Below are 57,671 nucleotides of genomic sequence, written 5' to 3' on the forward strand. Positions count from 1 at the left end.
GTTTCTCACCCTAACAATATTGAGAATTTTGTTCAGACCGGAATAACAACGACTAATGGTATCTCCTTAGCGAATAGCAACGATGTTATGAACTATAGAGTATCGTATTCAAACATGAGTAACAGGGGAATTATTCCAAATTCTGATCTCTTCAAGAATTCTTTGGCTTTGAATACCACTATAAATATCAATAAAAAGCTTCGTCTAAGCACAGTTTTAGATTTGAGTAGAAATAACTCAAACAACCGTCCTGCAGGCGAAAGAGGTTCAAATCCGCTTCAATGGGCTTACGCGGTTTCACCACATATTGACATTTTAGAATTGGAAGATTATTGGGTACCAGGCCAAGAGGGACTTCAACAAAAATCACAGTCTATTGGAAACTTCAATAACCCTTACTTTTTAGCTTATGAAGTTAATAATGCCTTCGAAAGAAATAGAATATTTGGGAACATGAAGCTTGATTACCAACTAACGCCAGAAATAAATTTAATGGCTAGGTATGCTTTAGACTCCTACAAGGAAAATAGAGAAACCAAAATTGGAGCTAGTTACGATAAAGAACCACGTGGAGCTTACGGTTTAATAAACCTAGGCAGATATGAAAGAAATATTGATGCCTTAGCCACTTATAGTAAAAACTTGGAAAACTTCTCTCTTTCATTTTCTGTAGGTGGTAATGCTAGAAGTTCTAAATTCACGAATGTGAGTAATGCTAGTAGAAACGGTACAGGCTTGGTAATCCCTGGCTTATTTACCTTGGAAAACATTGCACCTGCTAACTTGTCTTACTCAAGTAGCTTGCTAAACAAAGTGGTTTATAGTGCTTATGGAATAGCAAATCTTGGTTTCAAAGATATGCTTTACTTAGACTTAACTGCCAGAAATGACTGGTCAAGTACTTTACCAGTGGAAAACAGATCATACTTCTATCCATCGGCCTCTTTGAGCTTCTTGGTTAATGAACTCTTCCCTACTCCTTCGAGCTCTATCAATATGTTGAAACTGAGAGGCGGTGTGGCACAAGTAGGAAATGACACCAACCCTTATGCCTTAATAAATACATTGGACAACAATGAAGCTTGGGGTGGTATCACCAGATTGTCAAAATCAGGAACCATTCTTTTACCTGATTTGAAGCCTGAAATTTCTACCTCATATGAGGTCGGAGTTGACCTTACCATGTTTAGAAACAAACTTAGATTCTCTGGAACTTACTATAAAGTAGATAACCGTAACCAGATTATACCAACTAAGCTTCCTTCGTCTACTGGGTATACTTCCAAAAACATTAATGCTGGCTTACTTGTTAGTAAAGGTATTGAGCTGACTTTAGGTGGTACTCCTTTTGAAAGAAATGGATGGAGACTAGACTTGACAACTAATTTCTACAAAAACGCTACAACCATCGAGAGCCTTTCTGAAGGTTTAGATTTTTATACTTTATGGACAGATGCAAAAGGTGGAGCTTGGACTTATGTGGGTGAAACTATAGGGGATATTTATGACCGTGAGTTGGTAACGGTGAAAGACCAGTCTTCGCCTTATTATGGCTATCCTATATTAGATTCAGATGGTTCGTGGCAAGATATAAATGCTAACAATACCAAAACGAAAATTGGAAACTTTAATCCTGATTTTATTCTAGGAATGCAAACGTCTTTGACTTATAAGAAATTAAGTTTGAACATGACATTTGATTGGAGAAAAGGCGGCGATTTTGTTTCTCAAACCTACAGATACGGCGAATCAGACCTTAAGTCTCAGAGATTTTTGGACAACCTAATCAATCCAAATGGTTTATCAGGTGACGCACTTCGTGATTATTTAGTGGCCAATGAAGATGACCTAATTAGAGTCAATGGAAATAACTTCAATATTGTGGGTGGTCCTACAGCAGAATACGGCGGATTCCCATTCGAATATGGTGGAAATACGTATGCTTATGCTGTATTTAACCCTGGTGTCTTAGCTACTTATAATGAAAACGGTGAAATAGAAGGTTATACCGAAAACCTTGGAGGAGCTGGTACTAAGTATATTCCTTATGGTGACAATTACCCATGGAGTTTCACAAAAGCAGCTTTGTTTGACGCGTCATTTGTAAAGCTTAGAGAAATATCATTTGCTTATGATATCACAGGAGATTTAACACAAAAACTTGGTTTACAAAATGCTTCGTTTTCGGTCTATAGTAGAAACATCATTCTTTGGACGGCCGCTAATATAGGCATAGACCCTGAGATGGCTTTCCAACCACAAGCGGGCACACAAGCGGGTACACAATTCAAACAAGGTATTGAAAGATACAATGTAACTCCTTGGGTCATTCCAGTTGGATTTAAACTAAATCTAACATTTTAAACCTTAAACTTTAAAAATCATGAAAAATAAGAATATTATCGTTCTATTTATTCTGGTGGGCTCGTTCTTTTCTTGTGAAGATCTCACAGAGGTAAATATAAATCCGAATGGCGTTCAGCCTGAATTGGTGAACCCTAACTTGATAATGCCAACCATTTTGACTGAAACCGCTAGGCTTTACTTAAACTATGGCTATCAGGACATTGCAGGTGTGGTGCAGCATACGCAAAAAGATGCTTGGTCATCAGGTCATAATGATTACGACTGGTCTAGCCAGAGTTGGAGTGGAAATTATGACATACTTAGAAACAATGCTTTGTTTTATGACAGAGCAGTGGCTTTAGACCTTGAGTTTCATCAGGGTGTAGCTTTAGTAATGAAGGCTTTCAATTTTGGCCTTATTACAGACCTTTGGTCTGATGCTCCTTATACCAATGCTTTAAAAGGTGAAGTAGGAGGAACAGAGAATATATTGCCAGCTTTTGATAGTCAGGAGGTGATTTATACTGGAGTTTTAGCGGATTTAGAAGCAGCAAATACCTTACTTTCAAAACCAAAAAGCGAATATTCAAGCATAGTAAGTGAAGTAGATGTATTCTATAATGGAGACCCTGCTAAATGGAGAAAAATGGCTAACTCTCTTGCCCTTAGATACTACATGCGTATTTCTGAAAAGAAACCAGATGTAGCTAAAGCTGGTATAGAAAAAATAGTTGGAAATTCGGCTCAGTATCCTATAATCGTTTCAAATTCTGACGACGCCACTATGAGTTTTCCTGGAACAAGTAGCGGTACATCTTGGCCGGCAAATACAGTGTATGATGCCAGCGGTAGCAACTATCGTAGAATAAAAATGGCATCTACATTAATAGAAGCCTTACAATCTCTAGATGATCCAAGAATAGCTGTATGGGCTAATAAAGTGGAAGTGCCTTTAGTAGTAGACGAAACACTTCCAGCCGGAACTGACGAAATAGTAGATGGTGTTAGAATGTTATCACCTGATAAAGTTGGTAACACTGTTTTAGATACTGACCCTAAATATGTTGGTTTGCCGCCAAGTTTCTCAGCTTTGCCGTCGGCATACAACCTAAACCCAACACCAGGTCAAACATCGTTTAACCCACATGTTTCTTTCTTGAACGATATTTATAAGGAAGCCTCTGGTTCATTATTAAAAGCTAGATTAATTTCGGCTGCTGAGGTTAATTTTATCTTGGCTGAGGCTGCATTGAAAGGATGGGCCACTGGAGACGCTAAAACACGCTATGAAGCTGGTGTAAGTGCTTCCATGAACACTTGGGGTGTGGGAAATTCTACTTCCACATATCTTACTAATGAGGGGGTTGCCTATGATGGAACTCTGAAGCAGATAATGGAGCAAAAATGGATAGCCAGTTGGACGGCGGCCACAGAATCTTGGTTTGATTTCAGGAGAACTGGGCTTCCTGAACTTAAAGCAGGCCCAGCGGCTAAAAGGTCAGTATTGCCACTGCGTTTCTACTACATGCAGGATGAAATAAACATCAATAGTGCTAACGCCAGTGCGGCATTAGATAAATTAGAAGTAACAACTTTCTCACAGGCAGACGGCAAAAATAGTGCTTGGTCTAAGCCTTGGCTGAATCAAGGTACTGGCAAACCTTGGTAAAAACTTAGTATTGCGTTTAAGTTTAGAGTGAATATAAAATTGGTAGTGGATATTTGAAGCTACCAATTTTTTTCCGCTCTAGATCACCTCAAAGTTCTATAAAATATAACCGCACCCTGTACATGCTTTATTATCTCCAAAAAAGAGTCATCTATTTCATTTTATTGATTGGCTCAATCTTTTTATCCTCTGGAGTATTTGCTCAAACACTTCAGGCGGGAGCTGCTAAAAGAATAATCACACCAAACCCATTATTGCCGGTATCTGGCGGAATAGGAAAACCCAAACCCGTTACCGAAAAAAAAGGCGACCTCTTTGCAAGAGCCCTGGTTCTAGAAAACGGCGATAAACGCATTGCCATAGTAAGTGTAGATAATCTCGGCTGGACTTCCGTTCTAGGCGATAAATCTCGTGCTCTAATAAAAGGCGTTTCACCCGAAAACATTATCATAGCAGCTACGCACACGCATAGTGCACCAGATGCCTATGGTTTTCCAGACCAAACAGGTAAATCTTATGCTGATTTAAAATACTTAGACTGGTGCGTTAATCAGATTGCAGATGCTGTTAACGAAGCCGTCAAAAACTTAGAACCAGCAGCTATCAAAATAGCTGTGGATGAAGCCAAAGGAAAAATTGCCTATAATTATTACGCACCTGCATTATATGACCCACGCTGTGGCGTTATTCAGGCCGTTGCCACTACTGGAAAGAACAAAGGTGAAAATATAGCAACTTTAGTAAATTATGCTATTCACCCAGAAGTGTTAGGTTCAGGAAGAGGCATACTAAGCCCAGATTTATGTGGCCCACTTTATGACAGAATAGAAAGTAAAGGTGGTGGAATGGCCATTTTCTTAAATGGAGCTCAAGGTGGAATGGTTACCGCAGACACCCGCCGGGAAGAAGGTAAAGAAGCAAACACTTGGGAAGAGTGCATAAGAATAGGCGAATTACTAGCAGACGAATCACTTAGAATCATTAAAAACGCTCCAATAATTGAAAACCCAACATTATTTTCTGCCGCACAAAACTTAGAAATACCAATAGAGTCTGACATTATGAGGTTTATTCTGAAAAACTCTCCTCTGAATTACACATTTACCAAGGAAAACTATGTGAAAACCCAAGTAAATCTAATCAATATAGGTCCAGCTCAAATATTGACCATACCCGGTGAAGCCTTACCCAATATTGGATTTTACTTGAAACGTAAAATGCCTACCAAATTCCCATTTCTATTTGGCCTGGCAAACGATGCCTTTGGTTATATACTTACCAAAGAAGACTTCAATAGTTTTAAAAGGTACCAATACGTCAGCCAAACTAGCCTCGGCGAAATGACAGGTGACATATACATCAACCACGCCCTAGAAATGATAAAAGAAAGTCCGAAACCTGAATTGAAATAATCTCTAGAAATGAAAAAGACTGCTCTAAAACTCGTACTTGGCTTACTGCTAATGATGTTCATTGGCAATACTATTCATGCCCAAAAAATTACCCCCGAAACGGCCTTAGCTAGTTATATTGACAATGGCGACAAAACTTATAATTGGGAGCTTAAAGACTCAATTGTTTTAGAACATGTAACGGCCTATCACCTTTTACTGACCTCCCAAAAATGGCGAGAGTACACTTGGAGACATCAACTAACGGTATTTATACCAAAAAAGAAAACTCATGATGGAGCCATGCTCTTCATCACAGGTGGCTCTAACAAAGACGAACAACCTAACTGGACTAATTCGGATGACTTATGGGAACCCTTGGCCGAAATAGCAGTAAGAAATCAAGCTGTGGTGGCTATCATAAGGCAAGTTCCTAATCAACCACTCTATGGTGATTTGACCGAAGACGCCTTAATATCCTATACTTTACATCAGTTTAAGCAAGACAAGGATTACTCTTGGCCTTTATTATTTCCAATGGTAAAATCTGCCGTAAAAGGTATGGACGCCATTCAAGAATTCGCTAAACAAAAAGTCGATTTTGATGTCAATAGTTTTGTCATATCAGGGGCTTCAAAAAGAGGCTGGACTACATGGCTTACTTCGGCTATTGATGATAAACGCGTAAAGGCGATTGGCCCAATGGTCATAGATATGCTTAACATGCCAGCCACATTAAACTATCAGTACACCACCTATGGTGAATACAGCATCCAAATAGAAGATTACGTTAAACTTGGAATTCCGCAAGGAACGGAGACAAAAGATGGGAAGGCTCTCACCACTATGATTGACCCTTTTTCATACCGCAAGAACATGACCGTGCCTAAAATGATTTTTATTGGTACCAATGATGAGTATTGGACGGCCGACGCTATTAAACATTACTTTAGTGAAATTCCGGGCAAAAACATGATACACTATGTTCCTAACGCGGGCCATGGACTAGGTGGAGGGGAGCAAGCTTTAAAAGCCCTTAATGCATTTTTTGGTCTTACGCTAATGGACAAAAGTTATCCAGTAAGCACATGGACAGTTAATGATACAAACAATGGTGCTGAGCTAATAATTAATCCAGAACAAAACGAGCTTGTTGAGGCCACACTGTGGGAAACTACATCTAGCGATAGGGATTTCAGGAACAATTTATGGAAGAATAAAAACATCAAACTCAAAGATTTACCAAATATTAAACTAACCCAGGCCTACCCAAAAAAAGGATTTCAAGCATTTTATGTTGAAATGAAATACAAGGGGCCAACCGGAGGTACATATTCGGTGAGCACCCGCATATTTGTATCAGACAAGTCAAAAGTATTGTAACCAGTAGATGTATCTGAAGAATAAAAAGACAATAAATGGCATCATCTCGTCCAGCATATTTAGTAGAAAAACTACTCAAAAATAATATCTCGAAAGAGGAGTTACAGGAGTTGGTAGCTGGTATTGGCGAAACAGAGATGTCTGAAGAATATGCCGAAATCCTTGAAAAATACTTCAATCAACTATTGTTAGAAAACGAAACCAAAAAGTTTTTGGGAAAAGACAATCTTGACTAATTATTAGTCAAAAAACTTCATACAGTAGAACCAATAGGGTTTCTAATATAGTATCTAGGTACAAAATTAACAGCTATTTAAACTCATTTAGAGGCTTCTGTAGTTTCAAACCTCTTCTTGGCATTCTCTAATTCATCATGCGAATTAATAGCTGCAAAGGCAAAAATGGCCAGCAGTAACACAAGTCCGACCAAGCCAGTTAGCCATGTTTTGACATTCATTTCTGTAGGAATAAAAGGGACCTCTGCCCTATTTATGAATACTACTATTAGTACGAAATTTATTAAATAGAGATATTGCTCTATCCTGTAGGTACTAAAAAATGCCCCGGTAATTAGCCATGAAAATATCATATAAATACCGAACAACCCTACAAAGAATATTTTGATGTCTGCGTAAGTAAGCTTACCCGTATTTAAAGCTTTGATTCTCTTAAAGCAATACCAAGAAAAAAACAAAATTAAGGCCAAGGAAAGCCATAGTGTAAGGTTAAATCCAAAGTTTGCATTTGAAAAGCTTGTTTTCTCTAACATGGAATTGATACGTTCAAGCGTAAATGACTGTTGCCAAACTATTAAGGGAATAAGCAAAGACATGCCTAACAACGATAAAGGCTGAGTATTATCAGGTTCCTCTTCTTCATTTGATTCCCACTTAGCCGTAAAAGCTCCATAAGACAAACCAAGGCCACCAAAAAAGCCCAATGAATACTCCATAACATTCCAGAAATTAAAGTCTATTTCTGAAACAGCCCCTAGAACATGAAGAAAATTACCAAAAGCAAAGCCAAAACCACCGCCTAATCCGGCAAAAACAGCGACACGCAAAGGGGCATATTGCCTATTTCTTAGCAGGTGTGCCATAAGTGCCGCTCCCATACCGAAACAGGCCGCCCAAAGTTCAGACCTTGGAGGTGTCATGTTCCAACCGAATTGCTCAATCATAAAAAAATAGAACACTAAAGCACCTACCACCATCTCCACAATCAGCGTAGGCCATTTCACTTCAGTCTTTTTAGGGTTTAAAAGAGCAAAACCGAAAAAACCACCACCTATAAAACCATAAAGCCCACCTATTACAAAGAGCATCAATAAACCATAAAACACATTGCCAAAGTCTGAAGCACGACCATATCCTACCACCATTCCATAACTCATCATACCACCTAAACCCCATCCTACGCCACCTGCTAGCGTCACCGAGAAGGCTTTTGAAAGCCAGTCTTTTCGCTTTGAAACCAATAATACACTTAGAGAACCAATAGCTCCAGCCCAAGCCGCACCTTGCTCATGCCCAAACTGACCTCGAATAGCCCAAGCCGTGCCTAAAGACATGCCTACTAAAAGCATACTGAACCACAATTTCTTACCTTTCATCTCAATTAGATTTTTCTGATTAGCCAGCTATAATACTGTCGGAAACCGCTTAGTGACTATTCTTAAATTAAAAAGCGATTTCTAGTAGCCTACTCCGTTAGGTTTGGAGTATTATTTATATTGTTATACACTATCATCATGAAAAAAACAGTTCATTTTCTTTATTTTTCCCTTATTAGCCTTGCCTTTTTCGGCTGTAATTCTAAAACGAAAATTGGCGAAATTATTCTCAGCCAAGGTTGGACGATTGCCCCTTCAACCGAAATCAAAAAAGATGGCATTTCGCTATCGTCAGGTGCAATAGATGCCGAAAAATGGACTAAAACTACGGTTCCTAACACTGTTTTAGGAGCATTAGTAGAGGCAGGGACTTACCCAGATATTTTTATGGGAGATAACTTGGCGAAGGTTCCTAAAGAGCAATTTGAATCGCCTTGGTGGTATAGAAACACCTTTAACTTAGATGACTTTGACAATAAAACTGAGCATTTAAAACTCCTGATTGACGGTATTAATTATAAGGCAAATTTCTGGCTAAACGGTGAGCAAATAGCCAATAAAGACTCCATCATTGGAGCATTCAGACAATTTGAATTAAACATTTCTGGTCAAGCTAAATCAGGCGAAAACATTCTTTTAGTAGAAATATTTCCACCGCAGGTCAGAGATTTCTATATGGGTTTTGTAGACTGGGCTCCTACTCCACCTGACCACTACATGGGTATCTTTAGGGAAATTCGACTGAAACGTTCTGGAAAAGTGTCTATTGATGCCAGTTTTGTGGCACCAGACGTAAATACATCAAATTTAGAGGAAGCCACCTTAACTATTAATGTAGAGGTAAGTAACCATAGCAATGCATCTAAAAATGTGGAATTAAAAGGAAAAATTGAAGACATAACTTTCCAGAAAGAAATCACACTTCAACCCTTTGAAAAGACTGAAGTACAATTTAGCCCTGTAGAATATCAAGAACTAAACATTGATAAACCGAGACTTTGGTGGCCAAACGGATTGGGAGAAGCAAATATGTACGCATTAGAAATGTCTTTGACCGAAAACGGCGAAACTCAAGATGTTCATAATACTAAGTTTGGTATCAGAAAAATTGAAACATACTTAAATAATAAAGGTGTACGCGGTTACAAGGTAAACGGCAGAGAAGTACTAATTAAAAGTGCCGGCTGGGTAGATGATTTGTTCTTAAGATACATGCCAGAAAAAGACGCCGCACAAATTAGGTACGTTAAAGAAATGAACCTTAACTCTCTACGCTTTGAGGGCATTTGGGGCAACAACCATAACATTTATGATTTATGTGATGAAAACGGCATACTTCTTATGATGGGCTGGAGCTGTCAATGGGAATGGCCTGATTACCTTGGAGAAGTATTGGAGAAAACGGAAGGTGATGAAAACTTGCCCATTAACGAAGACGTAGCCAAATATGGCGTTAAGCTTAGTCCAGATGAAGAAACATTACTTTCTGATTATTTCAGAGACCAAGTAAAATGGCTTAGAAACCACCCAAGTATATTCACCTGGGCAGGAGGAAGCGATGCTATGCCTGCTCCATCCTTAGAAAAAAGGTATGTAGAAACCCTAGAAAAGTATGACCAAACAAGACCTTTTTTAATTTCATCAGGTGATTTTGAAAGTAGTATTTCTGGGAAGTCTGGAATGAAGATGTATGGCCCTTATGAGTACGTCCCTCCCATTTACTGGTATGAAGATAAAGAGCTAGGTGGAGCATATGGCTTTAACTCTGAGGTCGGACCTGGGCCACAGATTCCTACCATTGAGTCTATAAAAAAGATGATACCAGCCGAGAAGCTTTGGCCTGCTGATAACGACATGTGGAATTATCATTCTGGTCGCAAAGATTTCAATACCCTAGGCGTTTATCTTAAGGCTTTGAATGCTAAACTTGGCGAGCCTAAAAACCTAGAAGACTTAGCCTTTAAAGCTCAAATACTAAACTATGAGGCCATAAGACCGATGTTTGAGTCACATGTGATGAACAGACCTACCACCACAGGCGTGGTGCAATGGATGCTTAACTCCCCATGGCCAGAGTTTTATTGGCAGCTGTATGATTATTATTTAAAACCTACAGGAGCGTATTATGGCACCAAAAAGGCAGCCAGTCCACTGGCCATCATGTATAACTATTATGACCACTCTATTCACTTAAGTAATGACACCAAAACTGATTTACAAAGTGTTACGGCAGAGGTAAAGCTATTCAACACTAAGTCTGAATTAGTTTTTGAAAAGAGTTTCACCACTAAATTGGATAAAAACGGTACCGTAAACGGCCTTGAGATACCAGAACTTGAAGGCAAGAACCAGACGTACTTTTTGGATTTAAAACTCAAAAATGAATCAAAAGAAACCATTGCTGATAATTTCTACTGGCTGGCTACCCAAACAGACCAAATGGACTGGGAGCAGAAATTCTGGTTTTATACTCCTCAAAAACAATACGCCGATTTTAGTGCGTTAAATAACCTTCCGAATGCTAAGATTGATGTAAGCCAAGAAGTTTCAAGTACAAGTGAAGAGTATGAGGTTACACTTACTTTAAGCAATTCTAGTAACAAAATAGCATTCTTTATAGAGGCTGAGCTAATTGATGCTGATTCCGAAGAAGCTATAACCCCTGTATTTTGGTCAGATAATTACATTTCTCTTTTGCCAAAAGAAAGCAAAACGATTAGCGTAAAATGCTATAAAAAAGATGCTGGCAATAAAGAGCCAAAAGTTAAGGTCAAAGGTTATAATGTAGATAACGTAGTGGTCAAATAGGCCTTACTAAACCAAAAATTGATTTCGATACTCTGTAGGAGTGCAGCCTTTCATTTGTTTAAACTGTCTGGCTATATTCTTGGTATCTAAAAAGCCAAGTTCAAGAGCTATTTCAAAAACACTTAAATCTGTTTCAAGGAGTTTTTGACTAAATTTTTCTATTCTCAGGTTGAAAATGTACTTGTAGATGGGATAACCCGTCATATCAAGAAAACGTTTTTCTAGAGCCCTTCGGGACAATGGAACCTGCTTTACCACGTCGTCTACCTTAAGTTTCTTATCTATATTTTGATGAATATATTTTAATGAAGTAGCTATATGCTTGTCACTCGTAGAATATATATCCGTGGATTGCCGTGTTATAACCTGCGTGGGCCTTACTATAATATCATAATGAACCGAGGTACTATTTTCCATCATTTGATGTAGTAGTCTAGCGGCGTCATAGCCACCCTTTTCGGTATCTTGGCCTATACTTGATAATGGAGGATCAGAAAAAGAACAAATCATCTCATCGTTATCAACCCCTAAGACAGACACTTCCTCTGGAATTCTGATACCAGAATGACGGCAAGCTTCTGTAATATGCTGCCCTTGATTATCGTCACAAGCCATTAATGCTATGGGTTTGGGAAGTGATTTGAGCCACTGACTTAAGGAGCTGGGCATATAATACCAAATGTCAGAAGAATGTGCCATGGCTTGCTCAAAGTAGTGCACTTTATGACCTCCTTTTACCACTCGCTCTTCAAAACCCTCTGCTCTTTCTCTTGACCAAACTATATCTTTAAAGCCGTAAAAAGCAAAGTTTTTGAAACCCTTCTTAATGAAATAGTCCGCCCCCATGCTACCGGCTTCTTTATTAGCACCAGTTATGTTAGGTATTTCATTAAATCGCTCTTTAAAGTCCTGTGCTATTACAGGAATACCAGCCTCTTTAAATTTTTCAATGCCGGGGTCATTATATAGCTGGCCAATGATGCCATCAGCTCCCCAACCTTTTGCCCATTCTAAAATTCCATCTAAACCAATGGTTTCTCGCTGAAACAACGGCATCCGGCAAAAGACCCAAGGACCGTTTTCTTTAGAATACTTAGCAATTCCTTTAAGCAAGGCCTTGCTATATTCCTCGGCAAAATCTATCAATAGGATTATTTTATACATGAAAGAGCTCCTTCCAGTTTTTGATGGTTGAATTATTTACCAAAGGTTTAGCCCAAAAGCCAATACCTAAGATATAACCTAAAGTAACCAACAAAAACAACATAGCCATACGCAACCCAACGAATTCACCCAAACCACCGATAATCAGAGGCACAAAAGCCCCACCAGCTATTCCTGTGCATAAAATTCCAGATAAGGTACCATGGTTATTAGTAACAGAGTTAAGAGCCAATGAAACTACAATGGACCACATTACAGAAGAAAAAAATCCTGTAAGAGGAAAACAAACTAAAGCCCAATTTACGGGGCCAAACAAACCTATAAGTAAAGCTATAATAGCACCGAGGGTAAAAAATATCAGCACTTTTCGGCTATCAAATATTTTCAAAAGTAATAAGCCCAAAATACAACCAATTGTGAGTAAACCCCAGAAATAAGAAATCACACTAGCCCCCTGAGTAGCTGGGTCTACTCCGTGATATTCTTGTAAGAATTTTGACGTCCAATTGGCAATTCCTTGTTCTGAACCCACATAACAGAAAATACCAATAAAGAACAAAATCACTTTCTTGTCTTTTAACAATTCCCGAAACGCACTTCCAGTGTCAACTCGCTCATCATCTGCCAACTCCACCTCTGGGAATTTTACAAATTTTATAATGATAATCATCAACAATGCGATAACTGCAAACACCCAATAAAGTGAAATCCAAGTTAGATTTTCAGGCACAATTTTATTCATGCTTTCAATGATAAAATTGCTCGGAGAGCCCACATGTACGTGCTTCACAAAATAGGAATACAGCATAGGACTAAGAAACGAGGCACCACCAAAAAACAACTGAGCCATAACAGAATTAAAGGCAAAGTTTACACCTCCCCCAGCCACACGAAGCAGCGGATTTATGACCACTTGAAGCATAGCCATTCCTGTCCCAATAATAAATAAGGAAAGTAATGCGACTGGAAAAACAGGTACTAAAGCAAAAAACAATGCTCCTATAAAAGCCAATAAAAATGCCAATAGCAGCACTTTTTTTTCTTTATACTTCTCCACCAAAACACCCGCAGGAATGGAGGCAATACCGTAAGAAACAAAAAACGAAAAAGGCAGAAATCCAGCTAAACCTATACCCAGCTCAAAACTATTGAGAATATCAGGAATAATAGGCCCTAGAATATTACTCAAGAAAGAAATCACAAAAAATATAAAGAAAATGAGGATGACTATAAAAGTGTTTTTTCTCATTGAGTTATTGGCTAAAGATTAATGAAGTGCTAAAATATTCTTCGCTATTTCAGTGCAGCGGCACCTAATAGAGAAATGTTGTCGTTATCAGATTTTACTATTTTAATTTTTTTCAAAGATTCTGGAAATTCAAAATCCTCTAAGCCTTCGTACATAGCTTTTTCAAAAAATGAAAAGGCATTGCTTATGGAGCCACCAAGAACTACCACCTCTGGGTCATAAGTGTACATCACAGCCTGTATGGCAGCTCCCAAGTGCTGGCCAAACTCGCTATACGCATCCAATGCCCACTTTTCGCCTCTTTCAGCGGCCATAGAAACCTCATGTGCATTGAAATTAAAATTTCGCACGAAAAATGAGTTACCTAAATAGTATTCATAGTTTTTTTCAAGGTATTTTAATAGACCAATCTCACCAGCTCCTGTATTGCAACCTTTATAGAGTTTATTGTCGATGATAATACCTGCACCAAGACCTGTGCCTAATGTAAGTCCAACGGCTGTGGAATAGCCTTTTGCATGTCCAAATAGATGTTCGCCTAGTGTAAAGCAGTTCACATCGTTATTAACAAAAGTAGGTAGCTGAAACTCGTCTTCAAGTATGTCTTTAAGAGCTACTTTTTCCCACGAGGGAATATTAGTCACGTTATAAACTATCCCTCTTTCTGTATCTACCACAGACGGAACGCCAATTCCAATTTTATCAATACTCTTAGAAATATGCGGTCTAATGAGATCCTTTATTTGTTTAAGCGTAGACGACAGCGATTCCTTTTGGAACAATAAAGCGGTATTTTGTTGGAGTATTAAACCTTCGTTGGCCACTCCAACTTTTATTTTAGTCCCCCCTAAGTCAACCCCTATATTCATGGTCAATTTGTTAGATTAGCACAATAATTTCGAATCAAAACCCAACTGTAATACTAGGATTTTAATAAAAAATACTACTGCTTTAAGGAAAACTTACAAATCTATTTTTGGTGGAATAATTGATATGCGACTACACGTTATATATAATAGAAAAATTTCATTTATCAGTAATTTCACACTATGACAAGGTAATAGGTATCCTTATCTCCATTTACCGTAAAGTCTCCCGTATAGAGCTGCTTGATTACCACTTGCTCTGTGCCTACCAGCTGTGCTGTAGCCACCAGGCCAGTAAACATAAATAGTGTTAGTAGTTTTAGTTTCATATGTGGGTTAATTCATTTTTGACACTTGTTGGCTTGTTATTTCCCAGAGTCCTTGACTGAGACTTTGAGTAGAGAAGATAAACTAACACCCTAAATATTTTATTATAAACTCTCTCTCAGGTTCTATTTCCGAATAGAATTTTTTCAAATCTATTATGTCCCTCAAAAGCATTGATTTTTGCTCATCTTCCTCCATTTCTTCAAAATAAATTGGAATGTGAATATCATTCTCTTCTAATTCGCTTTCTAAATAAAGCTCTACTAATTCTTTCTCGTTGACTTTACTTAAATGGACATTTAGGTCATGGATAGGTGACCCTAAATTAAAAGTTGGCTCATACATTTCCATCATTGTTTCAGGCATAGGTAATTCTATACCCTCAAGTACTACCTCTGCATATTTGAGCTCTCCATCTCTATCAACTTTGCACAACAAGAAATGAATGGCGTGCCATGTTTCATCCAAAGAAAAATCTGCACTTATATCCAGCACTTTAGAGGGTTCAGTCAAATAAGTTTTTAATTCTGTTTTTGCTATTTTATGAAATCTAAATTCTGTTACCATTTTATTTTTCTGATTTCAATAATTCCTTAGCTTCGTCAGGCTTAATTCTTTTAAGCCCATTTATAGCAATCTCTTGAATAGCTTTATTAAATGTTAAAGGATCTATTTCTAAAAATAAATCCCAATAATCCTTTAATTTTTCAGGTTCAAAAATCTTTGTAATAACTAAAATTTCTAGAACCTGACTTGAGTGTGGCCAAGTGATTTCTCCTTTTAATTCTTTAACATCAGAAATGTCTTCTTTGAAATCTCTTAGTTGTTCATTCCTGAAATCTAAAAGTCCATTCACTTTTTGATAATATGGCAATGCAACCTTATTAAAGACCGTTTTGGCAATCTCACTTGCCTGATCCAAATCCTCTATCCCGTATAAGCTTCCAATATTTTGAGGGATTCCTAATTCTTCAAAATATGTATTATTTTTGGGATGGGCTCTTATGGTTAAGAAGCCAAATTGTACAACAACATTTGAGTCATCAAACAGTTCTTTATAATACCGTCTGTATTTCGGAAAGTAGGTTCCAATATTAAATTCACAGTTACTGTACCTAGTCGATCTCCCATCAATAGAAAAGTACTCGATTCCTTTTGTTCCTGATCTTACGAAGTCACCCACACCTTTTTTTTTGAATCCCTGAGTTTCCATATATGGAAGCATCACCTCTTTAATAAGTTTGATAAATAATTTTTTTCCGTAAATTTCCATAATTGGTATTTATAAGCTGCCACATTTACTTGGATCGAAATCGGCATCTGTTTTAGATCCTATCCCTGTTTCTTTGTAAACTTTCATGTCAGAGTCAATGTAATTTTTAATATCAACTAGGCCTTTGTGTTCTCTTTGAAATATTTGCTCACCTTTAGTTCCACTACCTGCTATCATACTAATTTGCACGGCTGTGTCTGTCAAGTTTAATAATGCACATAGTAACGCTTTTTGATTTTTAGACAAAATTCCTTTACCAAATTTTGCTTCATGTAAAACGTATTTCCCTATAGATTTATCAAATGAAACACCATCTATTATTGTTCTAAAAGTCTTACCATTTAACTTCACATCAAAACTCACCTGGGTAATAAGATCGCTTGCTGATAATTTAGCAAAAGACATTTTAGCTCTTTCAAAATCGGCCATACTCCTAAAATGATTAATCATCTCAGTTATAGTGAATTTCTACGTTCTTGGAGTGCGTTCAAAATGTTCGCATATCTCAGAAAAATGTTCGTGTGTTATTTCACCAGCATCTAATTTTTTTATCATCGCATAAACTGCTTTATCATCTAATTTCCTACCTGTTTTGGCAAGCAGCTCCTTTACCTCAGGGGTGAATTTTTCTAAATACCTCCAAAGGTTTAAATTTAAAGGATCCCTACCCATTGAGATATTGCTTCTTTGAGTTCTAAAACTAAAAGAATCTAAAACACTACTACCATCTGGAGCAACCAGTAGCAACTCTTCACCAGACTTAGAAATAGAGAAGTCAATATAAACTTCGCTTCCAGAAGAATTTCCTTCAGTACTAATCAAAAGTAAATATCCATATGCTGGAATTATTGTTGGCTCCGGAAATTGAAACTTTTCCAAGTCATTTGAGTCATCAGAGAGGTAATACCCTCCTATATTTACATTTTGACTTTCAGAATTATAAAGTTCAATCCAATCTTCATTTAGCTGATTATTTCCTACCTCTACTGATTCGTTAGAGGCCATAAACTCATTAATTATGACATCTTGGCTAATTGATAAAAAAGGAAAATTAATTAATAAAACAACAAAAAAGGCTTTGAGGTGTGGTTTCATATAGGGCTTTTAAAGTAACACCAAAAATAGACAGCTTTTGAACTTTTTGAAAGATTAATTTGATATAAACTGTTTAAAATAATATATCAATTTCTAACCCCACTCCATTTAATAAAATTTTGTTAGTCCTTCAGTTAAGCATTTCTTAAACCCTTATTAATCCAATTAAGAGTTTACAAAAAAAACTCAACAAGTAAAGACTCACCTTCAATCCATCCGTTTAACCTACCTCTTAGCATAAACCTTCCCTAGCTTTCTTTTCAATGTCATTTTTACTACGCCAGTATGCTGTGCGTCAGAACTAAAATGTATGACTAGGTTATCCTCAGAAATCTTTTGAATCTGATATTTTTCTGAGCCTAGGTTTTCATGTTCTAATTCTAAAACGTTTCCACGCCCTTTAACTTTCCATTTTACGTCTTCGTAGGAACCATCTTGAAGCCTTAGTTTCATTTTATAATCATTGGTAAAACGCCATGATTCGCCTCCATAAATTATCAACTTCTCAAAAGTTTCACTTCTTTGGCCTTGGCTAATCTCAAAATCAATCATTCGGTCATCAGTATTACTATTTTCATACTCCCATGTGACTTCATCCCAGTCACCAAGTAACTGGCCCTCGGCCGATTTGCATTCTAAAAGTACTATAAGGCTAATTATGACAGATAGTACCAGCGTTGTTAAAAACAGATGTATGAACCTCATATAGAATTAATTAAAAATTGGCTTAGATCAAATCGGAATAATGGTGCGACCTCACTGCTGAGCTCTGTGTCTTTTTCAACTTGAAATAATAAGGTTCTTACAGGAATATTACTCTTTTTTAAAAGCGGAATCAGGTTAAAACTATCTCTTCCACTGAATTTAAAATGGAGTCCATCAGGTACATATACCTCTTCTATATTGTTAGACTTTAAAAACAGATTTAAGGAAAAACTGCTAGTAGAGGTAATTAAATCGGAGTGCATAGCTGTAATACGCGATTTAAACTTATTCATGAAGGCACAATATTCCTTTACATAACTTTCATTTTCTAAGTTTTTGAAAACTTCCATTTTGCTAAAAAACAACAGATTACCAAGCCCCTCAGGAGGGTAAATGCCATGCAGCATCAAAATGTCAAAATTGACATTCGGGTTTGACTCCATAATCTTCTCAAGAAGAAGCATAGGTCTCACACTAAAATCATTTGGGATTACTATTTTTCTTGATTGTCTCATATCGTTTTATTTTTAAAACAATTTACACCTAGAGACATTAGAAGAGCCTTAACAGAAGATTAGAAGCTTATTAGGATTTCTCGCTCAGATTAGAATATCATTAGAAGACTCACTTCCAGCTATGGGAAATTTAAGTTCCACATTAGTCCCTTTGTTTATATCAGAACTTACTTTTAGCGTGCCATGATGTATTTTGACAATATTTCTACTTAAAGGAAGACCAATGCCGTACCCTTCAAAATCTGCAGTATTTGAAGCCCTAAAATAGGGGTCATAAATATGTGATATTTCCTGCTCTGGAATTCCAATTCCTGAATCTTTCACATTAATACTTACTTCATTTTTGGCAAAGCCTAGACTTAAATAAACCTGAGCATTGCTGGAATATTTACAAGCATTCATTAGGACATTTGATAGGGCTAAATGTAATAATTGCTCGTTTCCATAAATAGTAAGCAGTTCTGGTTCTTCTGGCAACATACTGAAATCTATACTTACACGTGAGTCTCCATTCATTTCTTGAAGCGTTTCTTTTACATCTAAAACCAACTGGTCTATCCGTATTTCCGAAAACTTTTGAATTTTTCCATCAAAACCCGTTCTTGCTAAAAACAATAGAGCTTTAGTCTTACTACTTAGTTTTTCTGCTTCAGAAAGCATTTTCTGAATTGCTTTTTGGTATCGCTCCGGCTTCCGCTCTTTAGAAAGCACAAGGTCTGCTTCGCCAATTATAGATGTTAATGGAGTGTTTAATTCGTGCGATGCATTGCTAATAAAATTTTTCTGAGTTTCAAACGACGTTTCAAGCCTATCTAACATATCATTGAAAGTATGCCTGATATCTGTTAGGGCGTCATTTTCAGAGGGTTCTTCTAACCTTAAATGAAGGTTTTCGGTGCTTATATTCAGCACTTCCTGCACTATTTTCTTTACCGGTTTTATTATACTCTCCGAAATGAGCAAGGCAAAAAACACGATCCATAAAATGCCAACAATGAAACAAACTATCAGTAAGTTTTTGAGGTAGGAAATATGATGATTATAAAAGTAATTTTGGGCTGTTACTATTACTACAAACTTCTCGTTATGTATATTTTTATGAAGAATACCAGTATAAAAATCCTCTTTGATGTGTTCATTACCGACGCCCTGATTTAATACCTCAGCAATCAAACCCTTCGGTATTTTAGTCATCAGACTATCCTCTACAAATACATTATCTTTTACTGGAAAAATGTAATCTCTTTGATTAGGTAAATTTTCAAGGTACTCCTGTCCTACCTCTTTTATACTATTGATATCACTCGGTTTATCTATTTTAATTTTGGCCGCTATGGCCGCTCTTATTTCCAGTCTTTTATAAAAATCGGTAAAGGCATAATTTGAAATAGAATAATAAATAAAAGCCGAAAAAATACCAGCATAAATTACAAAGGCAGCTATAAGTAGATATAGTATTCTATTCCGTATTTTCATTATTCACTTTTAAGTACATAGCCCATCCCTATTACCGTATGTATCACCTTTTTATCCTGTAGTTTCTTTCTTAAGTAATTGACATAAACATCCACCACATTAGTGCCAATATCAAAATTTATTCCCCATACCTCGTCTAAAAGCTCAGTTCTAGAAAGCACCTTAAGCGGGTTTTTCATAAACATTAAAAGCAGACGATACTCTGTAGATGTTAGTGTAACTTTAGTACCGGCTCTGCTAACCTCTTTTGTGTCATCATTTAAGTTTATGTCGTCAAACTTATAGGTATTCTGTGGCTCAGCGTTGCTGGAGTATTCTTTCCTACGTAAAAGTGTCCTTATTCTAGCTTTCAGCTCAATCAACTTAAAAGGCTTTGCCAAATAGTCATCTGCACCGCTATCAAGCCCGAGCACCACATTTTCAGCACTTCCTAGAGCTGTGAGCATCAGAATAGGCAGCTCATTAAATCCATCTTGTCTTATTTTCTTACAAATTTCTAATCCATTAATATTTGGCAATAAAATATCTAAAAGAACAATGGATACAGATGATTTCTTCAGAAACTCAAAGGCAATAAAGCCGTCCTTCGCATGAAAAACCTTATAGCCGTCTTCTTCTAAGCCAATTTTTATAAAATCGGCCACATTTTGCTCGTCTTCAATAAGTAAAACCTGATTCATAAGAGTTCTTTAATCAGTAAACATACCCACAAAAGAACCATTTAGATTCTTTGCGAGATTAGAATATAATTAGAATTGTCTAAGGTTTTCCAAAATAATATGTCTTTGACTCATTATTAATAATCCCTATTTTCTATTAATGTTTTCATTATATCGCTACCGAGGCAGAAATAATAAACTAAGTAAAGATTGGTTTTAATTCTTTTTCGAAGAGTCATGGATTGAAGATTCCATTCGTGTTCTTTTACATTGAATGTTAGAATTCTAAACTTAAAGCACCATTAAAATAATTTTTATCCAGAATATTTAAGCTTGTTAAACCAACTTTTTATAGATTTTGAGCGTCTTCTTAAAAATCAATACACATGAAAACAATAATTTTCCAATTATTAGGAATTCTATCTCTTTCAACTTTACATGCTCAAGAAAAAGTAGTTGAAAATAAGTCTGACCAAATACTAAGTTTACAGCCTATAGTCATTGGACCTTATGCAAGAGAAGGCGTAATAGGCATTGGTCTATCTTACGAAAGAGAGATTAGTAATAAAATGGCCTGGCAGCTACCTGCTCAATACTATTTTGAGGGAGTAGGCTATGAAGGTTTTGGAATTTCTCCTACACTTAAATTATTTCCTTTTGGAATAGATAGAACGGTTACTTGGAGTGTGGGACCCGGTTTACGTTATTCGTTGATAAAGGATATTTACTATTATTATCCTCACGACAATTTCTACAGTTCTACTCGCTATGACAATACTGAGTTTGAAAGCGTTTTCGGATTTGAATTTCAAAGTGGTTTGGGGATTAATATTGAGCGTTTTAATTTTGGTATTAGCTCATCCGTAGGGCTAAATTATACGCAAGGTGTTACAGGAACGTTTATTAACAATATGTCTGTTGGAATTAGATTTTAAATAAAAAAGCATGAAATCAATAATTGTATTTTTAGCAGTTCTTTCTACTTCGGCTTTATATGCTCAGGAGGAAGTGATTAAAGAAAAACCAACTCAAATCTTAAGCTTACAGCCTATTGTTATTGGAGCTTATTCAGAAAGTGGTGTTATGGGAATTGGTGTTTCTTACGAAAGAGAGATAAGTGATAAAATGGCATGGCAGCTACCGGCTCAATACTATTTTGAAGCAAATGGTTATGAAGGCTTTGGCATCTCCCCTACACTTAAATTATATCCTTTTGGAATGGATAGAACAGTAACTTGGAGTGTGGGCCCGGCCTTGAGATATTCCTTCGTAAAGGATGACTACTATTATTACTCCTATGACAGTTACTACGACCCAGAAAGAATTGACATGGAAGACGACTATGAAAGTGTTTTTGGCTTCGAGGTTCAAAGTGGTTTAGGAATCAACATTGACCGCTTTAACTTTGGTTTAAACTCCTCTTTAGGCCTTAATTATACGCAAGGAATTACGGGAACTTTTATCAATACCATGACCATAGGAATCAAGTTTTAAAGAATACTTCCAATTGTTTAATTCAGCCATCTAGAAAATTAGATGGCTTTATTTATCGCTATCATTTCACAGAAACGGACTTTACATTTTCGGTAATAAGCCATTCTCTTGCATCTTTTATTTCCGTGGTAAAGCTGCAGTTTGTAAATTTCACATCATCAGTGTGTCTTATGAAAAAGCCATGAGCGTTAGTATTACCAAAATAACTTCCTTCTGGATATTTGCCGTCATATTCCATCACCGTTTGATTAGTTTCTGAAATACCACCTTTTAGATTTAGGTGAACGTTTTCAAAACTAACATTTTGAATGTTATGGCCTTTCACGCCAGTAATAATAGATGGGTACTGCTGTGTAAAATTATCTCCTGTGATGTTTTTAAAATTTATGTTTGATATGCTGCCTATTCGTGGGTTTCGGCCTGGAACTGTCCTTTTTCTATCTGCTAGCAGCAAAAAAAATGCTTGACCGCAATTAGAAATAGTACACTCTTCAAAGTTCAGATTGTCTATTACCGCCCCATCCATAGATTCAATGGTAATGGCTGAGTTTTGATAGGCATTTTTCATTTCTAGTCCTGAAACCTGGAAATTCATGAAGCTTCCCAAACCATCTGTACCGAGTTTGAAGCAATTTCCGGCTCTCACATTTAGCTTATCAATTTTACAATCTTTTACTACCACGTTTTTAACACCAAATTCACTTCCGCTTTTAAAGCAAATTCCATCATCTTCTGAGCTAATATCGCAGTTTTCAATCAAAACATTATGACAATCTACAATGTCAATGCCATCTCTATTTGGAGTTAAATTACCTGTATGGACATAAACTCCCGAAATAACAACGCTGTCACATTCTATGTAAACTTGGGTCCAACAGGCTGGGTTTATCATGCGAATCCCTGCCACTTGAATGTTTTTAGAACCTACAAAAGCTAAAATGGATGGTCTGTCTTTCTCGGTACCTAGTTCTTTTACATTCATCCAAGGCTCATAAAAGCCTTGCCCGTCAATGGTTCCTTTACCGAAAATGGTGACATTTTCAACATGATTTCCATAAATCAACCTGCGTTGGCAATCTTGCAACATTCTGTTTGGATAAACTGTTTCTATCAAATGATGAGGATAAACAGATTCTTCATCAGACATCATACCCAAAATAGTAGCACTTTCGGCTATCGCCAAATTCATATCACTTCCTAAAACCAATTGCCCAGTCAAAAACTTACCTTCTTTAAAAACTACGGTTCCGCCAGTACCAGCACATTCGTTTATCGCTTTTTGAATAGCCACTTGGTCATTGGTTACTCCATCTCCTACGGCTCCAAAATCTTTAACATCGAAAACTTTAAGAGATTGAGCGTTTGTTATGCTGCTAAGGAAGAGAACGGTTAATAGTTGTGTGAGTTTGAACATTTTATATTTCTTTAAGGGTAAGATTGATTTTAAAACTAATGAACTTGGTCTTCGAAAAACGCTTTAAAGGCAGTTACATTATTATCATAATCTGTAAAAATCTCTAAAATACATTTCTCTTTCATTTGAAAGAATTCTGAAATTCTAGATTCTATTTGAGACTCCTCTTTAATACTTAAATAGGCTAAACCGTATTCTTGAGCTATTAAGTCTGCTTTATTGGGTTGTTCTGTTCGGAAAAAGTCTTGGAAGGCATCCTGCTTCTTTGGCCCGTCAATCATGTTGAAAATAATTCCTCCAGCATTATTTAAGATGATGACTTTAAGATTATCAGGTAAATATCTATTCCATAGGGCATTTTTATCATACTGAAAGCTCAAATCTCCCAAAATACAATAAACAGTTTTATTTGTGGCCAATGCCTGCCCTACTGCGGTGCTTAAAGAGCCGTCTATGCCGCTTGTTCCTCTATTGCAGTAAACACGTAGACTTTGGTCTGTATATGCCTGTAGGGCGTTTAAATAGCGTATACTCATACTGTTTCCTGAATGAATAATACTGTGAGCTGGCATTTGTTGCAAAATAACTTTCAGAATATGAAACTCTGAGAAAACAGGCTTAGCAAAATAGGTATCTATAGCCTCCGATGACCTCTTTTCTAAACTTTCCCACGCTTCCTGATAATTAACATTAATTTCAGAAGCAGAACTCTCAGAAACTTGTTTGAAAAAGTACTGTGGTTCTACTTCAACTTTCTGTGTCAAGGACCTAAAAGGGTCTATGAAAGCTGGATTTTTCTGAATATGCCAATGCTCTTTGATATCGCCATTGCGGAGCATCAATTTTAATGATTTTGATATCACGGACATATCTGTACTTATTAATAAATCAGGTATAAGAATTTCCTTATGGGCATTTCTTAAAAATTGGTCATGATTCTGTATGGCTCCATTTGTATTTGCTATGTTATCTGCCACTAAAACAAAACCAAATTTTTCGGCAAAGTCTTTTGCTTCAGCTGTTACATATTCGTCGTGTTGCTGACCTATTACCAAAAGTCGTTTTTTAGACTTTTCTAAAACGGACCTAAAAGATGCAATATCAACAGTTTGAGTAGTTTCTTTATGCTCTTTAATAACCCACTCTTCATGAATCTCATTAACCGTTTCAGGATAAAATGGCTCACGAATTGGAATATTGATATGAACTGGACCAAAAGGTTGGTTTTGACAGCTATTTAGGGCATCATTACTGATTTTAGCCGCTTCTTCAATGTCTTCAATAGTTTGATTTGGAGACCATGAGAAAGCATTTTTCACATGTTTCCCATAGAGGTTTTCCTGAAAAATAGTTTGTCCATCATATTGATGTACCCACTCCGGCGGCCTATCCGCTGTTAGAACTAATAAAGGAATTTCTTGGAAGTAAGCTTCGGCCACTGCCGGGGCAAAATTTAATGCAGCTGTACCCGAGGTACAAATGATTACACTAGTTTTGCCTGTTTGCAAAGCCATTCCCAAAGCAATATAACCGGCCGACCGTTCGTCAGAAATACTGAAACAATTAAGTCCTTTTTGCTTGGTAAATGCCACGGTAAGGGCAGCATTTCTGCTTCCTGGGCAAATAATTACGTTTTCTACGCCTCTACGAAGGCATAAGCGAGCGAGTTGCTGAAAAGGTGCTAGTTGGGTCATAAAAAAAGGCACTCGGTTAGGAGTGCCTTCAAATTTAGCCAATAAATATTTTAACCCAAATAGGCTTTTAAAGCTTTACTTCTAGAAGTCTGTCTTAAACGTCTGATGGCCTTCTCTTTGATTTGACGAACACGCTCACGAGTTAAATTGAATTTTTCTCCAATTTCTTCTAGCGTCATCGCTTGCTCTCCATTCAGTCCGAAATAATACATAATTACTTCTGCTTCTCTCTGCGTAAGTGTAGAAAGGGCTCTTAAAACCTCTCTTCTTAGAGAATCTGCCATTAAATCAGAATCTGGCTTTTGCTCACCGTCATTCTCCAAAACATCCAAAAGGCTATTTTCTTCCCCTTGAACAAATGGAGCATCCACGGAAACGTGTCTACCAGAAATCTTCATGGTATCTACCACTTCTTTAGCAGTAATCTCTAAAACATCAGCTAGTTCTTCAGGAGACGGCTCTCTTTCGAAGTGTTGCTCTAATTCAGAGTACTTCTTAGAAATTTTGTTCAATGAACCTACTCGGTTCAAAGGCAAACGAACAATACGAGACTGTTCTGCCAAAGCCTGAAGGATAGACTGACGAATCCACCATACAGCGTACGAAATAAATTTGAAACCTCTTGTTTCATCGAATCTTTGGGCTGCTTTTATTAAGCCTAAGTTACCTTCATTAATCAAATCTCCTAATGAAAGGCCTTGATTTTGGTACTGTTTTGCCACTGAGACAACGAAACGTAAGTTTGCTTTTGTAAGCCTTTCGAGAGACAGCTGATCACCTTCACGGATTTTCTGAGCCAAGGTTACCTCTTCATCAGGGGTAAGCAAGTCCACTTTACCAATCTCTTGTAAATACTTATCAAGAGATTGACTCTCGCGATTGGTAATCTGTTTACTGATTTTTAGTTGTCTCATATTGCTTTATTTGTTTCAATCCTGCTTAAAATACTTAGCGAAGTATAAAAGAACAACACAAGTTGTCCTTTTATTGTTCGCTTAATTCTGTTATTTAGATGCTGGTCTTTCAGGTCTAGGAAGTAAAACCTTTCTTGAAAGTCTGAATTTGCCAGTTTTTCTATCTACTTCAGTTAATTTGATTTGAACAATTTCGCCTGACTCAAAAACACCGTCCATTGATTCAAGGCGTTCCCAAGAAATCTCCGAAATGTGTAATAGACCTTCTTTGCCAGGTAAGAACTCTAAAAATGCACCAAATGGCTGAATAGATTTAACTTTAGCATCATAAACTGTACCTACTTCGGGAACAGCTACTATACCTTTAATTCTATTAACTGCATCATCCATACTATCGCCACTTGTGGCAAAAATGGAGATAACACCTTGGTTTCCTACTTCTTCAATATTAATAGTAGCACCAGTTTCACGCTGCATTTCTTGAATAACTTTTCCACCAGGTCCAATAATTGCACCAATGAACTCTCTATCGATAGTCATTTTATGTGCTCTTGGAGCATGAGATTTCATTTCTGTTCTCACTGTTGGAAGTGCAGCAGTCATTTTACCTAAGATATGTAATCTACCTTCTTTGGCTTGTTCCAAAGCTTTCTCTACTATCTCAAACGATAAACCTTCTACTTTAATATCCATTTGACAAGCTACTATGCCCTTTTCAGTACCTGTAACTTTAAAGTCCATATCGCCTAAATGATCTTCATCACCTAAGATATCAGATAATACAGCCCATTTCCCAGACTCTGTATCGGTGATAAGACCCATTGCAATTCCCGAAACAGGAGCTTTAATAGGAATACCAGCATCCATTAATGATAAACAACCAGCACAAACAGTAGCCATAGACGAAGAACCGTTAGATTCTAAGATGTCTGATACTATTCTTACTGTATATGGGTTTTCTTCTTCAGATGGCATTACTTTAGCAAGCGAACGCTGAGCCAAGTTACCATGTCCAATTTCTCTTCTAGAAGCTCCTCTGTTTGGTTTTACTTCACCTGTAGAAAAACCTGGGAAGTTATAATGTAGATAAAACTTAGAGTAACCATTAAACATAGGCTGGTCAATAAGTTGCTCATCTAACTTTGTTCCTACCGTTGTGGTAGAAAGAGATTGTGTCTCTCCTCTTGTAAACAAAGCAGAACCGTGAGCACCAGGAAGGTAATCAACCTCACACTCAATTGGTCTAATCTCTGTCAATTGTCTACCATCAAGACGCTTACGCTCGTTAAGAACTAAGTCTCTAGATGCTTTATATTTTACACTTGAGAAATATTTGCGAACCAAACCTAAGTCAGTCTCATCATTTTCGTTTTCTTCGAATTTAGCTAGGTAAGCATCAAGAATAGCTGCATAGCCTTCTTTTCTGCCATCTTTTCCAGAACCAGCTGCTCCAACAGCGTAAACCTCATCATAAAGGTCTGCTATTACTTTAGCCTCTAAAGCTTCGTCGTTAGTTTCGTGAGAGTATTCTCTTTTAGCAGTAGAACCAACTGCTGCTTCTAACGCTTTTTGAGATGCACAATGTAACTTAATAGCTTCGTGACCTACTTTAATAGCTTCAATCATTTCAAGCTCAGAAACTTCATCAGCTTCACCTTCTACCATGTTGATATTTTCGGCGGTACCGGCAATAATCAAGTCAAGGCTAGCTCCAGCAATAAGTGATTTATCAGGATTGATAACATACTCACCATTAATTTTCGCCACTCTCACTTCTGAAACTGGACCATTAAATGGAATATCTGAAACGGCTAGTGCTGCAGAAGCTGCTAATGCCGCAAGTGCATCAGGAGAAACTTCTGGATCCGAAGATATCATCGAGATCATTACTTGAACGTCTGCGTGATAATCTTTCGGGAAAATTGGGCGTAAAGCCCTATCAACTAATCTACAAATTAAAATTTCGTTATCTGAAAGTCTTCCTTCTCTTCTTTGGAAACTACCCGGAATTTTACCGGCCGCGGCAAATTTCTCTTGATAATCTACTGATAATGGAAGAAAGTCAACGCCTTCTTTAGCCTCAGTTCTTGCTACTACCGTAGCCAATAACATGGCGTTACCACAACGTAAAACTACGGAACCGTCTGCTTGACGAGCTAGTTTCCCAGTTTCAATCGTGATGTCTTTACTACCCGGTACTTGGATAGTTTGTGAATGTACTTTAAACATCTATTAATTTTTATTTCGCATTTTCCGCTTTCTGATGCGATTATTTTATCCTATTTCTTATTCCGCGGGGATACATAACACGTTTTAAAACAAAAATGGGGAACTCCAACAAATGAAGCCCCCTATTCTTTCTATTACTTACGAATTCCTAATTCAGCAATGATAGCTCTGTAACGAGTAATATCTTTTTTCATTAGATATTTTAACAAGCTACGACGCTTACCTACTAATTTTAGTAGACCTAATTGCGTTGAATAATCTTTCTTGTGTTTTTTCAAGTGCTCAGTTAAATGAGCAATTCTGTAAGTGAATAATGCGATTTGTGATTCTGCTGAACCTGTATCGCTGTCTTTCTTTTGGAAGCCTTTTGAAGAGAAAATCTCTTGCTTCTTCTCCGAAGTTAAATACATAAGATGTTAACCTAGATTTATGGTAATAAATAAAACAGCTGCAAAAGTACAAAAAATACTTTTGTTACACTGATTCGGCTGCATTTATTTTATTTTTCTTAAAGATGAAATAGGGTTTGATTTTGTCCCAAAACTGACTGTAAATATCTGTATCAAAAAGTCGAGCATCTTTCGTGGCTTTGCTCAGTAAATAGATACCTATGGTCAATAATACCGCAATGGGTGTCCAAACAGCAACAAAAACTGGTAATAAACCCTCTTTGGCGTTTTTATCTGTCACCTGCATCATGACATAATAAAATATAAAAAAGCTGATAGCAATAAGAACAGGAACTCCAAAGCCCCCTTTCTTAATTATTGTACCAAGCGATGCCCCTATTAAAAACATGGCCAAACAAGCCATGGCGTAGGTATAATTATGCCACCTTTCCACATCAGCACTAAACATGTCTCGTCTTTTTGAGGTGAGCATCGCAAAATTGGTACTCATCTGGCTTTTATAACTTCGTGCAGAAGATTTTGCGACAGACCAAATTTCATTTGTTCTATCGCCTTCGTCTAAAAGCTGTATTTTTTCATCAATCCAAGGACCAGGAGCTATATATTTTGCGGTACTATCGCCCGTTAAAGAGTCAATATCATATTTGACAGGAATTTCCTTAAATTGATAGCTGCTCATATTTTTCACAGCCTTTACCTGTGTTAGACTTTGCTTTTCAATTAATATTTTACTGGAATCAATTTGAGCCTCCAGCTCCTTAACGTTTTTCATGTAGGCATGGTACTTAAATTGATTTTCGCTGGTTCTTTTTAAGTCAAAAGATGCCATAGAAAAAACCATCCTATTTTTCTTAAACTTATTCCTCATGAAAGGCGTATCGTTTAATATTTGATTATTCTTTTGATTAGAATAATTATAGCCGTTATAGAGCTCTAAAACTAAATAGGAATCATTATGCATCATGTACATTCTCCCAGAATCTGCCGTGGTGACGTTTTTGTTTCCATTTCTGTCAGTATGATTGTAAATAATCAAACCTTTCATGGTTTCATTATCTGGTAGTTTTTCTTTTGCCTTAATGCTATAACCTGGTATTTGCCTATAAAATACACCTTCCTGAATATTCAGAGCCACTTTGGTGGTCCTGACGTCCCATAAAAGTGAATAACCCTTAAGGTTAGCCCATGGCGTTAGCCGGTCATTATAGAAGTAAGAAAAAATAGAAATACCTATGGTGAAAATAAAAACGGGTAGAATTATTCTAGAAACAGGAATACCTGCGGATTTCATGGCAGTAAGCTCAGTATGCTCCCCAAGGTTACCGAAGCTCATAAGTGATGCCAAAAGTGTAGAAAGTGGAAGTGCTACCGGTACGGTAATTAAGGAGAAATAGGTGAAAAGTTTCGCAAAAGTGCTTAATTCTAAGTCTTTTCCTACAAAGTCTTCAAAATAGAGCATCAAAAACCTTAACAAAAAAATAAACACCACAACAAAGGTGGTGAGTATAAATGGCCCTATAAAGTTCTTTATTACTAATTTATCTATCCTGTTCATTAAAACTATGGAGTATTCAAATCCTATTTTAGACAAAAAGTGTTAACCACCGACGATGTCTTTCAAGTCTGCTATTAAACCATCCCAAAGGTCTTGAAGTTCATCATCATCATCATTATCTGATATATCTGTCACTTCTAGATAAGTAGAGCCGTCTAGCTCTCCTAAAACGAGTTTTAGTTCTAAAGAATTGCCCTCGTCTTCTCCTTGAAAATCATAACGAGCAGATTTGTTGAGTTTTTTTGTCACTACGGCTAAATGTTTGCCTCCATCCCATTCTATCACAAAGTTATGATTAGAATCAACAGATACTTGTGTAGCAAACCACTGCTGCAAACCTCCAGGACTACTGATATAGTTATAAATAACTTTGGGAGAGGTTTTAAAAGAGAACTCGCTGACAAACTTATGTTTTGACATATTTACACTCAGTTTTAATTTTTGACTAGTTAGCTTTTTAACCTTAAGAATACAAATTTCAATGCTTTTTTTTCGAAATGAGATTTCTTTCAATTTCTTTTTGGATCGGAAAAAATCATTTAATACATTTGCAGCCTGTTAAGAAAAGGCGGGGTAGCTCAGTTGGTTAGAGCGTCGGATTCATAACCCGGAGGTCAGGAGTTCAACTCTCCTTCCCGCTACAATAAAAGCTTCCAATTTGGAAGCTTTTATTTTTTAGTATAGTACGTTATTAATCAAATCTTTGTACATATCATCTGGGACTTTAGTGCCCGTTTCTATTCCTTTCGAGTGCTTATCTGCGGTTCTTAAAGCACTGATAATATTCATTAATTTCCAGACTGGATAGTTTTGTGCAGCTCTTGTATAGTCTTTCACAAAAAAAGGATTAACCTTTAAAATGGAGGCAAGATTTGCTCCTGGGTCACTTTTGCTACCATGCACCAAAAGAACTTTGGCGAAAAAATTATAAAGAATCAGTATAACTGGCTGAATCGGGTGGTCTTTTGTGTTAGCAGAAAAATAATTGACAATCTGAAAACTCTTACGCACATCTTTGATAGTTAAGGCTTTCTGAAGTTCAAATACATTATAATCTTTACTGATTCCAACATATTTTTCAATGGCATTTCCATCGATTTCAGCTTCCGCAGGAAGATTAATGAGCATTTTCTCAATCTCCTTCACTATAGCTTCTAGATTATTCCCAATATGTTCAAAGAGTAACTGGGCTGCCTTTGGCGATATTTTATGCTTTTTCTCCTGACAAATACCCATAATAAAATCGGGCACCTGATTGTCATAAAGCTTTTTGGCATTAATCATGACACCTTTCTTGTCAAAAGCCTTGACAAAAGCCTTTCTCACGTCCATAGCCTTACCAAACACCAAAACAAGTATAGTACTTTGGAGAGGTTCATTGGCATAAGTCACCAAAAGGTTCTGAGCTTCTTTGGTTCCTATATCTTGAATCTGTTCGGCATCTTTGACTAGCACTAGTTGTTTTTCTGCCATCATAGGAAACCTACGGGCATTGTTTAAAACGGCTCCTACGGTTAGTTCTTTTCCAAAAAGGATAAATTCATTAAAGCCTTTTTCGTGCTCAGGAATAGCCAATTCTGCTATTTTCTTAGCTATGGCATTAGGATAGTATGATTCGGCCCCATGTAGAAAATATAAAGGCTTTAAGTTATCTGCTGTTATATCAGCAAGCTCTTGTGATAGTGATTTTGCCAAGGTTATTTATGACTTAGTATGTAATTCTGACTGTATAACTGCATGATTACAAAGAATTCATTGAACTTTTGGTTCAACAAACCATAGTTTTCATGCATGAGCGGAATGCTTTTTAGCATATCTGGCCCATTTTTTATTTTATTATTTAATCCAGTAAATGATTTCTCTAAACCATAATCAAACTCGTAAGCTTTTAACCAATCATGGTGTATCATAGAATTGAAAAGCAAATCTAACTTAGGTGGCATCAAACTTCTGTATTTTTCTAAACTTTGGTACACCCTTTGTCTGAAAAAATCAAATTCTTCATCAGTATAAGTAGCCCAATTTTTAATGAGAAAATGGTCAAAAAGCACATCGACCACAATGGAAGCATACTTCCCAAATTCGGGGTAAAATACCTGTTTACACTCTCTTACAATAGCATGCTGGTCTGTAAGAGTATCAATTCTCCGATGAAGTTTTATACCAAGTTTAATGCCTTCTGAAAGATGACTATTACGAGGATGATCTACCCTGCCATGCATGAAATCTTCTAAAAGATTACCAAAAAGAATATCTTCATTATCTTCAGAAAGAAACAAATGGGCTAGATAATTCATGCGACATTTTGAATGTATTTTACTACTTCAACACCAAAACTCCTTAAAAACTCAACGCCTTCATCTTTTTCAATTCCTTTATATTCTGCATAAGAATTAAGGAAGAATACCTTTTTTATTTTCATAGAAAAAATGACTCTAGCACAAGCTATACATGGTGAAAGTGTCACATACATGGTCGCTCCTTCTACTTTGCCGCCGTTTTTAGCGGCATAAAGAATGGCATTTTGTTCGGCATGTAAAGCTAAAGAACAGCTGCCCTTGGAGTCTCTAGGGCATCCTTCAGCTCCAAAATCTACGTCACAGTTATGTGTTCCGCTCGGTGGACCGTTATAGCCTATGGAAATAATTCTTGTCTCACTGGTTAATACTGCTCCTACTTGGGCTTTGACGCAATGTGACCTTTTAGCCAAATTAATGGCCAACTCCATGAAAATATCGTCAAAATCCGGCTTATCCTTATTCATAAAATTAATTCCTTAAAACACCATAACTCTTTTAACTATTGATATTCCTTCTGTTTGCATTCTTACTATTAACATGCCTGTGGGAATATCTAAATCGGCAGCCCGAACAACGGTACTAGGGTAATCTTTAAACTCCCTGTAGCCTACTGGCCTACCTAAAACATCATAAAAACTTAGACTAAAATCTTGGAATTTAGGTAATAGTATTTGAAATGCTATATCGTTTTTAGTGCCTGGGTTACTGATTATTCTTAAGTCGGCCACGTCATTTGAGGGCAATAAAAATTGGCTATTTAAAACCAAACGTCTCCTTCTTGGACTTAATTCTAAAACTGTTCTTACCCTTGCTTTTTGGTCTTCTGTAAATACGTTCATACAGGAGTCAGGAGAATAGTCCATGTAGTTTTCAATCATATTACGAGAAACCGTACCTGTACATCTGGAAAATATCTCCCTACATCTTTCAGAATCATTTTCCCTTTCTGCTTGCGGGGTATCTTCACAAAAATCATCACCACAGCGTTCGTCGCCCCAAGTATGTATCAAACCAAGCCAATGGCCTATTTCATGCGTTAAAGTGCGACCATAAGAATATATACCATTGCTGGCTGTGCCCGTTCTACGTCCAAAAACCTGATAATCTACAAAAATACCGTCTGTAGCAGCAGGTGGGTCATTTAATTCTAAGCCGTCTATGGCAGCTCCAGGAAATTCGCCATAACCAAGATAAAGTCCACCTAAGTTTAAGACCCATATATTAAGGTATTTATTGGCATCCCAATAGGATAGACTTGATACAAAACCTAAATCCGAGAAAATGCTGTATGAAGGTCTGTTTTGATAGGTGCGAGTAATTCCTGAACTAGGATTCCCAAATTCATCCTCTTGAGCTAAGAAGAACTCAATTTCCAAATCTGCACCTTCTTCTAAGTTATTGAAGCCTGGTGTTCCTACTGCTTTTCTAAAGTCTTCGTTTAAAACTTTTATTTGGCTAAAAATCTGCTGGTCTGAAATATTGGTACTTCCATTATTCCCTATTTCTCCAGAAAACTCATCATGAATTACATGAACAACCACAGGAATCTTGATAATTCCTTCCTGAACCCTTGCATTTTTAACACCTTCTTGCTCGTAGTTTTCAATAATCCTTTGCATTTGTAAATGCCTTGATTTCAATTCATCGCTTGCAATAACGCCCAGCCCACATCGCTGTGCAGAGGAAGAGAAAACCACTAAAATGAAAAATATGCTATTTATTAGCTTCATCGTAAGCTTTTAAGATGTCTACTACCAAAGGGTGACGCACCACATCTCGTCCGTCTAACTCTATAAACTTAATTCCCTTGATTTTATTTAATTTTTGAATGGCATCAGCCAAACCTGATTTTTGCCTTGGTGGTAAATCTATCTGCGTTACATCTCCTGTTATAACTATTTTAGACTTCGGTCCCATCCTAGTCAAAAACATCTTTAACTGCATGGTCGTGGTGTTCTGAGCTTCATCTAAAATGATAAAAGCATCATTTAAGGTTCTCCCACGCATATATGCTAAAGGTGCTATCTCTATAATATTCCGTTCTAAATATTCTTTCATCTTTTCAGAATGAACCATATCATTCAATGCATCATAAATAGGCATCAAATAGGGGTCAATTTTCTCTTTCAAATCGCCAGGAAGAAAACCTAGATTCTCTCCTGCTTCTACAGCAGGTCTAGTGATAATAATCTTTTTTATCTGCTTTTCCTTTAAAGCTTTAACAGCCAAAGCCACCGCTGTATATGTTTTCCCTGTTCCAGCAGGACCCACTGCAAAAACAATGTCATGCTTATAACTTGCCTGAACTAATTTCTTCTGGTTGGTAGTTTTGGCTTTTACGATTAAACCTCTATTCCCATGGACAATTACGTCATCTGGCAAAGAAAGGCTGTCTTTTATCTCCTTTTCATTTTCAAGATAATTTTTTACCACGGCTGGTGTCAGGGTACTAAATTTTTGATAATGAGCTTGTAAATCATTTAGGAAAGCCTCTAAACGGGTCACTTCTGCACTAGGGCCTTTTAAGAGGATTTCGTTTCCTCTAGAGATTATCTTACAAGTTGGGAAGAACTTAGACACTTCTTTGATATTTCGGTTTTGAACACCTAAAAAGTCTAATAATGAAACCCCTTCTAAAGCAATAATTTTTTCCGTCAAACGCCTTTATTTTTTATGTCTTTCAAAAATCAAGAAAATTATTCACAACTTCATTCATTTAGTGCACAAAAAGATAGAATACTATTCACATTTGATTGACAAATACTTCTATGATTGCTTTCAAACGGACTTAAAAATCTAGACCTTTGTATCACGTTTTTTAATGTCAATTTTGAGTGGTAGCATTGCACTCTGTTTACTTAAAATATGATGAAAGTCTAAACCCCTTAATGAATCTTAATCAAACACTTGTAAGACCTAATATTTCCTCGCTTTCTGGCGAAAATGGAAAGATATTACCGTACTCCACAGAAATGGAGGCTGCGGTATTGGGAGCAATTTTGATTGATAAAGAAGCATTGGCTAAAATTAAAGATTTAATTAAGCCAAAATCTTTTTATTCTAAATCTCATCAAATAATATATGCCGCTATGATGAGCATGTATGAATCTTCAGAACTGATTGATTTGATGACGATTACAAGGTATTTAAGAAACCAAAACTCTATTAGAGAAGCAGGAGGAACTAAGTATATTGCTGAGCTCATGGGTCGGGTAAATTCCGCTGCAAATATTGAGTATCACGCCTTAATTATCTCGCAGTTAAGCATCAAGCGAGAAATGATTACAGCCTCAGAAGAGTTAATGAAAGAAGCTTTTGAAGAATCCAATGATATTTTCAGTGTCTTGGATAGTACTGAGCAATATTTCTTTGAAATTTCAGAGCAAAGTATAAAAAAGAACTATCAAAATGCGGGTGAAATAATGCGTCTGACTTTGGACGAATTAGAGCACAAAAAACTTAATAATGAGGATGGTATAACGGGGGTTCCGAGCGGTTTTAAAGATTTGGATGAATTGACCGGTGGATGGCAAAAAACAGAATTAACCATTATTGCCGCAAGGCCTGGTATGGGAAAGACGGCTTTTGTGGTATCTGCCATGAGAAATGCCGCTGTGGACCATAATTCTGCTGTAGCTATTTTTTCTTTAGAGATGGGTGCTACTCAGTTAATGCTTCGTATGATTTCTGCAGAGGTGGAGATTGAAAGTAAAAAACTGAGGAAAGGAATATTAGAGCCACACGAGTGGCAACAGCTTCATACTCGTTTAGATAAATTATCAGCAGCTCCCATTTTTATTGATGACACCCCGGCTCTTTCTGTACTTGAATTAAGAGCAAAATGTCGTCGTTTAAAGGCTCAGCATAATATTCAGATGGTTATCATTGATTACCTACAATTAATGAGTGGCGATGATGGCTCTGGTGTAAATACTAATAGAGAGCAGGAGATTGCGACTATTTCTCGGTCTTTGAAAAACTTATCAAAAGAGCTAGATGTCCCGGTAATAGCACTTTCTCAGTTATCTAGAGCCGTAGAGACGCGTGGTGGCGATAAAAAACCTCAATTATCCGATTTAAGAGAATCTGGTTCTATTGAGCAGGATGCCGATATGGTTATGTTCTTGTATAGACCAGAGTATTATAAAATTACGGAAGATGAAAGTGGTAATCCGACAGAAGGTTTGGGTGAACTAATAATTGCAAAAAACCGAGCGGGTACCTTAAAATCTATCATGCTGCAGTTTCATGGTGCTTTTACTAAGTTTACCGATGTGGGCTCAGGAATAGGCGGAAATTTGACCGATTACGGTAAAATAACACTTCCTGGTGGAGCTGGAGATACTAGCCACTTTGACAGTTGGTCGCCTCCTACTATGCTAAGCAAGGCAAATGACCTTTCAAAAGATGACGACTTAAAGAAAGTAGACCCGAATGACGAAGTTCCCTTCTAAACCTATTAGAATTGAGGATTGATTTAATAACCTAGTAGCTATGATATTAAATCAGCATAGGATTATTCTAAAAGTAAAAGAATAGGATTATGTTGGCAAAACTTCCCTCTAGGGGAGCTCTCCACGAATTTTATAATATACCTACTTCTTTAATTTAAGCTTAACGATATTTTCAACGTGGTGTGTATGTGGGAACATATCTACTGGCTGAACTTCTTCTACAGTATATTTTTCTAATAATAAAGCTACGTCACGAGCTTGTGTAGCAGCATTACAACTTACATATACAATTCTGTCTGCCGCAATTCTTAGCAAGGTATCTACCACTTCTTTGTCCATTCCTGCTCTAGGCGGGTCGGTGATAATGACACTTGGCAATCCTTCTTTTTCTATAAAAGCGTCGTTTAAAACATCTTTCATGTTTCCAGCGTAAAAGGAAGTGTTCTCTATACCATTAACTTCAGAGTTAATCTTTGCGTCTTTTATGGCATCTTCTACATACTCCACGCCTACTACTTTTTTAGCTTGATGAGCTACAAAATTGGCAATAGTACCTGTTCCAGTGTATAAATCATAAACCACATCGTCTTTGCTAATTTCGGCTAATTGACGAGCTGCTTTATAAAGTTCGTAGGCTTGCTCTGAGTTGGTTTGATAAAAAGACTTTACCCCTATTCTAAACCTCAAACCTTCCATTTCTTCTTCTATGAATGGTTTACCGGAAAAAAAGAAGGATTCTAAATCTTGGTAACTATCGTTCTTTTTCTGATTGATGAAGTAATTAACAGATGTTATGTCCGGAAATTTCTCAACAAAAGCACTTAAGCAAGCTTCGATAAGATCTTTTTCATCTTTGGCAAACTGTACCACCACCATCACATCTCCAGTAGAAGACGTTCTTATCATTAAGGTTCTAAAAAAACCTTCATGCTTTACGTGGTTATAAAATGCCTGGTCACTATTTCTAGCGTATTCGTCAAAAAAACGTCTTATGTCATTTGATGGATCCTCTTGAAGATAACAGGTATCAATAGGTAAAACCTTGTCAAAACGTTTTGGAATATGAAAGCCCAAAGCATTTCTGTCACCTAAATCATTACTAGATGAAATTTCGTCAGCTGTAAGCCATCTTGTACTAGAAAAAGTAAACTCTAGCTTATTTCTGTAGAATTGCGTCTTCTTAGAAGCCAAAATAGGCTTCATGTTGCTAATATCTATTTTCCCAAGTCTTACCAGTTGGTCTCTAACTTGTTTTTCTTTTTGAGCTAATTGGTCCGGATAAGAAATATGTTGCCATTTGCACCCACCACACACGCCAAAGTGACTACAAAATGGCTCTACCCTATCTGCTGAGTCTTTTATTCGCTCTAAAACAATGGCTTCAGAAAAGCTTTTACGCTTTCTGTTAACTTGGAGTTTGACTATATCTCCAGGAGCTATATTTGGAGTAGTGATAAATATGACTTCTCCGTCCTGTTTTGTGAGGCATTTTCCTTCTGCCGCAAAATCGAGAACTTCTATTTCGTCAATGACCTTTCTTGTTTTTCTTCTTGCCATAATATGAATAGCTGTATAACAAAAAAAGCCACCGACTTCGGTGGCTTTTGTGATCCCGCTGGGGCTCGAACCCAGGACCCATACATTAAAAGTGTATTGCTCTACCAACTGAGCTACGGAATCAAAAATCTCTTTACATTTGCGGAACATTTAAACCTTCGTTCCGATTGCGAGTGCAAAAGTAGAGTAAACTTTTTGAAATGAAAAGACACCTAACAAAAATATTTATAGTTTTTTTTGCTTTCATGATACAAGCCCTTGATATTCAATCGCAAGACTTGTTTCAGAAAAAAGCAGATTCTTTATTTTCAGAGAAGAAATATAGCGAAGCGAGCGATTTGTATCTCGAACTATTGGATAAGCATTCCATAAATAGAAGTAACGCCTACCTAAAACTTGCCTTTATTAGCGAGCAAAAAGGAGATTTTTCTAAAGCAATTTACTTTTTGAGTGAGTATTTCAACTTAAATCCGTCCGAAAGTACATTTACTAAAATAAATAAAATGGCTGAAGAAAACTCTTTCATTGGTTATGGCAGAAGTGACTTTAATTTTTTGCTGTTAGTCTATGAGCGATTTTATTTATGGATATGTTTAGTACTTTTTTTAATAGTAGGATTTAGCTTTTACCTACTTCTTCTAAAGAAAATAAAACGAGAACCCACGGCTTTAAGGCATAAAGTGAGCTTTGTCTTTCTGGTACTTTTTAGTTTGCTGTTTTTAAACTTCGGCGATTATTATAGTCAGGGAATAGTCAAAAGCGAAACCGTTTATGTTAGGCAGGCACCATCTTCGGCCTCAAAAGTTATCGGAAACTTGGGGGAAGGCAGCAGGGTTAATGTAATAGGCGAAAAAGATATATGGCTCAGACTTCTGATTAATGGAGAAATTCAATTTGCTAAAAAGAGCGATTTTTGGATAATTGATTAAGGAAATCAAATCTGATTAATTAGTTTTGCAGCCCCAAGGCGATGTGGTGGAATTGGTAGACACGCTACCTTGAGGGGGTAGTGGGCTTAGCCCATAGGAGTTCGACTCTCCTCATCGTCACAAAAGCCCGTAGTACTTGTTTCAAGTGTTACGGGTTTTGTTTTATAGAGTCTTTTTACCCCTCCGATGCCTCCAGAGTCCATTCAAGCGACTGGTTTGACAATATAATTATTGAAGTAAAAAACTCATTATCAGCCAGAGGTTAATGAACTAACCTGACAGCTTCTATCATTCATCTAAGATAGAAACATCAAACTCCCGGCACCAGACACCTAACTCACACAAAAAAACTCAATACACAAACCCTTACTAGACACTCTCCCTTCAATTCCCTATTTTTGCCAAAATTTAAGTTTACAAGGCAGAAATGGCAGTTTATAATCCGTCGGAAATAGAGAAAAAGTGGCAAGCGTTTTGGGATAAAAATGAGACTTACAAAGTCGATATTGATACCTCAAAGCCAAAGTTTTATGTATTAGACATGTTCCCATATCCTTCTGGGGCTGGTTTGCATGTGGGGCACCCGCTCGGCTACATCGCTTCCGATATATATAGTCGCTACAAAAAACTGAAAGGTTTTAATGTTTTGCACCCTATGGGTTTTGACTCTTTTGGCTTGCCAGCAGAACAATACGCCATTCAAACGGGTCAGCATCCTGCTATTACTACCGAAAAGAACATTGAGACCTATATAGGTCAAATGAAGAATATTGGCTTTGGTTACGACTGGAGCAGAGAAATAAGAACTTCTTCACCAGAGTATTACAAATGGACGCAGTGGATTTTCATGCAGCTTTTTAACAGCTGGTATAATAAGGACACAGACCAAGCAGAGGACATTGAAACCTTAGAAGCTTTATTCGCTAAAGGTGGCTCTGCGGCAGCTAATGCCGTATGTGAAGATGAATTAGCAGAATTTACGGCAGAAGAATGGAACGCCCTTTCTGAAGAAGAAAAGTATAAAACTACGCTCGATTATAGGTTGACCTATTTATCAGAGTCTATGGTAAACTTTTGTCCCGAACTGGGCATGGTTTTATCAAATGACGAGGTAAAAGACGGTGTCTCTGAACGTGGTGGTTATCCTGTGATTCAGAAAAAAATGCGTCAGTGGATGATGCGTATCACGGCCTATTGCGACAGATTAATTGACGGTTTAGAAAACGTAGATTGGTCGCATTCGCTAAAGGAGCAACAAAAAAACTGGATTGGACGCTCACAAGGGGCTTCTGTTAAATTTCCAGTGGCAGAAAGTGATTTGCTGAAAGAAAGAGCTTTTGAAGGTAAAGTTGAGGTTTTCACTACCAGAATTGACACCATTTATGGCGTAAGTTTCATGGTTTTGGCTCCTGAGCACGAATGGGTAGACACACTAACCACGCCAGAGCAAAAAGACGCGATAGAAGCTTATAAACTAGAAACACAGAAACGTTCTGAATTAGACCGTATGTCTGATGTAAAAACGGTTTCTGGTGCATTCACGGGTTCTTACTGCGTAAATCCTGTCAATGGCGAGCAAGTGCCTATTTGGATAGCTGATTATGTATTGGCAGGTTACGGAACGGGTGCCGTGATGGCCGTGCCAAGTGGCGACCAAAGAGACTGGAACTTTGCCAAGCACTTTGACTTGCCTATTCCGGCAATTTCTGATGCTCAGCAAAACCTAGAAGAAGCCGCAGATGCTTCTAAAGAAGGAAAATACATCAATTCAGGTATGATTAACGGCATGGAATATCAGCCAGCGGTTGATACTTTGATAAGCTGGATTGAAGAGAATAAAGTAGGAAAAGGTAAAATCAATTATAGACTTAGAGATGCGGTTTTTGCTCGTCAGCGTTACTGGGGAGAGCCTGTACCTGTCTATTTTAAAGAGAATGGCCTACCCTATTTGGTAGACGAGTCTGACTTACCGATAGTGCTTCCTGAGATTGACGAATACAAACCTACAGAAACTGGTGAGCCGCCATTAGGACGTGCTAAGGGTTGGAAATATGTACCCCAACCCCCAACCCCTTCCCCAAAGGGAGAAGGGGAGTTTGTTAGTTATGATTACGAATTAAGCACCATGCCTGGCTGGGCAGGAAGTAGCTGGTATTGGTACCGTTACATGGATGCCAAAAATGATGATGCTTTTGCCTCAAAAGAAGCATTGGATTACTGGCAAGACGTCGATTTATATGTGGGTGGTACAGAACACGCCACCGGTCACTTATTGTATAGCCGTTTTTGGAACAAATTCTTGAAAGATAAAGGATTTGTAAAGCAAGAGGAGTTTGCCAAGAAACTGATAAATCAAGGGATGATTCAGGGGCGTTCTAGCTTTGTGTACAGAGTTAAGAATACCGAAGTGCCAACCTTTGTTTCTTATGGTTTAAGAAAACAATATGAGACACAAAGACTTCATGTAGATGTCAATATAGTGGACAATGACATTTTAGACGTAGAAGCATTCAAAACCACAAGGCTAGATGTTCCAGAAAATGCGGAATTCATTCTTGAAAACGGTCAATACAAATGTGGAAGCGAAGTAGAAAAGATGTCAAAGTCGAAATACAACGTTGTAAACCCCGATGTTTTAGTAGACCGTTATGGTGCTGATACACTTCGTCTTTATGAGATGTTCTTAGGACCATTAACAGAAGCAAAACCTTGGGATACCAAAGGAATAGAAGGGACTTCAAGATTCTTGAAAAAACTATGGCGTTTGTTCTTTGACCAAAATGGCAGCAGTCTTTTAGTGGATGACAAAGGAACGCCAGAAGAGTTAAAAGCTTTACATAAGGCTATCAAAAAAGTAGGTGCTGATATAGAAGGGTTCTCTTTCAATACTTCCGTAAGTAATTTCATGATTTGCGTCAATGAATTGACAGATTTGAAATGTCATAAAAAGGAAATCTTAGAGCAATTGCTTATCATTATTTCTCCTTACGCTCCGCACATAGCTGAAGAGCTTTGGGCAAGGATGGGTAAAGAAGAAGGAAGTATTACTTCGCAGGAGTTCCCAGCATTTAATGAGGAATACCTAAAAGAAGACGAGATAGAATACCCTATACAAATAGGCGGAAAAGTTCGCGTTAAACTTAGTTTCCCTGCCGAAACTAGCAAAGGTGATATAGAAAAAGCCGTATTAGCCAATGATGAAGTCATCAAATGGATGGACGGAAAACCACTAAGAAAAATAATAGTGGTACCTAAGAGAATTGTAAACGTAGTGGTTTAAAACGAATTTCACTATAAGTATTAAGGAGGTATTTTGTTAGCAAAATACCTCCTTTTTTTGTGCTTTAATTATAATTCTATTTGTCAGGATTCCAGTTTTGATAAACCACCGGAACGGAATAAATTTCTTTCAAAGCTTCTTCATATTTATCCTCCAAAGCTGTCTGTATTCTACTAAAATCGGAAGCTTGAGATATAAAAGAAAGTTTGTGAACGGTTTCTTTAAATAGCTTCGCGTTCTCCAAAATGTAATGCTCTCTGTCATAGTCTATTTCTACAGAAACAGCCAGACTTTCTTTTAAAAGCCACTCTGAGATTTCACTTAAATTAGCCTTATTATTTATCAATAAATGTATCAGAACCATGAGTATAAATTTTTAATTAGATGTTACTAGCAGACCAGCGGCCCATCTTTGTTTAAAATACGCCTTTAAGTACTTCAGATTAACATTAATGATTTTCTGACGGGCGTCAATGAGTTTATTTTCTCTAGAAATTAACAAGAAGAGCGAACTCTCTCCTTGAGAAAATTTCAATTCTTCGTTACGAAGTAAAAACCTGTACCCATCTGCCATTTGATTTGCAGTGCTTAATTGCTCCGCCAATAAATTAGTTTCAACAGCGTACTGTCTAACCTTATTTTCAATTGTCCAGCTTTTCTGAGCCTGCAGAAAGGTGGTTTCTTGTATTTTAAAATTAGTTTTAGCAAACTTCCCTCTACCTTCTCTCAAGAATAGTGGTATTTTGAAATCTAATCCAAACTTATAATTGTTAGCCAAATAAGGATTTACAGCATATTCCGAGTTAAAATACTCTTTACCCAATACATTATACTTTAAGTCTAAAGTTGGCAGCATAGACTGTCTATTAAGCTTACGCTCCACCGCTAAGCCATCAAGCTTAAACGCATACGTTTTTAGTTCCGGGTGATTTAGCTTAGCCAAGGAAACCATTTCATTTAAAGCTACCGCTTCTAACATTTGGGGCATGGGTTGTGGTTTTTCTGATTCAGCTAATAAGTACGGATTGCCGTCGGTATCCCAGAGAAAAACAGAAAGAGCAATGGTACTTTTTCTCAAATATATAAAAGCTTCTTGGCTTAATAAGTTGATGTTTTGGACCTGTAAAAAGGCTTCCACCGTATCCGCTCGAGATTTAGCCCCATTTTCAAAACCAAGTTTGGTCATCTTCAAACGTTTTTGAGCATTTACGCCTTGCTCTTTTAAAAGCTCATAATTTTGGAAGGAAGATGCCCAAGTCCAATATGCTTCTATGGCATCTAAATACATATTATTCAGCATTACTCGCTGCTCTTCCGCACTTTGGGAAACCATCAGCTCCGCTTGTTTTCTCGCCGCACGTTGGCCATCCATCAGTAAACCCTTTAAAATTGGCAATTCAAGGCCTAAATATGTTAGGTTCCCAGGGGTTTCATGCGGGTTTAAATATTTCCCCGATGCATACTCATTACCAGCCTTTAATCTCAGAGCATACGGAGTTTGCACCTTTAATTCAGGGTTTTGTGTGTTGTAGTATTCATCACCAGTCAATGTTTTATTGTCTGATTTATATGATAAAACAGGGTCAAAAACACCTTTTGAAGCCAAAAGGCTAGCTCTGTACTGATTTACGTTTGCCTCCGATACTTTAAATGCAGGATGATTCTCTTCAAAAGCTCTTAAGAAAGTCTCAAAGAAAAGCATATCCTGCCCAAAAGATGAAAGGACCGGTGACAGAAACAGTACTAATATTAGTCTCTTACTCATTTCGCCTTAGTTTTTACTGATGAGCCCTGTGGTTCGTAATAGTCTGGCGGGAAACCATTTATATTTCGCCAGAGTTCATAATAAATTCGCACATCTTTAAGCAAGGCAATACCCTTTGCTCCGCCACCCATTCTTAGCGTTTTTGGCCATTTTCTATCATCTGGGTCCTCAGCCACTAGCACTCTAAATTTACCGTTTAAGCTTGCCGAGGTTTCTACCGTGGTAATTATTCCACCAAAAGTTCCGTAGCTATTCTGCGGCCAACCACTAAAAACTATCACAGGAAAACCATCGAAAACTAACCTTACCTTTTGACCATTCTGAATCAATGGCAAATCCATAGGCTCTACAAACATTTCTACGGCATAATTAGGGTTTACCGGAACTATCTCGACTATATTTTCCCCTTCTTTTAGCACCTCTCCTATTCCAGCTTTCACGGCTTTTGTTATTTGACCGCTTTGCGGAGCCAAAATATAATAGAGTTCTTGCCTAGCGTCATAATTAGCCAATTGATTTTCTAGTTTCGCTATTTCCGCCTCACCATTTGCAGCCAAAGAAATACTGCTAAAACGCTCGCCTTCAGTTTTTGATAGTTTCTCTAAATAATCCTGAACTACACTATTTTTTTCTATCTGAAGGTTAAGATACTCTTGTATACTTTGGGAGTATTTATTCTCAGAACTGTTTAATTTGGCTAGACCGTCTTGATAGGCTATCCTACGCTTTTCAAAATCCGTTCTTGAGATTGCTCCGCTATCTAACATGGTTTGAGCAGCCTTAAACTGTCTATCATACGCCGTAAAAGCATTTTTTGCGGCTATTAATGACACGCTATCGCTCGAAATCTTCATTTGCTGCTGCCCCAACTTATTATCTATAGACTGAAGTTTGAAGTTTCTTGCAGACTCCAGAGCCTCCATTTGCTTTCCGGCCGTTTGGGCTTTCCCTTGATAGGCATTAATGCTTCCTTTTTTAGCGGCAATCTGCTTTTCTGTTCTAGCAATTAAAATTGGGTCAAAATACTCTACTTTAACTTCTCCCAACTTTAAAATGGTATCTCCCCTTAAGACGAAGTCTCCTTCTTTAACATACCATTTCTCTATTTTTCCAGGAATTATAGTGTTTAATTCTTGAGGACGGTCTTCTTGTCTAAGTGTGCTTACTTTACCCGTTGCTCGAATGTTTTGTGTCCACGGTAGAATTAAAACTATTGCAAACAGGACTCCCAAACCAATAAACCATCTTAAGGCTGAATTTCGTTTGTCAATCTTGTATATCTCAGCAAATGCTTTTACCTCCCCTCTCAAATCTTTTTTCAAGAAGGTATTTCTCTCAAAATGATTATTCATAACTAATTTCCCCGTTTTTCAGTATAATAGTTTGATTCACTAGGTTTTCACAGTGATCGTCTTTTGATGTAATAATTACTGTACTTCCATCAGCTTTTAGCTTAGCCTTTAAATTATCCTTTTGAACTTGATTTAAATAACTAAATGGCTCTTCCATTACCACAAGGCTATGCTTTCCTATTAAGGCTCTCGTTAGCAGAAGTTGATGCTTAATTATGGCAGAAATTCTTTTACCTACAGGGTCTAAAATGCTATCGTAACCATTTGGCAAACCTTGAATAAATACGTCTAATCCAGTTATTTTAGCCATTGCACTGATATGCTCTAGGCTAACATCTTGAGTACCTAAGCTTAGGTTTTCTAAGACAGTTCCTTCAAAAATATTTTGGTGACCTAGCAGTATGCTAGTTTGGTTTCTAAGAGAATCAATGTCATAGTTCCTAATAGGTATTCCATCAATTAAAATCTTACCAGTAAAGTCTTGGAATGCTCCTGTCAACATTCGTAATAGCGTGGTTTTACCAGCACCACTGTCACCTTTTATTAAAAGCCACTCGCCGTTAGCAACTTCTAAATTGATGTTTTTAAGCTGTGTGTTCGAAGCCTGATAGGCAAACGAAACATCTTCAAAACTAATAGAAACTGAAGCCTTAGCGGCATCGAATTTTATAGTTCCTGTATGCTCTATGTCTGCCTGTGCCACTTTGTTGAGCTTCTCCACAGCAGTTAAAGACTCATAAACTTGGTCCATGTTAACTATCAGTTTCTCTACTGAGGCTATTATGGCAATAATCACGATGTCAGAGGCGATGAATTGACCGATATTAATCTGCTGCCTTGTGAGAAGAGTTACCCCTAGAATAAGCATGGCGGCTGTAATAAGAAGTTTGAAGGAAATCATACTCCAGTATTGCACCTTCAAAATGGCAAAATGGTCGGTTCTAGCTCTGACGTATGAAGTAATGATTCCATCCGTTTTGTCTAAATGAAGGTTAGTATCTCTTGCATATTTAAAAGTTTTAATACTTCTAGCCATTTCCTCAAACCAGCCCAAAGTTTGGTATTTATAGTTAGATGTTTCTAAGGACGTTTTAAAACCTCTGGCAGAGGTAAATCTTATAATTAAGATTACAATTAATAAGAGTACTAAGCCGAAAGCAATAAAAAGGGGGTGATAAAACGCCAGCAGAATAGTTCCTAAAATTATTTGAATGATTGAAGCTGGAATATCTACCAAAAGCTTGTGAAGGCTTTTTTGTAAACTTCCAACATCTATAAAGCGATTGACAAGTTCTGGTAAATGGTAAGAATCTAATTTAGATATGTCTAGCTTAGGAATTCTATGAGCATATTCCATCGCATAACGCACGAAAAGCTTCTGTTCTATTTTCTCAATAATTTCTAGCTGCCTAACCTGTAACCAGCCTGTTAAGAAGGTTCCGGTAAGAACTAATGCTATTAAAATACCAATGGAGGTTGACATTTGAGCGGCCATCACAAAAGTTATTATACTCTGAATTCCTAAAGGCAAGGAGAGGGCAACCAAACCTGCAAAAACAGAATATATATATATGGCAGAGATGTCTTTTTTGTCTAGCCAAAGCAACTTGAAAATCTTATTTATGGCTTGACTAATAGTGGTTTCTTGATACGTTTCTTTTCCCATTTAGTGATTTTTACACAAGTATAGTTTGATTCGTTTCTTTATAATAAATCAATTTATCAAATATTTGATTCCCGAAATAAGCAAATTTAGGTACTTGCTAATTAACTTTACGAGAAGCTCTACCTTCTAGATCCACTATTTTCAATAAAAAAACTAACTAAGGCTTAGTTACCAATAATGTAATTCCCAATAATTAAATTGACATAAGTCGGGTTCAAGTCTGGCAAAAACTCGTTTTTGAAACGATAGCCTACTCTAACACCCATGGTTAAGTCAAGGATATTTAAAACAGTTTGGTCAAAACTAAACTCTGCACCAGCGGTACTCAAATTAGTACTTCCAGCTACATCTACCACATATGCATTATCAAAAAATGCGTTCATTCTAATCCTTTTTATATACGTCAAACCATTAATGCCAAAATCAGGGTAAAAAAGTGGTAATCTGTAATTAACCGTTGTTCTCATAGCATTTTCTATGCCCAAAAGCCTATGTCCTCTGCCAAGAGAGAAGGTACTTGGGAATCTATATAAATTACTATTTGATTCTCTATATACGGCCTGCTGAACCTCTAAACTATGATTTTTTCCTATGCCAGGTAATAATACTCTAGCACTTGCATCAAACCTTTCTGCTACTCCTGTTTGTAAAGATTTTGCATAATAAACGCTTAGCCCTCCCCCTAGCCTGCTTTGAATATTTTGATATGCTCGCTGACGACTAATTCCCGCACTGCCGCTTAACTCATAAAGACCAAACTTTGAGTTATCGAACTCCACAAATCTATCTGACCTAAACTGTTGAATGCCTTTCCAGTTAGCAGCTACATCGGTTTGAATGGCATAATTTCCACTAATAAAGGTTAAGGGCACATTAAGTCCCGCGGTGGCCTCCTGCTCATTATATTCCAAAATTCTATCGCCACGAACGGCCTCTACCTTCCTTCCTCTGTATTCATAGCCAAGGTTTAACTTTGCAAAATACTTTGCCATCACATAATCTACCGAATACGCATTTTCTTGCTCCGTTAGATATCTTGTGAAATTAAAAGATAGGCTATTGGCACCCAAAATATCATCCATTTGAATAAATCCTGTTGCCGAAGCTAAATTTGTTCCAGAACTAAAAGCTGGTAATAATCCATAGGAATGTAGCCTCCAGCCTCTAAAAAAGCCGTTGTAAGGAGTAATAGTATAGTTTTCATCAGGAATTTTGGCTAAAATATTTTCATTTTCCGGTAAGTCATTCAAGTCTTTATAAAACAAGATGTTTTCCGCCTGATTCTTGGAAAGAACCTCTTCTGACGCTCTATTGAGAGGCATAGAGGCTAAATGATAACCCAAATTATTCTGATTAGTAAACACTAACCTATCATTTTCGGTATCAACGAAAGGGTATCCTGCACCTACAGGCACAGATGATACCTTGGTCAAAACCCTGCTTCCGTCTTTGTTAACTTTATAAATATTATCAATTCCCGTAAAATTTGCTCTGAAATAAATATCCTTATCTGATTGCCCTAGCTCTACCATTAAAGCATTCAGCCAACCTGTTAAGGATATTCGCTCATCTTTCTCAATATCATGCTTAATAATGGCCAGTTTTCCCTGATTTCTTGCCACATAATAAAGAATGGATGATTCTAGATCATACATGGGATAAGCTATATCCCAGTTTTCGGCATTGCTTAGTTTTTTCTTTATTTCACCACTTATAATACTGTGTGTACTAACATGGAAATTTAAACCCTCATCTAAACGTACACTTGTAAATTCCGTAGATTCAGGGTTTATAGCAGCATAATAAAACCTGTCTTTTTCCAGTAAAATTCTTTTTGAATCTGTTTCAAAATTATAGTAAACCACTCTAGCCATATCTACATTTGACCACCTAGGCTTAGTCTGATTTTCTAACCATAAAGCACCTTTTTCGGAATAAGAAAGAAATGGATTATTGCTAAAACCAATATCACAAAGCTTAACCTCCTTTCCGTTTTCATCACGTTTAATTAGCTTTGGCGTTTCTGCATAAGTCGATTTCCTAGCTATAAGAGTATGCTCATTGAGCATAAAAGGATAAGAATAACTGGTAACAGTTTTGGGGTTTACTGTCGATAAAGTATCAAACAAAAATAAGTTTGTATTGGCTAAAAGTTTATCCGTTTTGGACTCAAAGGCCTCATATGATTTTCTATACAACGCAGGAGCTCTTAATCCTGTATGCCTTTTTATAGCACCTGAAAATGGGAAGAAAACAGATTTGAAATAGTTAGCATCATATACAACTTTGGACCAAACATCGTCACCGTAATTCTTACGGGCATATAAGTTCATCAAATAGCCGAAGGGATAGTGATTTGGCAATCTAGTTTTGAAAGAACCATTTCTTGATTTGTTGTAAGAAAAATGTTTATCTGCATAGAGGTTGGCCCTAAGCTCATCCGTAAAAGAAGCTAGTCGCCCTCTTCCAGCCTCGGTCATTACAGATTCCGTTACTACGGCGTCACCCTCTGCAAACCATGCTGGGTCTGTAAACCTTAAAACGGCGGACCAACCGCCTCTACCTGTGAAAATTCTGCTTAGTTTGCTTAGCCCCACATCTGCATTACTATTTTGAAGCACATGCCTGTATTCATGAATGGCAAGGGCATCAAGCCAGTCTATTTGCCCTAAAACATTAAAATTAGGCTCCGGAGCAGTATAAACCTCCGTTCTGAAAGGTACTGTTGACACAAAACCGTTAGCTTCCATGCTCTTTCCGTGAATAATAATAGGAATATGTGTTGATTTCTTCCCTATAGTTTCTTTGTGCTCTTTATCTATTAAATTAACTATACTGGCATACCGAGAAGCATATTTCTCCAACCCTTTAGGGAATATTACGGTTGATTTTTCATTTTGAATCTTCTGCCACTGAATAGTAGGAGGATTTGCTGATGGGGCAAAAGCCTGTGAAAAAGCATTTAGAACAGGAAAACAAAGTATAAAAAGAACAAATATTTTCTTCATAGAGAATAGTTTGCATCAAAGTTTCGCCTTTGACTTAAGTTTAGATTAAATACGATAAGAATATGTCATTAGTCTTCTTAAACGTATGTAATTATCTAATATCAGTATTAGAATACGAATAACCCTTTTTTAGCACAATTTATTAAACATTGACTTTAATCTTTAATTATATTGCGTTTGCATTTAAACCAAGCTTATGCTTAAAAAACTCTACTTATTTGTACTCCTACCTTGTTTAGGCCTATCGGCTCAAACGAACTATTTTGAAAGTGATGTAAACGCCATTGAGAGCAAAGTGATAGAATGGCGAAGAGACTTTCATCAACATCCGGAGTTAGGAAATCAAGAATTCAGAACTTCGGAAGTTGTAGCCAAGCACTTAGAGTCTTTGGGTATAGAAGTTAAACGAAATGTGGCTATTACTGGTGTAGTAGGAGTTCTAAAGGGTGCTAAGCCTGGCCCAGTGATAGCTTTAAGAGCAGATATGGATGGTTTACCAGTTACAGAGCGAGTAGACGTACCTTTTAAATCTGAAGTAAAAGTAGAATATGCTGACCAAACCACGGGAGTAATGCACGCCTGTGGACATGATAGCCATATGGCTATTTTAATGGCAACTGCTGAGATTTTGGCAAAGCACAAAAATGAACTTGCAGGAACTGTTAAATTCATTTTCCAACCTGCAGAGGAAGGCGTTTTTGGAGAAGGTAAAGCTTTTGGTGCAGATTTGATGGTGCAAGAAGGTGCTCTTAAAAATCCTGATGTAGATGTTGCCTTTGGTTTACACATCAACTCTCAAACTCCAGCTGGACAAATAAAATACAAGTCAGGGCCTGTAATGGCCGCGGTAGATCAATTCTACATTACTGTAAGAGGCAAACAGACTCATGGGGCCTACCCTTGGTCAGGAGTTGACCCAATTCTGGTATCTTCACAAATAATTTTGGGTTTAAATACCATTGTTAGTAGAAATGTGAATTTGATTGAAAATCCTGCTGTGGTAAGTGTGGGAGCTATAAATGCAGGAAACAGGCATAACATCATTCCAGAAGAAGCTAAATTTTTAGGAACTATTAGAACTTTTGATTTAGAACAAAGAGCTTTAATACATAAACGTATCAAAGAAATAGCCGAAAATATTGCTAAAAGTGCAGGTGCGGTGGCTGAGGTAAGTATTGAAAATGGATATCCGGTTACTTTCAATAATGTGGCTCTTACAAAAAAGATGCTTCCATCTTTGCAAACAGCCGCTGGGCCTGGAAATACCAAAGAAGTCAATGCAGTTATGGGAGCAGAAGACTTCTCTTATTTTGCAAGAGAAGTACCAGGGCTATTTTTCTTTCTAGGAGCAATGGAAAAAGGAAAGTCACCTTCGGAAGTAGCTCCACATCATACGCCTGATTTTTACCTAGACGAAAGTGGCTTTAAAGTAGGCGTACAAGCTTTCTGTAATTTGGTTTTAGATTATATGAAAATGGAATAATGGCAGCAGAAGTTTTAAAAATATACGAACAAGACCCAGACCCTCAGAAGATAGACCAGATAGTGAGATGTCTGAAAGACGGAGGCATCATCATCTACCCTACTGATACGGTATATGCCATGGGTTGCGATATCTACCAAAATAGAGCAGTGGAAAAGCTTAGTGCCTTGAAGGGTATGAAAGTAAAGAAAAACAACTTCTCTATAGTTTGTAGCGACTTAAGTAACATAGCAGACTATGCCAGGGTTTCTAACAAAGCCTTTAAAGTGATGAAAAAGGCTTTTCCAGGTCCTTTTACTTTTATTTTGCCAGCCACAGGGAAACTTCCTAAACTGTTTCAGTCGAACAGAAAAAACATCGGTATTAGAGTACCTGACCATCCAATTCCTAAAGCCATAGTAGAAGCCCTTGGCAACCCAATTATTACTACCTCTGTAAAAGAGGATGTGGATGATATTTTAGAATACCCAAATGAGATTGATATCATTATTGCTCAGAATGAAAATAACGCAGATTTAATAATTGATGGTGGATGGAGTGGCATGGAACCTTCCACAGTTATTGACGCTTCTGATGACAACTTTGAAATAATTAGACAAGGAATTGGCATATTTGAAGATTTATGAAAACATGGTTTGCCATTTTATTTTTTTCTGGTTTAACCTTTCTCTCCTTAGGTATTAGACCATATATCGAGAATCCAGTATTAGGAATAATGCTGGGCAGCATGCATTACCTCTATCTTCTAATTGTGTTTTGCTGTAGGACAATTAAAGAAAAACCTCTGTTTAAATTCTTTTTATTCCTTCTCATTGTAGGTCATTTTACTTTAGACTTATTTGTGTTTTTCGAAGTTAAAATCATAGATGATGTTTTCGTCATTGCCATTAATGTGTGTTATATCATGCTTTTTTACCTCTGCTTTATTCACCTTTTCAAAAAAAATGGTTCGGCTTTTTATAACCAAAAAAAATCGGATTGGCTGGTTGGCTTTTCTACTGGTTTGGGTAGTTTTTTGATAGTACTTCTACTATTTTTCGGAAGAGTATATCCAAGCTATGAACCCATTCTTATTCTTTTAGGAGTCTTCATATCACTTTTCCATGTATTGGGTGTAAACACCCCTTTGAAAACTAAAAACTATCAAATTTTAATACTTGGTTTAGTATTAAATTTCACAACTTTTATCATAGCCATTTATTTATTTCAGATAGAACCATTTCCTGAAGGTGCAGCACTCATGAAGGGCTTATTTATGATTTGCATATACTGCTTTTTAGAGGCTCTTTATGAAATAAGTAATGTGGTAATAAGGCCTAGAATTACTTAATATGCTCAGGCTTTTTGTGCTTCCATCTTCTATGACTCCATAGCCAAAACTCTGGCTGCTCTTTTATTTGCTTTTCTAGCAAATTTGCATGCCTTTCTAAAATAGAATTCTTTTCTTCCATTTTGGGCTTATCTGTAATTAACTCAAAAGTTACTTTGTAATAACCTCTTTTTACTTGTGATATAAAAACAAATACCACGGGCATATCAAACTTAACCGCAATCATTTCAGTACCAAAAAAGAAGGAAGTATCTTGATTCAAAAAAGTGGTCCAATATGATTTTAAAGGTGGTGCAGACTGGTCGTTACCAAGTGCCACAGTAAATGGTCTATCAAAACCCTGAGCTATTTTTTTATAAGTATCTGTAGTAGTGTACATCACAGTACCAAACCGAGTTCTGAGGTTATAAAACATCTTATCAAAATAAGAATTTGATAGTTTATGATATGGGGCAGTACCCAAATGTTTAAACTGAGAACCTAAAGTCTGAGCCAACCACTCATAATTACCGTAATGACCCAATGTCATCACAAAACTTCTATTATCAGCATACCAATTATTTAGTTTCTGCTCATCTACCTTATATATAAATCGCTTTTCAAGTTCTTTTCCAGAAATGGTAAGGGATTTAAAGGTTTCTAAAAACAAATCGCAAAGATGGTGGTAAAACCCTTTTTCAATCTTAATTATGTCCGACAAGTCTTTTTCAGGAAACGCATTTAATAAGTTTTCTCGAACTACCTTTTTCCTGTAGCCCAGTAATACATAAAGCACTGGATATAGTAAGTAATCCGAGATTAAATAAAGTAGCCAAAAGGGTAGAATAGAAATAAAAAAAATAAAAGGTAGTGCCAAATAATATGAGATGGCGGTTAGGTTAATTTTTGGCATTGATGTATTCAAAATAGTCTTCTTTGGTATCCAAATCAATTCCTAAACCTTTAAAATCAATTTTCTTAATGTTTGACTTAAATTTTTTAAAAATTTGGCTGGCTCCTTTGTCTCCTTTTAACTCCAACAAATCTAGAAAGGTTTCTTTTTTAAAAAGAGCTGGAACACCTATAACCTTTTGATATGCTGATGCTACTATGAGTGCTTCCTCATTTGATTTAGCTTCCCTTATTATTTCGCTTAAATAAGAACCTGAAACTTCTGGCATATCAGCCGTGCAAACAAGGACTGCGTCAATACTTTTATTAATCATATAACAACCTGCCAAGCCCCGAACTATTGAGCCAGCCATACCTGAAGACCAATCCGCATTTTCAACAATATTTATAGGAAGGTCTTTTAACTTCGGTAGTATGAGCTCCTTATGGGCTCCTATTACAACGCTAATAGAAAGATTATCAACACTTAAACATTCCTTTATGACTTTTACGACTAGTAAATCTCCATGGACGTCTAGTAATTGCTTGGGTACACCCATTCTTTGAGAGGCTCCAGCAGCCAAAATTATGATTCCTACATTCATATTTATATCTTTACACAAAATTACAAGAATTTCTTACGCCCATGTAATGAATTAAGGGTTCTTGTCGTTTGGTATTACGTGCTAACAAAATAAAATTTAACATGAAGCTTTTCAACAATTCCGCATTTCTGCGGTTGGCAGTTCTAGCTATGTCATTCAGTCTTTTCTCCTGCGGTGGAGGAAACGATCCAAACCCTAAGGGTTCAACTTTCGAAATATATTTAGATTTTTGGAATACTTCAGGTAGAACACCCGAGGTGCGTTTTGATGAACTAAATACCTCAAGGGAAATTAAGATTGATTTTAGTAAAACGTTCCAAGGAACAGCAGAAGGTAGTTCTTTTACGAAGGTTGAGATAGATAATTTTAGAATTATTGACCAGAACTCAAACAATTATAACATAGAAGATATCACCGCCTACGAATTAAGAGATGGCGTTTGGAAAAAGGACATCGAATTTACAATGGATTTTGACCAGTCTGAAGATATTTCTGTTGTCTTAGTTTTAGACCGTTCTGAATCTTTAGGTGCTGATTTTTCTACTATAAAAAGCTACGCCAATGATTTCATTGACCAAGTTTTTGACGATAGAGAAGTTGTAAAAATGGGTGTAGTTGACTTTGCAGATGATGTTAAATCACATCCTTTAACTACCCAACGTGAAGAACTTAAGTCTTACGTTAATTCATTGGTTCAAGGTAAATTTACCACGCTATATGATGCCGTAGATATTGGAATTGACATATTACAAGATTCAGATTCTCAAAGTAAAGTTCTTTTTGTATTTACCGACGGTTCAGACAACAACTCCTCTCCTAATGTAAATGTGGACTATTTACTGAACAGAATTAAGTCAGACAAAAACGATTATAAAATCACAAGTTTTGCAATTGGCCTTGACGGAGATGGTGGTGTTGACCAAAATATTCTAACGAAGTTGTCTGGAAACGGTGGTACAGCGAGTTTCCCTAAAACTATTGGTGAAGCTAAAGGTGTTTTTGAAAAATTTTCAAGAGTCATTTCCAATGTATATAGCCTAGAGTATCTTAGAAACCAACAAGTTATACCTAGGAACTCACCCGCTAAACTTAAATTTGAAATAACCACCATAAAGTAATATTTCATTTAATCATATATTTAAAGCTCTTCAGGAAACTGGAGAGCTTTTTTATTGTTTTACTTTGGAGATACATAATTAATAGACAAATGAAACTAGACATCAATTTTTATCAGGATAAATTCAGTGGAATTTTCAGCCCGAACCTTATCAAAGAGCTTCATGAACATGGAACCTATGTTGAAATGGAGGCTGGTGGATATTTAATGAAACCTGGTGGTCTTATGAGTTTCATACCCATCCTTTTAGAAGGCTCTATTAAGATTATGCGACAAGATCATGAAGGTAAAGAGGTCTTATTATACTACATTGGTGGGCTAGACAGCTGTGCTATGTCTTTAACCTGCTGCCAGCAGGGAAACACCAGTGAGATAATAGCTCAGGTTGAAGAGAATGTAAAATTGATATCAATACCTAGCTATAAAGTAGATGAATGGCTTTGCCAGCACCGCACTTGGAAAACTTTTGTTTTTAATACCTATCAAAAAAGGTTTGAAGATATGCTTGAGACTATTGACAGCATAGCTTTTCATAAGCTAGACCAGCGATTGTTAGACTTGATTAAGAAGAAAATAGAAATTACTGGAGGAAAGAGAATACTCTACGCCACACATGAAGAACTGGCCAACGAATTAGCCACCTCAAGAGAGGTAGTTTCTAGATTATTGAAACAATTAGAAAAACTAGATAGAGTGAAACTGTCAAGAAATAAACTAGAACTTTTAGCAGAAAAATAGCTCTAATCTTCAATGAACTCTAAAAGTGCATAGTCAGAGTTTAAACCAGTTACTGAAATTTTATAGGTGTATTTCCCTTTTTCTAGTTGTACTTCCCCCACGTAATCTGTAGGCTGAATGAGGTATGCTTTGCCATTTATTTTAAAAGAAACAAAAGCGTAACGATAAGCTGAATCGAACCTCTTATACTCTGATTTTCCGTTTGATTCTAAATTACCAAAATCATTCTGACCATCGCTAGTATCTACAAAAACCTCATCTAGGCCCCATGACGAACCGTTCCAAATTCTAATTTGAATGTCACCATTACCATCAGGAAATGGATCGTCCTTTTTACAGGCCATGACACTAAAAAGAATAAAAATGTACGCTATTGCTTTCATAAGTGCTTAGAAGACCCCTAAAGTACATACATGGTTGAAAGGTTTCTTGATTTTTTCCATTATTTATGACTTTGTACCCTTAAAATTATACTTGAACTATTATTTATACTTTTGGGTTAGGCATATCAAGCGTCATCAATCAAACATGATAGAAATAATAAAACAACCTTGGCCATGGTATGTGGCTGGTCCATTAATAGGTCTAACCGTACCGCTACTCCTTATATTGGGTAATAAGGCTTTTGGAATATCAAGCAGTTTAAGGCATGCTTGTGCCGCAATAATACCTAGCAAAATACCTTTCTTTCAGTACGACTGGAAAAAAGAAAAGTGGTTGTTTTTCTTTGCCGGAGGCGTAATTCTAGGAGCCTTTGTTGCCGCCAATCTTTTGTCTGATGGAACTACAGCCCAATTAAACCCTCAAACCATAGCGGATTTAGAAGCTTTAGGTGTAACACAGTTTGAGGGCATGCTTCCTGGTGATATTTTTAGTTTAAATAACATATTCACCTTGAAAGGGTTGATTTTTATAGTAGTAGGAGGTTTTTTAGTTGGATTTGGAACTCGATATGCTGGTGGTTGTACT

51 protein-coding genes and 3 tRNA genes (2 of these 54 only partly in view) are annotated in these 57,671 nt (G+C 36.9%); 19 read left to right on the forward strand and 35 right to left on the reverse strand.

Translation table 11 applies throughout. The annotated features are described in order from the left end of the window. From AADJ06_RS04080 to AADJ06_RS04100, 5 genes are all read left to right on the forward strand, one after another. Positions 1-2,364, forward strand: partial view of a SusC/RagA family TonB-linked outer membrane protein gene (locus AADJ06_RS04080; RefSeq protein WP_341225128.1) — the 3' portion only. 1,032 nt of this gene lie to the left of the window's left edge; the window shows 2,364 of its 3,396 coding nt (coding positions 1,033-3,396); the start codon falls outside the window, past its left edge; it ends in the stop codon at positions 2,362-2,364. Positions 2,365-2,383: 19 nt separating this feature from the next. Beyond that, a complete protein-coding gene (locus AADJ06_RS04085) occupies positions 2,384-4,015 on the forward strand; it encodes a SusD/RagB family nutrient-binding outer membrane lipoprotein (RefSeq protein WP_341225129.1) in 1,632 nt (543 codons plus the stop codon). 122 nt (positions 4,016-4,137) lie between these two features. After that, a complete protein-coding gene (locus AADJ06_RS04090) occupies positions 4,138-5,427 on the forward strand; it encodes a hypothetical protein (RefSeq protein ID WP_341225130.1) in 1,290 nt (429 codons plus the stop codon). Between the two features lie 9 nt (positions 5,428-5,436). After that, a complete protein-coding gene (locus AADJ06_RS04095; protein ID WP_341225131.1) occupies positions 5,437-6,789 on the forward strand; it encodes a PhoPQ-activated protein PqaA family protein in 1,353 nt (450 codons plus the stop codon). Positions 6,790-6,824: 35 nt separating this feature from the next. Further along, positions 6,825-7,025 carry a hypothetical protein gene (locus AADJ06_RS04100; protein WP_341225132.1) on the forward strand — a complete coding sequence of 67 codons (201 nt, stop codon included), beginning with the start codon at positions 6,825-6,827 and terminating at the stop codon, positions 7,023-7,025. Between the two features lie 83 nt (positions 7,026-7,108). Here AADJ06_RS04100 and AADJ06_RS04105 read toward each other — a convergent pair whose 3' ends face one another. Beyond that, complete coding sequence (locus tag AADJ06_RS04105) at positions 7,109-8,401, reverse strand: photosystem II biosynthesis protein (protein ID WP_341225133.1); 1,293 nt, start codon at positions 8,399-8,401, stop codon at positions 7,109-7,111. 138 nt (positions 8,402-8,539) lie between these two features. Between AADJ06_RS04105 and AADJ06_RS04110 the strand changes: the two genes are divergently transcribed. Next, entirely contained in the window at positions 8,540-11,209 is a 2,670-nt protein-coding gene (locus tag AADJ06_RS04110; protein ID WP_341225134.1) for a glycoside hydrolase family 2 protein, read from the forward strand. A gap of 6 nt (positions 11,210-11,215) precedes the next feature. On the opposite strand, the gene AADJ06_RS04115 is transcribed toward AADJ06_RS04110, so the two are convergent. The 12 genes from AADJ06_RS04115 to AADJ06_RS04170 form a co-directional block, all read right to left on the reverse strand. Beyond that, positions 11,216-12,373, reverse strand: coding sequence for a DNA-binding transcriptional regulator (locus AADJ06_RS04115; RefSeq protein WP_341225135.1), 1,158 nt, complete (start codon positions 12,371-12,373; stop codon positions 11,216-11,218). Further along, positions 12,366-13,622, reverse strand: coding sequence for an MFS transporter (locus tag AADJ06_RS04120; protein WP_341225136.1), 1,257 nt, complete (start codon positions 13,620-13,622; stop codon positions 12,366-12,368). The genes AADJ06_RS04115 and AADJ06_RS04120 overlap by 8 nt, the downstream gene beginning before the upstream one ends. 44 nt (positions 13,623-13,666) lie before the next feature. Further along, positions 13,667-14,491, reverse strand: coding sequence for an ROK family protein (locus AADJ06_RS04125; RefSeq protein WP_341225137.1), 825 nt, complete (start codon positions 14,489-14,491; stop codon positions 13,667-13,669). Positions 14,492-14,664: 173 nt separating this feature from the next. Further along, positions 14,665-14,817 (reverse strand): hypothetical protein, encoded by a 153-nt coding sequence (locus AADJ06_RS04130; protein WP_341225138.1) that lies wholly within the window; start codon positions 14,815-14,817, stop codon positions 14,665-14,667. 82 nt (positions 14,818-14,899) lie between these two features. Next, positions 14,900-15,382, reverse strand: coding sequence for a DUF1877 family protein (locus tag AADJ06_RS04135; protein ID WP_341225139.1), 483 nt, complete (start codon positions 15,380-15,382; stop codon positions 14,900-14,902). Between the two features lies 1 nt (position 15,383). Continuing rightward, on the reverse strand, positions 15,384-16,088 hold the full coding sequence (locus AADJ06_RS04140; RefSeq protein WP_341225140.1) for a hypothetical protein: 705 nt from the start codon (positions 16,086-16,088) through the stop codon (positions 15,384-15,386). Positions 16,089-16,097: 9 nt separating this feature from the next. Then, entirely contained in the window at positions 16,098-16,517 is a 420-nt protein-coding gene (locus AADJ06_RS04145) for a hypothetical protein (RefSeq protein WP_341225141.1), read from the reverse strand. A 39-nt stretch (positions 16,518-16,556) separates the two neighbouring features. Then, entirely contained in the window at positions 16,557-17,183 is a 627-nt protein-coding gene (locus AADJ06_RS04150; protein ID WP_341225142.1) for a lamin tail domain-containing protein, read from the reverse strand. A gap of 225 nt (positions 17,184-17,408) precedes the next feature. Further along, the gene (locus AADJ06_RS04155; RefSeq protein ID WP_341225143.1) at positions 17,409-17,888 is read right to left on the reverse strand and encodes a hypothetical protein; all 480 of its coding nucleotides are present in this window, start codon (positions 17,886-17,888) and stop codon (positions 17,409-17,411) included. Beyond that, positions 17,885-18,403, reverse strand: coding sequence for a hypothetical protein (locus AADJ06_RS04160; RefSeq protein ID WP_341225144.1), 519 nt, complete (start codon positions 18,401-18,403; stop codon positions 17,885-17,887). Before AADJ06_RS04160 ends, AADJ06_RS04155 begins: the two co-directional genes overlap by 4 nt. A gap of 84 nt (positions 18,404-18,487) precedes the next feature. After that, the gene (locus AADJ06_RS04165; protein WP_341225145.1) at positions 18,488-19,879 is read right to left on the reverse strand and encodes a HAMP domain-containing sensor histidine kinase; all 1,392 of its coding nucleotides are present in this window, start codon (positions 19,877-19,879) and stop codon (positions 18,488-18,490) included. Beyond that, positions 19,879-20,559: a response regulator transcription factor gene (locus AADJ06_RS04170; protein ID WP_341225146.1), complete on the reverse strand. Its 681-nt coding sequence runs from the start codon at positions 20,557-20,559 to the stop codon at positions 19,879-19,881. Before AADJ06_RS04170 ends, AADJ06_RS04165 begins: the two co-directional genes overlap by 1 nt. Positions 20,560-20,924: 365 nt before the next feature. Between AADJ06_RS04170 and AADJ06_RS04175 the strand changes: the two genes are divergently transcribed. After that, positions 20,925-21,473, forward strand: a complete 549-nt coding sequence (locus tag AADJ06_RS04175) for a hypothetical protein (protein ID WP_341225147.1) — start codon at positions 20,925-20,927, stop codon at positions 21,471-21,473. Positions 21,474-21,483: 10 nt separating this feature from the next. Next, positions 21,484-22,032, forward strand: coding sequence for a hypothetical protein (locus tag AADJ06_RS04180; protein WP_341225148.1), 549 nt, complete (start codon positions 21,484-21,486; stop codon positions 22,030-22,032). 61 nt (positions 22,033-22,093) lie between these two features. Here the strand turns inward: AADJ06_RS04180 and AADJ06_RS04185 are convergent, their stop codons facing one another. The 7 genes from AADJ06_RS04185 to AADJ06_RS04215 form a co-directional block, all read right to left on the reverse strand. Further along, positions 22,094-23,446 carry a glycosyl hydrolase family 28 protein gene (locus tag AADJ06_RS04185; RefSeq protein ID WP_341225149.1) on the reverse strand — a complete coding sequence of 451 codons (1,353 nt, stop codon included), beginning with the start codon at positions 23,444-23,446 and terminating at the stop codon, positions 22,094-22,096. A 35-nt stretch (positions 23,447-23,481) separates the two neighbouring features. Beyond that, positions 23,482-25,182 carry a 2-succinyl-5-enolpyruvyl-6-hydroxy-3-cyclohexene-1-carboxylic-acid synthase gene (menD, locus tag AADJ06_RS04190; protein ID WP_341225150.1) on the reverse strand — a complete coding sequence of 567 codons (1,701 nt, stop codon included), beginning with the start codon at positions 25,180-25,182 and terminating at the stop codon, positions 23,482-23,484. Positions 25,183-25,190: 8 nt separating this feature from the next. Beyond that, positions 25,191-26,054: a sigma-70 family RNA polymerase sigma factor gene (locus AADJ06_RS04195; RefSeq protein WP_341225151.1), complete on the reverse strand. Its 864-nt coding sequence runs from the start codon at positions 26,052-26,054 to the stop codon at positions 25,191-25,193. Positions 26,055-26,144: 90 nt separating this feature from the next. Next, on the reverse strand, positions 26,145-28,283 hold the full coding sequence (pnp, locus tag AADJ06_RS04200) for a polyribonucleotide nucleotidyltransferase (RefSeq protein WP_341225152.1): 2,139 nt from the start codon (positions 28,281-28,283) through the stop codon (positions 26,145-26,147). Between the two features lie 134 nt (positions 28,284-28,417). Continuing rightward, positions 28,418-28,693, reverse strand: coding sequence for a 30S ribosomal protein S15 (rpsO, locus tag AADJ06_RS04205; RefSeq protein ID WP_111369983.1), 276 nt, complete (start codon positions 28,691-28,693; stop codon positions 28,418-28,420). A 64-nt stretch (positions 28,694-28,757) separates the two neighbouring features. After that, positions 28,758-30,284 (reverse strand): LptF/LptG family permease, encoded by a 1,527-nt coding sequence (locus tag AADJ06_RS04210; protein WP_341225153.1) that lies wholly within the window; start codon positions 30,282-30,284, stop codon positions 28,758-28,760. A 6-nt stretch (positions 30,285-30,290) separates the two neighbouring features. Then, positions 30,291-30,668, reverse strand: a complete 378-nt coding sequence (locus AADJ06_RS04215; RefSeq protein ID WP_341225154.1) for an START-like domain-containing protein — start codon at positions 30,666-30,668, stop codon at positions 30,291-30,293. A 147-nt stretch (positions 30,669-30,815) separates the two neighbouring features. Here AADJ06_RS04215 and AADJ06_RS04220 point away from each other — a divergent pair. Then, positions 30,816-30,889, forward strand: a tRNA-Met gene (locus AADJ06_RS04220). A gap of 34 nt (positions 30,890-30,923) precedes the next feature. Here the strand turns inward: AADJ06_RS04220 and holA are convergent. Genes holA through AADJ06_RS04245 form a run of 5 tightly spaced genes read right to left on the reverse strand, consistent with a single transcriptional unit; the run spans position 30,924 to position 35,206 of the window. Then, positions 30,924-31,943, reverse strand: coding sequence for a DNA polymerase III subunit delta (gene holA, locus AADJ06_RS04225; protein WP_341225155.1), 1,020 nt, complete (start codon positions 31,941-31,943; stop codon positions 30,924-30,926). Between the two features lie 2 nt (positions 31,944-31,945). Continuing rightward, on the reverse strand, positions 31,946-32,545 hold the full coding sequence (locus tag AADJ06_RS04230; RefSeq protein WP_341225156.1) for an ACP phosphodiesterase: 600 nt from the start codon (positions 32,543-32,545) through the stop codon (positions 31,946-31,948). After that, positions 32,542-33,012: a dCMP deaminase family protein gene (locus AADJ06_RS04235; RefSeq protein ID WP_341225157.1), complete on the reverse strand. Its 471-nt coding sequence runs from the start codon at positions 33,010-33,012 to the stop codon at positions 32,542-32,544. Before AADJ06_RS04235 ends, AADJ06_RS04230 begins: the two co-directional genes overlap by 4 nt. 12 nt (positions 33,013-33,024) lie before the next feature. Then, entirely contained in the window at positions 33,025-34,278 is a 1,254-nt protein-coding gene (locus AADJ06_RS04240) for a M43 family zinc metalloprotease (protein WP_341225158.1), read from the reverse strand. Beyond that, the gene (locus AADJ06_RS04245; RefSeq protein ID WP_341225159.1) at positions 34,262-35,206 is read right to left on the reverse strand and encodes a PhoH family protein; all 945 of its coding nucleotides are present in this window, start codon (positions 35,204-35,206) and stop codon (positions 34,262-34,264) included. Before AADJ06_RS04245 ends, AADJ06_RS04240 begins: the two co-directional genes overlap by 17 nt. A gap of 230 nt (positions 35,207-35,436) precedes the next feature. Here AADJ06_RS04245 and dnaB point away from each other — a divergent pair, with 230 nt between their 5' ends. Next, on the forward strand, positions 35,437-37,002 hold the full coding sequence (gene dnaB, locus AADJ06_RS04250; protein ID WP_341225160.1) for a replicative DNA helicase: 1,566 nt from the start codon (positions 35,437-35,439) through the stop codon (positions 37,000-37,002). Positions 37,003-37,143: 141 nt separating this feature from the next. Here dnaB and rlmD read toward each other — a convergent pair whose 3' ends face one another. Together rlmD and AADJ06_RS04260 are read right to left on the reverse strand one after the other, a co-directional pair. After that, on the reverse strand, positions 37,144-38,559 hold the full coding sequence (rlmD, locus tag AADJ06_RS04255; protein ID WP_341225161.1) for a 23S rRNA (uracil(1939)-C(5))-methyltransferase RlmD: 1,416 nt from the start codon (positions 38,557-38,559) through the stop codon (positions 37,144-37,146). Positions 38,560-38,609: 50 nt separating this feature from the next. Continuing rightward, positions 38,610-38,682: transfer RNA gene (locus tag AADJ06_RS04260), tRNA-Lys, on the reverse strand. Positions 38,683-38,804: 122 nt separating this feature from the next. Between AADJ06_RS04260 and AADJ06_RS04265 the strand changes: the two genes are divergently transcribed. From AADJ06_RS04265 to leuS, 3 genes are all read left to right on the forward strand, one after another. Beyond that, positions 38,805-39,488: an SH3 domain-containing protein gene (locus AADJ06_RS04265; protein ID WP_341225162.1), complete on the forward strand. Its 684-nt coding sequence runs from the start codon at positions 38,805-38,807 to the stop codon at positions 39,486-39,488. A 37-nt stretch (positions 39,489-39,525) separates the two neighbouring features. Continuing rightward, positions 39,526-39,608, forward strand: a tRNA-Leu gene (locus tag AADJ06_RS04270). Positions 39,609-39,915: 307 nt separating this feature from the next. Beyond that, the gene (leuS, locus tag AADJ06_RS04275) at positions 39,916-42,768 is read left to right on the forward strand and encodes a leucine--tRNA ligase (protein WP_341225163.1); all 2,853 of its coding nucleotides are present in this window, start codon (positions 39,916-39,918) and stop codon (positions 42,766-42,768) included. Between the two features lie 76 nt (positions 42,769-42,844). Here leuS and AADJ06_RS04280 read toward each other — a convergent pair whose 3' ends face one another. From AADJ06_RS04280 to AADJ06_RS04300, 5 genes are all read right to left on the reverse strand, one after another. Then, positions 42,845-43,132, reverse strand: coding sequence for a hypothetical protein (locus AADJ06_RS04280; RefSeq protein ID WP_341225164.1), 288 nt, complete (start codon positions 43,130-43,132; stop codon positions 42,845-42,847). A 12-nt stretch (positions 43,133-43,144) separates the two neighbouring features. Further along, complete coding sequence (locus tag AADJ06_RS04285; protein ID WP_341225165.1) at positions 43,145-44,533, reverse strand: TolC family protein; 1,389 nt, start codon at positions 44,531-44,533, stop codon at positions 43,145-43,147. Beyond that, positions 44,530-45,885, reverse strand: a complete 1,356-nt coding sequence (locus AADJ06_RS04290) for an HlyD family efflux transporter periplasmic adaptor subunit (protein ID WP_341225166.1) — start codon at positions 45,883-45,885, stop codon at positions 44,530-44,532. Before AADJ06_RS04290 ends, AADJ06_RS04285 begins: the two co-directional genes overlap by 4 nt. Then, a complete protein-coding gene (locus AADJ06_RS04295) occupies positions 45,878-47,551 on the reverse strand; it encodes an ATP-binding cassette domain-containing protein (RefSeq protein ID WP_341225167.1) in 1,674 nt (557 codons plus the stop codon). Before AADJ06_RS04295 ends, AADJ06_RS04290 begins: the two co-directional genes overlap by 8 nt. Positions 47,552-47,715: 164 nt before the next feature. Beyond that, positions 47,716-50,559, reverse strand: coding sequence for a hypothetical protein (locus tag AADJ06_RS04300; RefSeq protein WP_341225168.1), 2,844 nt, complete (start codon positions 50,557-50,559; stop codon positions 47,716-47,718). A 196-nt stretch (positions 50,560-50,755) separates the two neighbouring features. Between AADJ06_RS04300 and AADJ06_RS04305 the strand changes: the two genes are divergently transcribed. The 3 genes from AADJ06_RS04305 to AADJ06_RS04315 are packed head-to-tail and all read left to right on the forward strand — an operon-like array spanning position 50,756 to position 53,372. After that, the gene (locus AADJ06_RS04305) at positions 50,756-52,042 is read left to right on the forward strand and encodes an amidohydrolase (RefSeq protein ID WP_341225169.1); all 1,287 of its coding nucleotides are present in this window, start codon (positions 50,756-50,758) and stop codon (positions 52,040-52,042) included. After that, positions 52,042-52,668 (forward strand): L-threonylcarbamoyladenylate synthase, encoded by a 627-nt coding sequence (locus tag AADJ06_RS04310; protein WP_341225170.1) that lies wholly within the window; start codon positions 52,042-52,044, stop codon positions 52,666-52,668. The genes AADJ06_RS04305 and AADJ06_RS04310 overlap by 1 nt, the downstream gene beginning before the upstream one ends. Further along, positions 52,665-53,372 (forward strand): hypothetical protein, encoded by a 708-nt coding sequence (locus AADJ06_RS04315; RefSeq protein ID WP_341225171.1) that lies wholly within the window; start codon positions 52,665-52,667, stop codon positions 53,370-53,372. The genes AADJ06_RS04310 and AADJ06_RS04315 overlap by 4 nt, the downstream gene beginning before the upstream one ends. Here AADJ06_RS04315 and AADJ06_RS04320 read toward each other — a convergent pair. Beyond that, positions 53,365-54,264, reverse strand: a complete 900-nt coding sequence (locus AADJ06_RS04320) for a lysophospholipid acyltransferase family protein (protein WP_341225172.1) — start codon at positions 54,262-54,264, stop codon at positions 53,365-53,367. The genes AADJ06_RS04315 and AADJ06_RS04320 overlap by 8 nt on opposite strands. Then, the gene (locus tag AADJ06_RS04325; protein WP_341225173.1) at positions 54,251-54,847 is read right to left on the reverse strand and encodes a nucleotidyltransferase family protein; all 597 of its coding nucleotides are present in this window, start codon (positions 54,845-54,847) and stop codon (positions 54,251-54,253) included. Before AADJ06_RS04325 ends, AADJ06_RS04320 begins: the two co-directional genes overlap by 14 nt. 101 nt (positions 54,848-54,948) lie before the next feature. Here AADJ06_RS04325 and AADJ06_RS04330 point away from each other — a divergent pair, with 101 nt between their 5' ends. Both AADJ06_RS04330 and AADJ06_RS04335 read left to right on the forward strand, forming a co-directional pair. Next, entirely contained in the window at positions 54,949-55,965 is a 1,017-nt protein-coding gene (locus AADJ06_RS04330) for a vWA domain-containing protein (RefSeq protein WP_341225174.1), read from the forward strand. An 89-nt stretch (positions 55,966-56,054) separates the two neighbouring features. Continuing rightward, positions 56,055-56,702 (forward strand): Crp/Fnr family transcriptional regulator, encoded by a 648-nt coding sequence (locus AADJ06_RS04335; RefSeq protein ID WP_341225175.1) that lies wholly within the window; start codon positions 56,055-56,057, stop codon positions 56,700-56,702. 2 nt (positions 56,703-56,704) lie between these two features. Here AADJ06_RS04335 and AADJ06_RS04340 read toward each other — a convergent pair whose 3' ends face one another. After that, on the reverse strand, positions 56,705-57,085 hold the full coding sequence (locus AADJ06_RS04340) for a hypothetical protein (RefSeq protein ID WP_341225176.1): 381 nt from the start codon (positions 57,083-57,085) through the stop codon (positions 56,705-56,707). Positions 57,086-57,230: 145 nt separating this feature from the next. On the opposite strand from AADJ06_RS04340, the gene AADJ06_RS04345 reads away from it, so the two are divergent. Continuing rightward, on the forward strand, positions 57,231-57,671 hold the 5' portion of the coding sequence (locus tag AADJ06_RS04345; RefSeq protein ID WP_341225177.1) for a YeeE/YedE thiosulfate transporter family protein. The gene runs 126 nt beyond the window's last position; the window shows 441 of its 567 coding nt (coding positions 1-441); its start codon is at positions 57,231-57,233; the stop codon falls past the right edge of the window.

The sequence above is a fragment of the uncultured Arcticibacterium sp. genome (assembly GCF_964021845.1).
Classification (GTDB): Bacteria; Bacteroidota; Bacteroidia; order Cytophagales; family Spirosomataceae; genus Arcticibacterium.

Bases quoted from the DNA above. Each gene is read 5' to 3' on its own strand.
- AADJ06_RS04085 (WP_341225129.1), top strand. From the start codon at position 2,384: ATGAAAAATAAGAATATTATCGTTCTATTTATTCTGGTGGGCTCGTTC.
- AADJ06_RS04105 (WP_341225133.1), bottom strand. From the start codon at position 8,401: ATGAAAGGTAAGAAATTGTGGTTCAGTATGCTTTTAGTAGGCATGTCT.
- AADJ06_RS04235 (WP_341225157.1), bottom strand. From the start codon at position 33,012: ATGAATAAGGATAAGCCGGATTTTGACGATATTTTCATGGAGTTGGCC.
- AADJ06_RS04120 (WP_341225136.1), bottom strand. From the start codon at position 13,622: ATGAGAAAAAACACTTTTATAGTCATCCTCATTTTCTTTATATTTTTT.
- AADJ06_RS04325 (WP_341225173.1), bottom strand. From the start codon at position 54,847: ATGAATGTAGGAATCATAATTTTGGCTGCTGGAGCCTCTCAAAGAATG.
- pnp (WP_341225152.1), bottom strand. From the start codon at position 28,283: ATGTTTAAAGTACATTCACAAACTATCCAAGTACCGGGTAGTAAAGAC.
- AADJ06_RS04195 (WP_341225151.1), bottom strand. From the start codon at position 26,054: ATGAGACAACTAAAAATCAGTAAACAGATTACCAATCGCGAGAGTCAA.
- AADJ06_RS04135 (WP_341225139.1), bottom strand. From the start codon at position 15,382: ATGGTAACAGAATTTAGATTTCATAAAATAGCAAAAACAGAATTAAAA.
- AADJ06_RS04305 (WP_341225169.1), top strand. From the start codon at position 50,756: ATGCTTAAAAAACTCTACTTATTTGTACTCCTACCTTGTTTAGGCCTA.
- AADJ06_RS04125 (WP_341225137.1), bottom strand. From the start codon at position 14,491: ATGAATATAGGGGTTGACTTAGGGGGGACTAAAATAAAAGTTGGAGTG.
- AADJ06_RS04165 (WP_341225145.1), bottom strand. From the start codon at position 19,879: ATGAAAATACGGAATAGAATACTATATCTACTTATAGCTGCCTTTGTA.
- rpsO (WP_111369983.1), bottom strand. From the start codon at position 28,693: ATGTATTTAACTTCGGAGAAGAAGCAAGAGATTTTCTCTTCAAAAGGC.
- AADJ06_RS04090 (WP_341225130.1), top strand. From the start codon at position 4,138: ATGCTTTATTATCTCCAAAAAAGAGTCATCTATTTCATTTTATTGATT.
- AADJ06_RS04150 (WP_341225142.1), bottom strand. From the start codon at position 17,183: ATGAAACCACACCTCAAAGCCTTTTTTGTTGTTTTATTAATTAATTTT.
- AADJ06_RS04140 (WP_341225140.1), bottom strand. From the start codon at position 16,088: ATGGAAATTTACGGAAAAAAATTATTTATCAAACTTATTAAAGAGGTG.
- AADJ06_RS04230 (WP_341225156.1), bottom strand. From the start codon at position 32,545: ATGAATTATCTAGCCCATTTGTTTCTTTCTGAAGATAATGAAGATATT.
- AADJ06_RS04185 (WP_341225149.1), bottom strand. From the start codon at position 23,446: ATGTTCAAACTCACACAACTATTAACCGTTCTCTTCCTTAGCAGCATA.
- AADJ06_RS04335 (WP_341225175.1), top strand. From the start codon at position 56,055: ATGAAACTAGACATCAATTTTTATCAGGATAAATTCAGTGGAATTTTC.
- AADJ06_RS04145 (WP_341225141.1), bottom strand. From the start codon at position 16,517: ATGGCCGATTTTGAAAGAGCTAAAATGTCTTTTGCTAAATTATCAGCA.
- AADJ06_RS04330 (WP_341225174.1), top strand. From the start codon at position 54,949: ATGAAGCTTTTCAACAATTCCGCATTTCTGCGGTTGGCAGTTCTAGCT.
- AADJ06_RS04215 (WP_341225154.1), bottom strand. From the start codon at position 30,668: ATGTCAAAACATAAGTTTGTCAGCGAGTTCTCTTTTAAAACCTCTCCC.
- AADJ06_RS04315 (WP_341225171.1), top strand. From the start codon at position 52,665: ATGAAAACATGGTTTGCCATTTTATTTTTTTCTGGTTTAACCTTTCTC.
- AADJ06_RS04160 (WP_341225144.1), bottom strand. From the start codon at position 18,403: ATGAGACAATCAAGAAAAATAGTAATCCCAAATGATTTTAGTGTGAGA.
- AADJ06_RS04280 (WP_341225164.1), bottom strand. From the start codon at position 43,132: ATGGTTCTGATACATTTATTGATAAATAATAAGGCTAATTTAAGTGAA.
- AADJ06_RS04310 (WP_341225170.1), top strand. From the start codon at position 52,042: ATGGCAGCAGAAGTTTTAAAAATATACGAACAAGACCCAGACCCTCAG.
- AADJ06_RS04295 (WP_341225167.1), bottom strand. From the start codon at position 47,551: ATGGGAAAAGAAACGTATCAAGAAACCACTATTAGTCAAGCCATAAAT.
- AADJ06_RS04285 (WP_341225165.1), bottom strand. From the start codon at position 44,533: ATGAGTAAGAGACTAATATTAGTACTGTTTCTGTCACCGGTCCTTTCA.
- AADJ06_RS04130 (WP_341225138.1), bottom strand. From the start codon at position 14,817: ATGAAACTAAAACTACTAACACTATTTATGTTTACTGGCCTGGTGGCT.
- AADJ06_RS04115 (WP_341225135.1), bottom strand. From the start codon at position 12,373: ATGTATAAAATAATCCTATTGATAGATTTTGCCGAGGAATATAGCAAG.
- AADJ06_RS04340 (WP_341225176.1), bottom strand. From the start codon at position 57,085: ATGAAAGCAATAGCGTACATTTTTATTCTTTTTAGTGTCATGGCCTGT.
- AADJ06_RS04180 (WP_341225148.1), top strand. From the start codon at position 21,484: ATGAAATCAATAATTGTATTTTTAGCAGTTCTTTCTACTTCGGCTTTA.
- AADJ06_RS04170 (WP_341225146.1), bottom strand. From the start codon at position 20,559: ATGAATCAGGTTTTACTTATTGAAGACGAGCAAAATGTGGCCGATTTT.
- AADJ06_RS04100 (WP_341225132.1), top strand. From the start codon at position 6,825: ATGGCATCATCTCGTCCAGCATATTTAGTAGAAAAACTACTCAAAAAT.
- AADJ06_RS04175 (WP_341225147.1), top strand. From the start codon at position 20,925: ATGAAAACAATAATTTTCCAATTATTAGGAATTCTATCTCTTTCAACT.
- leuS (WP_341225163.1), top strand. From the start codon at position 39,916: ATGGCAGTTTATAATCCGTCGGAAATAGAGAAAAAGTGGCAAGCGTTT.
- AADJ06_RS04290 (WP_341225166.1), bottom strand. From the start codon at position 45,885: ATGAATAATCATTTTGAGAGAAATACCTTCTTGAAAAAAGATTTGAGA.
- AADJ06_RS04320 (WP_341225172.1), bottom strand. From the start codon at position 54,264: ATGCCAAAAATTAACCTAACCGCCATCTCATATTATTTGGCACTACCT.
- AADJ06_RS04110 (WP_341225134.1), top strand. From the start codon at position 8,540: ATGAAAAAAACAGTTCATTTTCTTTATTTTTCCCTTATTAGCCTTGCC.
- AADJ06_RS04240 (WP_341225158.1), bottom strand. From the start codon at position 34,278: ATGAAGCTAATAAATAGCATATTTTTCATTTTAGTGGTTTTCTCTTCC.
- AADJ06_RS04265 (WP_341225162.1), top strand. From the start codon at position 38,805: ATGATACAAGCCCTTGATATTCAATCGCAAGACTTGTTTCAGAAAAAA.
- rlmD (WP_341225161.1), bottom strand. From the start codon at position 38,559: ATGGCAAGAAGAAAAACAAGAAAGGTCATTGACGAAATAGAAGTTCTC.
- AADJ06_RS04095 (WP_341225131.1), top strand. From the start codon at position 5,437: ATGAAAAAGACTGCTCTAAAACTCGTACTTGGCTTACTGCTAATGATG.
- AADJ06_RS04300 (WP_341225168.1), bottom strand. From the start codon at position 50,559: ATGAAGAAAATATTTGTTCTTTTTATACTTTGTTTTCCTGTTCTAAAT.
- dnaB (WP_341225160.1), top strand. From the start codon at position 35,437: ATGAATCTTAATCAAACACTTGTAAGACCTAATATTTCCTCGCTTTCT.
- AADJ06_RS04155 (WP_341225143.1), bottom strand. From the start codon at position 17,888: ATGAGGTTCATACATCTGTTTTTAACAACGCTGGTACTATCTGTCATA.